This window comes from Eikenella sp. HMSC061C02 (assembly GCF_001809035.1).
In the GTDB taxonomy this organism is placed as follows: Bacteria; Pseudomonadota; Gammaproteobacteria; order Burkholderiales; family Neisseriaceae; genus Eikenella; species Eikenella corrodens.
Map to the genome: position 1 here is coordinate 1 of NZ_KV795556.1, position 55,073 is coordinate 55,073.

The 55,073-nt window shown below is 56.3% G+C and carries 59 protein-coding genes (1 of these 59 running past the window's edge); 19 read left to right on the plus strand and 40 right to left on the minus strand.

The annotated features are described in order from the left end of the window. Positions 1-57: 57 nt before the first annotated feature. Entirely contained in the window at positions 58-759 is a 702-nt protein-coding gene (gene radC / locus HMPREF2541_RS06485) for a RadC family protein (RefSeq protein WP_064086140.1), read from the minus strand. 294 nt (positions 760-1,053) lie between these two features. On the opposite strand from radC, the gene hfq reads away from it, so the two are divergent. The 7 genes from hfq to HMPREF2541_RS06520 all read left to right on the plus strand — a co-directional run bounded on the left by hfq (position 1,054) and on the right by HMPREF2541_RS06520 (position 7,079). Beyond that, positions 1,054-1,314, plus strand: a complete 261-nt coding sequence (gene hfq / locus HMPREF2541_RS06490; RefSeq protein WP_070542443.1) for an RNA chaperone Hfq — start codon at positions 1,054-1,056, stop codon at positions 1,312-1,314. 103 nt (positions 1,315-1,417) lie between these two features. Continuing rightward, entirely contained in the window at positions 1,418-2,119 is a 702-nt protein-coding gene (locus tag HMPREF2541_RS06495) for a 5'-methylthioadenosine/adenosylhomocysteine nucleosidase (protein ID WP_167745311.1), read from the plus strand. Positions 2,120-2,223: 104 nt separating this feature from the next. Continuing rightward, positions 2,224-2,619: a fluoride efflux transporter FluC gene (locus HMPREF2541_RS06500; RefSeq protein WP_049258313.1), complete on the plus strand. Its 396-nt coding sequence runs from the start codon at positions 2,224-2,226 to the stop codon at positions 2,617-2,619. 42 nt (positions 2,620-2,661) lie between these two features. Beyond that, positions 2,662-4,380, plus strand: a complete 1,719-nt coding sequence (gene argS, locus HMPREF2541_RS06505; RefSeq protein WP_070542445.1) for an arginine--tRNA ligase — start codon at positions 2,662-2,664, stop codon at positions 4,378-4,380. 151 nt (positions 4,381-4,531) lie between these two features. Beyond that, positions 4,532-5,941, plus strand: a complete 1,410-nt coding sequence (locus HMPREF2541_RS06510; RefSeq protein ID WP_070542446.1) for a leucyl aminopeptidase — start codon at positions 4,532-4,534, stop codon at positions 5,939-5,941. Positions 5,942-6,036: 95 nt separating this feature from the next. Beyond that, positions 6,037-6,549 carry a hypothetical protein gene (locus HMPREF2541_RS06515; RefSeq protein WP_064086137.1) on the plus strand — a complete coding sequence of 171 codons (513 nt, stop codon included), beginning with the start codon at positions 6,037-6,039 and terminating at the stop codon, positions 6,547-6,549. A gap of 164 nt (positions 6,550-6,713) precedes the next feature. Continuing rightward, on the plus strand, positions 6,714-7,079 hold the full coding sequence (locus HMPREF2541_RS06520) for a hypothetical protein (protein WP_049258309.1): 366 nt from the start codon (positions 6,714-6,716) through the stop codon (positions 7,077-7,079). 171 nt (positions 7,080-7,250) lie between these two features. Here HMPREF2541_RS06520 and HMPREF2541_RS06525 read toward each other — a convergent pair whose 3' ends face one another. The 24 genes from HMPREF2541_RS06525 to ndhC form a co-directional block, all read right to left on the minus strand. Continuing rightward, positions 7,251-7,835 carry a phosphatase PAP2 family protein gene (locus tag HMPREF2541_RS06525; protein ID WP_049258308.1) on the minus strand — a complete coding sequence of 195 codons (585 nt, stop codon included), beginning with the start codon at positions 7,833-7,835 and terminating at the stop codon, positions 7,251-7,253. A gap of 315 nt (positions 7,836-8,150) precedes the next feature. Continuing rightward, on the minus strand, positions 8,151-9,488 hold the full coding sequence (locus tag HMPREF2541_RS06530; RefSeq protein ID WP_064086136.1) for an NCS2 family permease: 1,338 nt from the start codon (positions 9,486-9,488) through the stop codon (positions 8,151-8,153). Between the two features lie 121 nt (positions 9,489-9,609). Next, positions 9,610-10,197, minus strand: a complete 588-nt coding sequence (locus HMPREF2541_RS06535) for a hypothetical protein (protein WP_141744210.1) — start codon at positions 10,195-10,197, stop codon at positions 9,610-9,612. Positions 10,198-10,216: 19 nt separating this feature from the next. After that, a complete protein-coding gene (locus HMPREF2541_RS06540; protein ID WP_070542448.1) occupies positions 10,217-11,707 on the minus strand; it encodes a subtype B tannase in 1,491 nt (496 codons plus the stop codon). A gap of 112 nt (positions 11,708-11,819) precedes the next feature. Beyond that, the gene (locus tag HMPREF2541_RS06545; RefSeq protein WP_070542450.1) at positions 11,820-12,302 is read right to left on the minus strand and encodes a hypothetical protein; all 483 of its coding nucleotides are present in this window, start codon (positions 12,300-12,302) and stop codon (positions 11,820-11,822) included. Positions 12,303-12,340: 38 nt separating this feature from the next. Then, the gene (gene miaB, locus HMPREF2541_RS06550) at positions 12,341-13,666 is read right to left on the minus strand and encodes a tRNA (N6-isopentenyl adenosine(37)-C2)-methylthiotransferase MiaB (RefSeq protein ID WP_070542452.1); all 1,326 of its coding nucleotides are present in this window, start codon (positions 13,664-13,666) and stop codon (positions 12,341-12,343) included. A gap of 192 nt (positions 13,667-13,858) precedes the next feature. Beyond that, positions 13,859-14,158, minus strand: coding sequence for a DUF2818 family protein (locus tag HMPREF2541_RS06555; protein WP_003822929.1), 300 nt, complete (start codon positions 14,156-14,158; stop codon positions 13,859-13,861). Positions 14,159-14,182: 24 nt separating this feature from the next. Next, entirely contained in the window at positions 14,183-15,628 is a 1,446-nt protein-coding gene (nuoN, locus tag HMPREF2541_RS06560) for an NADH-quinone oxidoreductase subunit NuoN (RefSeq protein WP_064084693.1), read from the minus strand. Between the two features lie 9 nt (positions 15,629-15,637). Further along, positions 15,638-17,140: an NADH-quinone oxidoreductase subunit M gene (locus tag HMPREF2541_RS06565; protein WP_070542454.1), complete on the minus strand. Its 1,503-nt coding sequence runs from the start codon at positions 17,138-17,140 to the stop codon at positions 15,638-15,640. Positions 17,141-17,215: 75 nt separating this feature from the next. Then, the gene (locus tag HMPREF2541_RS06570) at positions 17,216-17,536 is read right to left on the minus strand and encodes a cupin domain-containing protein (protein WP_070542456.1); all 321 of its coding nucleotides are present in this window, start codon (positions 17,534-17,536) and stop codon (positions 17,216-17,218) included. Between the two features lie 51 nt (positions 17,537-17,587). Beyond that, positions 17,588-19,597: an NADH-quinone oxidoreductase subunit L gene (gene nuoL, locus HMPREF2541_RS06575; RefSeq protein WP_070542458.1), complete on the minus strand. Its 2,010-nt coding sequence runs from the start codon at positions 19,595-19,597 to the stop codon at positions 17,588-17,590. A gap of 117 nt (positions 19,598-19,714) precedes the next feature. Next, positions 19,715-20,020, minus strand: coding sequence for an NADH-quinone oxidoreductase subunit NuoK (gene nuoK / locus HMPREF2541_RS06580; protein WP_003773732.1), 306 nt, complete (start codon positions 20,018-20,020; stop codon positions 19,715-19,717). Then, positions 20,017-20,694, minus strand: coding sequence for an NADH-quinone oxidoreductase subunit J (locus HMPREF2541_RS06585; RefSeq protein WP_070542459.1), 678 nt, complete (start codon positions 20,692-20,694; stop codon positions 20,017-20,019). The genes nuoK and HMPREF2541_RS06585 overlap by 4 nt, the downstream gene beginning before the upstream one ends. A 90-nt stretch (positions 20,695-20,784) precedes the next feature. Beyond that, positions 20,785-21,366, minus strand: coding sequence for a hypothetical protein (locus HMPREF2541_RS06590; protein WP_070542461.1), 582 nt, complete (start codon positions 21,364-21,366; stop codon positions 20,785-20,787). Between the two features lie 76 nt (positions 21,367-21,442). Next, positions 21,443-21,922, minus strand: a complete 480-nt coding sequence (gene nuoI / locus HMPREF2541_RS06595; RefSeq protein WP_003822940.1) for an NADH-quinone oxidoreductase subunit NuoI — start codon at positions 21,920-21,922, stop codon at positions 21,443-21,445. A gap of 54 nt (positions 21,923-21,976) precedes the next feature. Beyond that, positions 21,977-22,372 (minus strand): GFA family protein, encoded by a 396-nt coding sequence (locus tag HMPREF2541_RS06600; protein ID WP_070542463.1) that lies wholly within the window; start codon positions 22,370-22,372, stop codon positions 21,977-21,979. A 75-nt stretch (positions 22,373-22,447) separates the two neighbouring features. Then, positions 22,448-23,518: an NADH-quinone oxidoreductase subunit NuoH gene (gene nuoH / locus HMPREF2541_RS06605; protein ID WP_070542528.1), complete on the minus strand. Its 1,071-nt coding sequence runs from the start codon at positions 23,516-23,518 to the stop codon at positions 22,448-22,450. A gap of 2 nt (positions 23,519-23,520) precedes the next feature. Continuing rightward, positions 23,521-25,776 carry an NADH-quinone oxidoreductase subunit NuoG gene (gene nuoG, locus HMPREF2541_RS06610; RefSeq protein ID WP_070542465.1) on the minus strand — a complete coding sequence of 752 codons (2,256 nt, stop codon included), beginning with the start codon at positions 25,774-25,776 and terminating at the stop codon, positions 23,521-23,523. A 141-nt stretch (positions 25,777-25,917) separates the two neighbouring features. Next, positions 25,918-27,213 (minus strand): NADH-quinone oxidoreductase subunit NuoF, encoded by a 1,296-nt coding sequence (gene nuoF / locus HMPREF2541_RS06615; protein WP_070542466.1) that lies wholly within the window; start codon positions 27,211-27,213, stop codon positions 25,918-25,920. Between the two features lie 185 nt (positions 27,214-27,398). Next, the gene (gene nuoE, locus HMPREF2541_RS06620) at positions 27,399-27,872 is read right to left on the minus strand and encodes an NADH-quinone oxidoreductase subunit NuoE (RefSeq protein WP_070542468.1); all 474 of its coding nucleotides are present in this window, start codon (positions 27,870-27,872) and stop codon (positions 27,399-27,401) included. Next, positions 27,872-29,128: an NADH dehydrogenase (quinone) subunit D gene (gene nuoD, locus HMPREF2541_RS06625; RefSeq protein WP_070542470.1), complete on the minus strand. Its 1,257-nt coding sequence runs from the start codon at positions 29,126-29,128 to the stop codon at positions 27,872-27,874. The genes nuoE and nuoD overlap by 1 nt, the downstream gene beginning before the upstream one ends. Beyond that, on the minus strand, positions 29,118-29,708 hold the full coding sequence (locus HMPREF2541_RS06630) for an NADH-quinone oxidoreductase subunit C (protein ID WP_070542472.1): 591 nt from the start codon (positions 29,706-29,708) through the stop codon (positions 29,118-29,120). The genes nuoD and HMPREF2541_RS06630 overlap by 11 nt, the downstream gene beginning before the upstream one ends. A 9-nt stretch (positions 29,709-29,717) precedes the next feature. Then, positions 29,718-30,197, minus strand: a complete 480-nt coding sequence (locus HMPREF2541_RS06635; protein WP_003771161.1) for a NuoB/complex I 20 kDa subunit family protein — start codon at positions 30,195-30,197, stop codon at positions 29,718-29,720. Continuing rightward, positions 30,188-30,556, minus strand: coding sequence for an NADH-quinone oxidoreductase subunit A (ndhC, locus tag HMPREF2541_RS06640; RefSeq protein ID WP_003822950.1), 369 nt, complete (start codon positions 30,554-30,556; stop codon positions 30,188-30,190). Before ndhC ends, HMPREF2541_RS06635 begins: the two co-directional genes overlap by 10 nt. Before the next feature lie 435 nt (positions 30,557-30,991). On the opposite strand from ndhC, the gene mgtE reads away from it, so the two are divergent. Beyond that, positions 30,992-32,413, plus strand: coding sequence for a magnesium transporter (gene mgtE, locus HMPREF2541_RS06645; RefSeq protein WP_003822954.1), 1,422 nt, complete (start codon positions 30,992-30,994; stop codon positions 32,411-32,413). A 175-nt stretch (positions 32,414-32,588) separates the two neighbouring features. Here the strand turns inward: mgtE and HMPREF2541_RS06650 are convergent, their stop codons facing one another. The 7 genes from HMPREF2541_RS06650 to HMPREF2541_RS06680 all read right to left on the minus strand — a co-directional run bounded on the left by HMPREF2541_RS06650 (position 32,589) and on the right by HMPREF2541_RS06680 (position 39,422). After that, positions 32,589-33,083: a DUF1841 family protein gene (locus tag HMPREF2541_RS06650; protein WP_070542474.1), complete on the minus strand. Its 495-nt coding sequence runs from the start codon at positions 33,081-33,083 to the stop codon at positions 32,589-32,591. Between the two features lie 20 nt (positions 33,084-33,103). Further along, the gene (locus tag HMPREF2541_RS06655; RefSeq protein ID WP_070542476.1) at positions 33,104-33,676 is read right to left on the minus strand and encodes an RDD family protein; all 573 of its coding nucleotides are present in this window, start codon (positions 33,674-33,676) and stop codon (positions 33,104-33,106) included. A 192-nt stretch (positions 33,677-33,868) separates the two neighbouring features. Further along, entirely contained in the window at positions 33,869-34,390 is a 522-nt protein-coding gene (locus tag HMPREF2541_RS06660) for a DUF3465 domain-containing protein (protein WP_049258292.1), read from the minus strand. Between the two features lie 117 nt (positions 34,391-34,507). Beyond that, positions 34,508-35,725: a uracil-xanthine permease family protein gene (locus HMPREF2541_RS06665; RefSeq protein WP_003822960.1), complete on the minus strand. Its 1,218-nt coding sequence runs from the start codon at positions 35,723-35,725 to the stop codon at positions 34,508-34,510. A 330-nt stretch (positions 35,726-36,055) separates the two neighbouring features. Beyond that, positions 36,056-36,553, minus strand: coding sequence for a YbhB/YbcL family Raf kinase inhibitor-like protein (locus HMPREF2541_RS06670; protein ID WP_003822962.1), 498 nt, complete (start codon positions 36,551-36,553; stop codon positions 36,056-36,058). A 128-nt stretch (positions 36,554-36,681) separates the two neighbouring features. After that, complete coding sequence (locus tag HMPREF2541_RS06675) at positions 36,682-38,280, minus strand: phosphoethanolamine transferase (RefSeq protein ID WP_070542478.1); 1,599 nt, start codon at positions 38,278-38,280, stop codon at positions 36,682-36,684. A 182-nt stretch (positions 38,281-38,462) separates the two neighbouring features. After that, positions 38,463-39,422 (minus strand): beta-ketoacyl-ACP synthase III, encoded by a 960-nt coding sequence (locus HMPREF2541_RS06680; RefSeq protein ID WP_070542480.1) that lies wholly within the window; start codon positions 39,420-39,422, stop codon positions 38,463-38,465. A gap of 215 nt (positions 39,423-39,637) precedes the next feature. Between HMPREF2541_RS06680 and cysK the strand changes: the two genes are divergently transcribed. Further along, the gene (gene cysK, locus HMPREF2541_RS06685; RefSeq protein ID WP_064087875.1) at positions 39,638-40,576 is read left to right on the plus strand and encodes a cysteine synthase A; all 939 of its coding nucleotides are present in this window, start codon (positions 39,638-39,640) and stop codon (positions 40,574-40,576) included. A gap of 160 nt (positions 40,577-40,736) precedes the next feature. After that, on the plus strand, positions 40,737-41,198 hold the full coding sequence (locus tag HMPREF2541_RS06690; protein ID WP_003822968.1) for a hypothetical protein: 462 nt from the start codon (positions 40,737-40,739) through the stop codon (positions 41,196-41,198). Between the two features lie 71 nt (positions 41,199-41,269). Here HMPREF2541_RS06690 and HMPREF2541_RS06695 read toward each other — a convergent pair whose 3' ends face one another. The 3 genes from HMPREF2541_RS06695 to panB form a co-directional block, all read right to left on the minus strand. After that, positions 41,270-41,689, minus strand: coding sequence for a hypothetical protein (locus tag HMPREF2541_RS06695; RefSeq protein WP_081253450.1), 420 nt, complete (start codon positions 41,687-41,689; stop codon positions 41,270-41,272). A 206-nt stretch (positions 41,690-41,895) separates the two neighbouring features. Then, positions 41,896-42,678: a DeoR/GlpR family DNA-binding transcription regulator gene (locus HMPREF2541_RS06700; RefSeq protein ID WP_070542482.1), complete on the minus strand. Its 783-nt coding sequence runs from the start codon at positions 42,676-42,678 to the stop codon at positions 41,896-41,898. A gap of 75 nt (positions 42,679-42,753) precedes the next feature. Continuing rightward, positions 42,754-43,548, minus strand: coding sequence for a 3-methyl-2-oxobutanoate hydroxymethyltransferase (gene panB, locus HMPREF2541_RS06705; RefSeq protein WP_070542484.1), 795 nt, complete (start codon positions 43,546-43,548; stop codon positions 42,754-42,756). A 139-nt stretch (positions 43,549-43,687) separates the two neighbouring features. Between panB and HMPREF2541_RS06710 the strand changes: the two genes are divergently transcribed. After that, positions 43,688-44,371, plus strand: a complete 684-nt coding sequence (locus HMPREF2541_RS06710; RefSeq protein WP_070542486.1) for an SIMPL domain-containing protein — start codon at positions 43,688-43,690, stop codon at positions 44,369-44,371. 102 nt (positions 44,372-44,473) lie between these two features. Here the strand turns inward: HMPREF2541_RS06710 and HMPREF2541_RS06715 are convergent, their stop codons facing one another. After that, positions 44,474-45,853 (minus strand): phosphomannomutase/phosphoglucomutase, encoded by a 1,380-nt coding sequence (locus HMPREF2541_RS06715; protein ID WP_070542488.1) that lies wholly within the window; start codon positions 45,851-45,853, stop codon positions 44,474-44,476. A gap of 153 nt (positions 45,854-46,006) precedes the next feature. Further along, positions 46,007-47,707, minus strand: coding sequence for a vWA domain-containing protein (locus HMPREF2541_RS06720; RefSeq protein ID WP_083296781.1), 1,701 nt, complete (start codon positions 47,705-47,707; stop codon positions 46,007-46,009). 217 nt (positions 47,708-47,924) lie between these two features. Here HMPREF2541_RS06720 and HMPREF2541_RS06725 point away from each other — a divergent pair, with 217 nt between their 5' ends. The 4 genes from HMPREF2541_RS06725 (at position 47,925) to HMPREF2541_RS06740 (ending at position 50,553) form a co-directional block, all read left to right on the plus strand. Further along, on the plus strand, positions 47,925-48,422 hold the full coding sequence (locus HMPREF2541_RS06725; protein ID WP_064104810.1) for a pyridoxamine 5'-phosphate oxidase family protein: 498 nt from the start codon (positions 47,925-47,927) through the stop codon (positions 48,420-48,422). A 12-nt stretch (positions 48,423-48,434) separates the two neighbouring features. Beyond that, positions 48,435-48,875: a TIGR01244 family sulfur transferase gene (locus HMPREF2541_RS06730; protein ID WP_070542491.1), complete on the plus strand. Its 441-nt coding sequence runs from the start codon at positions 48,435-48,437 to the stop codon at positions 48,873-48,875. Positions 48,876-49,171: 296 nt separating this feature from the next. Then, positions 49,172-49,591: an NfeD family protein gene (locus tag HMPREF2541_RS06735; RefSeq protein ID WP_070542493.1), complete on the plus strand. Its 420-nt coding sequence runs from the start codon at positions 49,172-49,174 to the stop codon at positions 49,589-49,591. Then, the gene (locus HMPREF2541_RS06740) at positions 49,591-50,553 is read left to right on the plus strand and encodes an SPFH domain-containing protein (protein WP_003822981.1); all 963 of its coding nucleotides are present in this window, start codon (positions 49,591-49,593) and stop codon (positions 50,551-50,553) included. Before HMPREF2541_RS06735 ends, HMPREF2541_RS06740 begins: the two co-directional genes overlap by 1 nt. Before the next feature lie 67 nt (positions 50,554-50,620). On the opposite strand, the gene HMPREF2541_RS06745 is transcribed toward HMPREF2541_RS06740, so the two are convergent. The 3 genes from HMPREF2541_RS06745 to HMPREF2541_RS06755 form a co-directional block, all read right to left on the minus strand. Next, positions 50,621-51,376, minus strand: a complete 756-nt coding sequence (locus HMPREF2541_RS06745) for an endonuclease/exonuclease/phosphatase family protein (RefSeq protein WP_003822983.1) — start codon at positions 51,374-51,376, stop codon at positions 50,621-50,623. 232 nt (positions 51,377-51,608) lie between these two features. Next, the gene (rpmE, locus tag HMPREF2541_RS06750) at positions 51,609-51,824 is read right to left on the minus strand and encodes a 50S ribosomal protein L31 (RefSeq protein ID WP_003822986.1); all 216 of its coding nucleotides are present in this window, start codon (positions 51,822-51,824) and stop codon (positions 51,609-51,611) included. A 130-nt stretch (positions 51,825-51,954) separates the two neighbouring features. After that, complete coding sequence (locus tag HMPREF2541_RS06755; protein ID WP_246824978.1) at positions 51,955-52,554, minus strand: phosphatase domain-containing putative toxin; 600 nt, start codon at positions 52,552-52,554, stop codon at positions 51,955-51,957. A gap of 209 nt (positions 52,555-52,763) precedes the next feature. Here HMPREF2541_RS06755 and dusB point away from each other — a divergent pair, with 209 nt between their 5' ends. From dusB to HMPREF2541_RS06775, 4 genes are all read left to right on the plus strand, one after another. Beyond that, entirely contained in the window at positions 52,764-53,768 is a 1,005-nt protein-coding gene (dusB, locus tag HMPREF2541_RS06760) for a tRNA dihydrouridine synthase DusB (protein WP_070542494.1), read from the plus strand. Between the two features lie 103 nt (positions 53,769-53,871). Then, positions 53,872-54,111, plus strand: coding sequence for a DNA-binding transcriptional regulator Fis (gene fis, locus HMPREF2541_RS06765; protein ID WP_049258047.1), 240 nt, complete (start codon positions 53,872-53,874; stop codon positions 54,109-54,111). Positions 54,112-54,173: 62 nt separating this feature from the next. Next, positions 54,174-54,662, plus strand: a complete 489-nt coding sequence (gene purE / locus HMPREF2541_RS06770; RefSeq protein ID WP_070542497.1) for a 5-(carboxyamino)imidazole ribonucleotide mutase — start codon at positions 54,174-54,176, stop codon at positions 54,660-54,662. A gap of 256 nt (positions 54,663-54,918) precedes the next feature. Then, positions 54,919-55,073, plus strand: the start of a protein-coding gene (locus HMPREF2541_RS06775; RefSeq protein ID WP_070542500.1) for a ProQ/FINO family protein. Its footprint extends 328 nt past the window's final position; only the first 155 of its 483 coding nucleotides appear in the window; the start codon lies at positions 54,919-54,921; the stop codon falls past the right edge of the window.

The window sequence follows — 55,073 nt, forward strand, 5'->3', positions numbered from 1 at the left end:
AGGGTAACATATCTGCTAATCTAGTACAGCCCCTAGATTAAAAATGAAATGTTTACCTCAATTACCCACATTATCCACCAACTCCGACATCCACCCGTTTGCGGCAAACGACACTGCCCGGTTGCCCGCCACGATAAAGTGGTCCAATAGCCGTACATCCAATAACGCCAATGCCTGTTGCAATCGTCGGGTGAAGGCTAAATCTGCTGCTGAAGGCTCAGTCGAGCCGCCGGGGTGGTTGTGCGCGATAATCAGCGAAGCGGCATGATAGCGCAGAGCCAGCTTTGCCACTTCGCGGATATACACCGTGTTTTCCGCCACCGTGCCGCGCGACAACTCCTGAAATGCAATCAACTTATGACTGCTGCTCAACAACATCGCCACGCTCACTTCTACCGGCTCGTGCGCCAGTTGCAGCACCAGATAATTGGCCACTGCGTCTGGCGAGTTGAAAGCGGGTGTATCGCGCATTTCCTCGGCCAGCAGGCGCCGCCCGATTTCTCGTACCACGGCAAACTGGCAATACGCCGCCTCGCCCATGCCCTTGTGCATCGTCAGTTCGGCGGCAGGTGCGGAAAGCAGTCGGTTGAGTGAGCCAAATTCCTGTAACAGATAACGCGCCAAATCCACCGCACTCATCCCCTGCGTGCCTACCCGCAACAGGATGGCCAACAGTTCCGCATCGCTTAATGCTCCCGCACCGCGATGCAACAGTTTCTCGCGCGGCCGCTCGTTTTCTGGCCAATGTTTAATGCCCATCTTAATTTCCCTTTATACGTATCGTGTTAACTACCCGATTATACAAGAGCAACGAAATTACAACGCTTATAAATAATCCCGCCAAAGCAAGCCAGCCGTACACACGGTTTGACCTGCCTCATAAAAAGAACTTTACTCATCGAGAGCTTGCGTAAAAAAGTTGGAAAAAGCTGCGCCAAACGGCTACAATTCACCATCTTTTTTCAGTTTTCACCCACCCTGTACGGGAAGTATCCCGCCAGGAGAAGGCTACCTGAAAAAGTTTGAACAAAAATAATCGGAGTAAAATAAACTATGGCAACTAAAGGACAAATGTTACAAGATCCTTTTTTAAACGCACTGCGCAAAGAACATGTGCCGGTATCCATTTATTTGGTAAACGGTATCAAACTACAAGGACAGGTAGAGTCGTTTGACCAATATGTGGTGTTGCTGCGCAACACCTCGGTAACACAAATGGTGTACAAACACGCGATTTCCACCATTGTTCCGGCACGCGCCGTGAGCCTGCAGCCGCCCGCCGAGCAGAAACCTGCCACCGACGCCGAGCAATAAGCAGGCATCCCCAGCGCACTGGCTGTTGCTTACAGGCAGTGCGTTTTGCTTATTCATACGCCACCCGCATCCATTGCCTACGCGGGCGGTTTGAAAGAGTCCAATCATGTCCCAAACCATTGCACTCATCGGCGCCATGCCGCCTGAAATCGAGCTGCTCAAAGAAAATCTACAAAATCTGCGCAATGAGCATGTGGCCGATTTCGAAATTTATCGCGGTGAATACGCCGGTAAAAACGTCGTATTGGCCTTAAGCGGCATCGGCAAAGTGAATGCCGCGCTCAGCACCGCCCTGGTGTTACAACGCCACCAACCCGATTTCGTCATCAACACCGGCAGCGCCGGCGGCTTGGGTGGCGAACTAAAAGTGGGCGATGTAGTAATCGGCACGCAAACCGCGCATCACGATGTGGACGTTACCGCCTTCGGCTATGCCATCGGTCATGTACCACGTATGCCTGCACGCTTCGAGTCCGATTCTGCCCTATGCGCCGCTGCCGAAAAAGCTGCCGCCGTATTCGAGCACGCTGCCGTGCACCGTGGTTTAATCGTGAGTGGCGATCAATTCGTGCACAGCAACGAATCCGTGGCTGAAGTGCGCCGTCATTTTATCGATGTGCAGGCAGTGGAAATGGAAGCTGCCGCCATCGCCCAAAGCTGCCACCGCTTCGGCGTGCCGTTTGTGGTGATCCGCGCCATTTCCGACCTCGCCGACGAAGAAGCCGATACCAGCTTTGAAACCTTTTTGAAAACCGCTTCCGTGCATTCAGCCCAAATGGTACTGCAGCTGATTGCCGCTCTTTAAAGGCTGCCTAAAGACAAACAGCCTTACACTGCAATACAATCAAGCCGAACTAACGCACAGCCTGCTATCTGGAGGCTACCTGAAAGCCTAAGGCTACCTGAAAAATGAACCCGTCGCTTTACAGCCAGCCAGCCCTGATTGCTATCGGCGCCACTCTCGGCGCCTTGTTGCGCTGGCAGCTGGGTTTACGTTTCAACCCTCTATTTGCCCAATTTGCTTTCGGCACTTGGCTGGCCAACCTGCTCGGCTGCCTGCTGGCCGGCATAATATTGGGCTTGCTGTTAGTCGGCAAGCCGCTTACCCAGCCGCTGCAAAATGCACTAACTGTGGGTTTTCTTGGCAGTCTCACCACCTTTTCCGCGCTTTCCAGCGAGGTGTCCGACCGCCTGCTGCACAAAGACTGGCTGCATGCCGGCCTGATTCTGTCGCTACACACCATATGCGGCATCACCGCCACCCTGCTGGCTGCTGCTGCCGTGCAGCGCTTAATCCGAAGCTAAATTACAGATTTTTATTGTTTATCTACCGAAACTGAAAACATCATGAACTTATCTCATCTCCTCAACCGCGAAGCCGAACAAGCCTTTGCCGCTGCCGGTATCGAAGGCGCGCCGGTAGTGTTGCAGCCGGCTAAAAACCCCGAATTCGGCGATTTCCAAATTAACGGCGTGATGGGTGCTGCCAAACAGCGCAAACAAAACCCGCGCGAGCTGGCGCAGAAAGTAGCCGAAGCGCTGGCCAACAGCGAGCTGATTGCCTCCGCCGAAGTGGCCGGCCCCGGCTTCATCAATCTGCGCCTGAACCCGCAGTTTTTGGCCAAGCAAGTACACACCGCCCTGCAAAGCGGCCGACTCGGCGTGGTACAGGCTGCTACTCCACAAACCATCATCATCGACTACTCCTCGCCCAATCTGGCTAAAGAAATGCACGTTGGCCACCTGCGCTCCAGTATCATCGGCGACAGCTTAAACCGCGTCCACTCCTTCCTCGGGCACCGTGTCATCGCGCAAAACCACGTGGGCGACTGGGGTACCCAATTCGGCATGTTAGTGGCCTATTTGGTGGAGCAGCAGGCGCAAAACGAACATTTTGAACTGGCAGACTTAGAGCAGTTCTACCGCAACGCCAAAGTGCGTTTCGACGAAGACCCGGCCTTTGCCGACACCGCGCGCGAATACGTGGTGAAACTGCAAAGTGGTGACGAAGCCGTGCTCGCCCTGTGGCGGCAGTTTGTGGCCATGTCGCTCAAACACGCGCAAAACGTATACAACCGGCTCGGCGTGCTGCTCAAACCCGAAGACGTGCGCGGCGAGTCTTCCTACAATGCCGACTTGCAGCCCGTGGTAGACGAACTCTTGGCCAGCGGCTTAGCCGTGGACGACGGCGGCACCAAAGTAGTCTTCCTCGATGAATTCAAAAACAAAGAAGGCGACCCTGCCGCCTTCATCATCCAGAAACAAGGCGGCGGCTTCCTCTACGCCACCACCGATTTGGCCTGCATCCGCTACCGCGTGCGCGAACTCAAAGCCGACCACATCATCTATGTAGTGGACACCCGCCAAAGCCTGCATTTCGCCCAGCTTTTCGCCGCCTCTCGTAAAGCCAGCTGGCTACCTGAAAACGTGAAAGCCGAATTCATCGGCTTCGGCACCATGATGGGCAAAGACGGCAAGCCCTTCAAAACCCGCAGCGGCGACACCGTGAAGCTGGTTGAACTGCTCGATGAAGCCGTAGCGCGCGCCACCGCCCTGGTGAAAGAGAAAAACCCTGAGCTGGACGATGCCACCGCCGCCCAAATCGGCCGCAGCGTGGGCATCGGCGCCGTCAAATACGCCGATTTGAGCAAAAACCGCACCAGCGACTACATCTTCGATTGGGACAACATGCTCTCCTTCGAAGGCAACACCGCCCCCTATTTGCAATACGCCTACACCCGCGTGCAAAGCGTGTTGAAAAAAGCCGGCGAATGGAACCGAACCGAACAGCCCGTATTCACCGAGCCTTTGGAATGCCAGCTCGCCGCCGAACTTTTGAAGTTTGAAGACGTGCTGCAAACCGTGGCCGACAGTTCCTACCCGCACTATCTCGCCGCCTACCTCTACCAAGTAGCCAGCCTGTTCTCCCGCTTCTACGAAGCCTGCCCCATCCTCAAAGCCGAGGGCAGCGTCCGCAACACCCGCCTGCAGCTGGCGGCCCTCACCGGCCAAACCCTGCAAACCGGCCTCAGCCTCTTGGGCATCGACACGCTAGAAGTGATGTAAGCCTTTATCGCTGCATCATAAACAGGCTACCTGAAATTTTTCAGGTAGCCTGCTCTTTTGTTTTGCACCCATTTATTTTCAGGTAGCCTTTCCCCCGCGCCAAGCGATAAAATGCCACCCGTTTTCCACCCTAATCAACCCAAGGACCAACATGCAATTCCATCTCCACTCCGCCACCCTGCCCGCCGACCAAGCTGCCCGCCTGTTTTTGTGCACCGCCGCCCCGGCCGATGAAACCGCCGCCCTGCTCTACGGCACGCTCACCGAAAGCGAACCCTTCGCCGCCGCCCGCACGCCAGCCAACGGCAGCTTTGCCGACACCGCCGTACTCAAACTCGACAACACGGGGCACGATACGCTGGCCAAAGCCTTCCGCCATGCCGCCGGTTGGGCACAGAAACAGCCCGTGCTTGCCATCGACTTAAGCGCCTTCTCCGCTGCCGAATTGGCCGACGCTCTCAATGTACTCACTATCGCGCTGGGCGAAGCCGTATACCGTTTCGACCGCTTCAAAAAAACCGCCAAACCCGCCGCCTTGCAACAAGCCGATTTCTACTCCCCCGCAGCCGACCAATCCGCCCAAGATGCACTCGGCCGCGCCCAAGCCCTGCTGCACGGTATCAATTTATGCAAAGACCTCGGCAATACCGCCGGCAACATCTGCACGCCCGCCTATTTGGCCGACACCGCCCGCGCCGAAGCTCAAGCCGCCGGAGCATCTGCCAAAATCCTCGGTGCCGACTACATCCGCGAGCACATGGGATCATTTTGGTCGGTAGCCAAAGGCAGTGCCCAAGAGCCGCGCCTCATCGAGCTTTCCTATTTCGGCGCGCCCGATAAAAATGCCGCACCCGTCGTGCTGGTGGGCAAAGGTGTAACCTTCGACAGCGGCGGCATCTCCCTCAAGCCCGGTGCCGAAATGGACGAAATGAAATTCGATATGTGCGGCGCTGCCAGCGTAATCGGCACCTTCATTGCCGCCGCCCGCGCCAAACTGCCCATCAACCTCATCGCCGTCGCCCCCGCCTGCGAAAACATGCCCGATGCCGCCGCCAACAAGCCCGGCGATATCGTAACTGCGATGGACGGCACCACTATCGAAGTCCTCAATACCGATGCCGAAGGCCGCCTAATCCTGTGCGACGCCCTCACCTACGCCACCCAATTCAAGCCCGCCGCCCTTATCGACGTGGCCACCCTCACCGGCGCCTGCGTCATCGCGCTGGGCAGCGCTGCCAGCGGCCTGGTGGCCAACAATCAGGAACTGGCCGACAGCCTGCTCGCAGCCGCCCGTCAAAGCGGCGACAAAGCCTGGCAGCTGCCCCTGTTTGAAGAATACAGCGAGCAGCTCAAATCCAACTTTGCCGACCTGCAAAATATCGGCGGCCGCCCCGCCGGCACCCTCACTGCCGCCGCCTTCCTCGCCCACTTCACCAAAGAGCAAACCTGGGCGCACCTCGACATCGCCGGCACCGCCTGGAAATCCGGCAAAGAAAAAGGCGCCACCGGCCGCCCCGTGCCGCTCTTATGGCAATACCTCTGCAACCTAGCCGGCGTGTAAGGCGGCAGCCGTCAGTTTCAGGTAGCCTGCGGCAAGAAGCAGGCTACCTGAAACCTAACTCCCACCAAACCAACCTTATCTGCACCAGAACCATTATGAAAAAACTCACTCCCATCCTTATCCTCACCGCTACCATCAGCGCTGCTAATGCAGCGCCTCTCAACGAAGCCCAACTTGCCGGCCAATGGCGTTGCACCACAGAATACCCCAGCATCTATGCCGCCGTTACCGACAGCCTCACCCTCCGCCCCAACCACTACGCCAACAGTATTGGCGACTATACCTTCCGCCGCCAAGGCCTTAACTTCCGTTTCCAGCAAAGCGCCACTGGCACCTGGCAACTATCCAACGATACCCTGATCCTCGTCTGGAACAGCAACCGTGCCCGCCCGCAGCATGATGCTGCTACCCGCCAAACCATCGGCAACAATCCAGAGCTCCGTAACATAGAGCACCGCATCGCCACCATCCTCGATAGTGATCGCCAGGCCAAAACCATCACCCTGCGCATCGACAGCCTCGATGCCGGCACCATGCGTCAAACCCAAATCGACGACCAAACCGGTCAAGAAATGGCACAAAGCATCTGCCGCCGTTTGCCGAACTGAAGCTTGAGCAAAACCAACCAGCTGGGCAATGGCTCACCACCAATGCTAGCCCCCCCAACCCTTTCATTCACACCTGCCCTGTTTTATTTTCCATTTTTCAGGTAGCATCCCGCCCCCGAAAAGGCTACCTGAAATACAACTTCCATTTCAACTCAAGGATTTTCATGAAAAAACTACTCCCCCTCCTCCTTGCCCTCTCCGCCCTGCCCACCGCGCTCTATGCCGCACCGGCCGACGATGCCGCGCGCATTAGCACGCTGGAGCGGCGCATTGCCGATTTGGAAGCACGCATTGCCGTGTTGGAGCGCAATCAATCTGCGCGCAACGGCAATGTGCGCGAAGTCATCATTGAGCACCGTACAGGTCGCAATCCGGCCTATGTGTGCAGCGTTACCCCGTTCCGCAAAACCTATGAAGCCACCAGCCACAACGAAGGCCTGGCCCGCGCCCAAGTCCGCCGTGCCTGCCAGGCTGAACAAAACGCAATTTTCTGCGAGGATTCCGATATTAAATGCCGCCGTTATGATTGATTCAGACAAGTGTGGCCATCGCTAATCAAATGGCAATCAATACAAGGCGAGCCAACGCTGTCGCAGAAGTTAAATGGATTGGCTATAAGGCCCAATAAAAAGGCTACCTGAAAGCATAGCTCCAATCGAGCTAAACCTTTCAGGTAGCCTATTTCTCTTGGCGCAACGTTTTCAGGTAGCCTTTTTATCTTGGATGGTAAACTTACCATCAGCCGACTCAAGCCAGCGCATCCACAACGGGCGTAAGCCATACTTTACGGTTAAAGCTGCCAGCAAACCCACCAGCAGCGCCCCGGCCATATCCAGCGGCCAATGCACGCCCAGATACACCCGCGACCACGCCACGCTCATTGCCACCATCAAACCGGCCACGCCCACCAGCCGAGTTGGGGCAAACAGGCACATACTCATCAGCGGGGCAGTCAGCGAAGTCATGTGTTTGCTGGGAAAAGACGAGGTTACGCTGTGCGCCAAAAAATTAGTGCCCAGCTGCATATCAAACGGCCGCGGCACATGCCAGCCCTTGCGGATCAGATAAGTTACCGTCATGCCCAACAGCAGGCTACACAGCACATTCAAACAGATAACGCGCCGACACCGATGTTTCCAAACCAAATAAACCGCCACCGCAACCAACGTAATGGCGGTTAAATACTCTGCTATCAGCAAAGCAATCATTATGCCGCTCGGATGGTCATCAGGATCGGCATTAATAAACAAAAACAAGGTTTGGTTGATAGCGTGCAGAAACTCCATGTTCGGCCCTGCCCTCTTAAAATCATTCAGATAAATCGAACTATACTTATCTATAATTAGCAAAGAATTAGGGGATATTTAAGCTTATTTAACCCGACAACCATGTATAACCATATTCCCCCTTTACACTGCCATGGATAGCAGCTGACGCAACAAGCTGCCGCCAAACCATATTCCGCAGAATTTTGCTGCGTTTTTCAAATATCTGGGCCACTCCTAATTGAACCGCACCATATTCTCATTTCTGCCACACATACCAAAAGGCTACCTGAAAACTTTCAGGTAGCCTTTTTCTCTCTGCTATTCAAACGTGCCTTATGCGCCCAAGAACCAGAATTTCAATGCCCACAGCACAGCCACGCCCCACACCATGGGCGGTACATCGCGGGATCGGCCACAACACAGTTTCACCAAGGCATAGCTGATGAAGCCCATGGCGATACCGTCGGCAATCGAATAGGAGAAAGGCATAAACACCATGGTGAGGAAGGCAGGTGCGGCTTCAGTCATGTCGTTCCAGTCGATTTCCGTGGCCGAACGCATCATGTGGATGCCGATATACAGCAGCGCGGGCGCGGTGGCGAAGGCGGGCACGGCTTCGGCCAGCGGTGAAAACCACAGGCAGGCGAGCATCAGTACGCCCACGGTAACGGCAGTGAGCCCGGTGCGGCCGCCCGCAGCCACGCCGGAGGCGCTTTCCACATAAGGCGTGGTGGAGGAAGTGCCCAGCGCCGCCCCAGCCACGATGGCCACGGAATCGGCAAACAGAGCCTTTTTCAAGCGCGGCAGCTTGCCGTTTTCCAACAGGCCGGCACGGTGCGCCACGCCCACCAGTGTGCCGGTGCTATCGAACAAATCTACCAGGAAAAATACGAAAATCACCGCAATCAGGCTACCTGAAAACAGATGGTTGAAATCCATTTGCATAAAGGTGGGCGCCATGCTGGGAATGGCCGATACCACGCGCTCGAAGCGGGTCAGCTCCAGCGGCACCGCCAGCAGGGTAACGCCCAAAATGCCGATGATGATGGCGCCGCGCACGCGGAAATAATCCAGCACCACGATGATGAAAAAGCCCAGCAGCGCCAAGAGCATCGGCCAATTCGGCGTATACACGCCCGGCTGCCCCTCCACCGGCAAGCGGAATTCGCCCATGTGCACCAGCGTGGCCTCATTGCCCACCACCACGCCCGAGCCTTTGAGCGCAATCAGCGCCAAAAACAGGCCGATGCCGGCGGCAATCGCCATTTTCAGGCTCATCGGCAGCGCATTCACCAGCATTTCGCGCACTTTCAAAAAGCTGAACAAAATAAAGATGATGCCAGACACAAACACCGCCGCCAGCGCCACCTGCCACGGCACGCCCATGCCTTTAACCACGCTGAAGGTGAAATAGGCATTCAGCCCCATGCCGGGCGCCAGTGCAATCGGATAATTGGCCAGCGCGCCCATAATCAGGCAGCCGATGGCGGCGGAAATGCAAGTGGCCACAAATACCGCACCAAAATCCATCCCCGCCTGCGACAGGGTGTGCGGATTCACCACGACGATGTAGCACATGGTGAGGAAGGTGGTCAGCCCCGCCATCAGCTCGGTGCGGACGGTGGTTTGGTTTTCGGAAAGTTTGAAATAACGGTCTAGAAAGGATTGCATGATGTTTCAAGTGTGGTTGGGAAAAAGGGTTGAGATAAAGGGTTCTTGCAGGATTAAGCTCCGGTTTTATTTTCAGGTAGCCTCAAGGGTTGCCTGCGGAAGGCTACCTGAAAACTATCTGCTATCGATCTTTGCTGCCGGGAAGCAAGGCTAACCGCGCCATCCATTCGGCAATCTGTTCTGCTTCGGCAGCCTGCCGGGGGTGGCCGGTTATCCAAGATTGTGTTTGCTCGTGTAGCGGCATAATCGGCTGTTTGTCGTTTGACTGCTCCAGCGTTTGTCGCATGAGGATCCGTCCGGCAATATCGCGATAAGCGCATAAATCTGCTTGGTTTTCCGCATAGCATTGCACAATATAGCCAACAAACTGCCGCATTACCCGCCCGCGAATTTCGCTCTCCCAGCGGGTCGCCTGCTGTTTGTCCGCAAGCAGCCGGTCGAACTCTCTCTGCTTCTCCGGCGTCATGGCAAGAACATGATCCACTACCAGGCTGGATGCTTGATCACCCAAATATTGGGTGGCCATCCGTGCCTGCCGGGCAAACACCAACTGATCAAGCCGTTCGGTATCCTTCGCATAAGCCGGCGCAAGCAAGCATAGCAATAATGCCGCCGCCATCATCTGCTTCATCACTTTCAGGTAGCCTCCGTCTCTTTTGCTTTGTGTTTGACGAGTTATAAAGGCTACCTGAAAACGTCTGCCGAACATTTTTCAGATAGCCCAGTAGTTAACCGCGCGGCTGGCGTACGGTTTTATCCATCCAATCAAACAGTTCATCTAAGTCGTAATCGCCGCTGTGCGGTACATCCCACGGCAGGGCGAAATCCACCCGTTTGCCGCTGTTTTGCAGCTTGGCAGTGAGGATGGCGGCTATGGCCAGCGAGGTATCGCTATCGGCCGTGCCAACGCGGATACGCCAATGCTGTGGTGTGGTGTGGCGGCTAATGTAGTGCATCGGGTTCATCAGCTTCACCGTCTGCGGGTCGGCCAAGGTGGCTTGTGCATTGGCACGGTGTTGGTAGGAGAAGGCGGTGAAGTGCTGCTTGTCGGTGGTGGCGGTGCCAAACAGTTGGTTTTCGCCGCTGCTCAAATCCAACGCATCGAAAGCGGGCGGGGTTTTCTGGCGGCCGGCGGCACGGGCATAGGCGGAAAAGTCCACGGCACTCACTTTGCCGTTGCGGATAGTGAGCCAGTTGCGGCTGCTCAAGTCTTTGCCTGCATCCAGCTGGCTTTGGGCCGAGCGGCGCAGGAAGGAGGCAACATAGTTTTTGAAGCTGCCGTTGCCCTGGGCGTCTAACCGCAGTGCCCGGCCTTGCGGATCACGCAGGCGCAGGCTGTTCACATAGGCTGGGAATTGGGCTTTAAGGCTACCTGAAATTTGGATTTGCTCGTTGGTGAGCGTACCGTTTACCAATTTGCGTTCAACATGGTAATCGATCATGGAAATATCCATTTTTTGGTAGTCATTCACGCCGTTAAACTGCCATTCATAGGCAGCATCGGCATGATCTAAAATAGAAATCGGGCAATAGGCGGAAACGGCGAAAATATGGTCTTTAGCCGGAGCGGCACCAAGCTGTTGCAGATAGGGCTCGTAGTCGGCCTGATTACCGCTGGCACCGAGCAACACAGATAGGGCACCGCCCGCGCTGGTGCCGTTAGAGATAATTTTTTCGGCATCACCGGCCATCACCGCATCGTTGAAACGCAGGTAACGCACGGCTGCTTTCAAATCGACAATCGCGGCAGGCGCTTTACCGGTGGCGGCGGTGCGGCCGCGCGTGCCGGGCGAGGCCACCACATAGCCTCTAGCCAAAGCAACCTGCATGGCGTCAACCTGCCCTTCTTTGCTTGGGCCGAAACCACCCTTCCCTGGCACACCAGCTTTGGCCGGCATATAGCCGCCGATTTGGTTGGGCAGGAAGATGGGCGCGGTTTGCGCGGTGTAGCCGTTGATGCTGCCACCGTTGAAATAGGCTTCGGGGATGTAGATATTGATGGTTTGATAAGCACTGTCGACCGGATTAGCCACATACACGATATTTTCATAAGCACGATAGGCCACGGTTTTGCCGTTTACTACGGTGCTTTGGCGGGTGTAGGTTTGAGTGCGGAAATCGAGGCCGTACCCTTGGCTGACTTCGATAGTTTTTGCCGCACCGCTGCCACAAGCCAACACCAAGATACCGGCCAACAGGGCGGGTTTGAATTTCATCATGTCATCCCTTTCTACATGCTCGAAAAGCGTGATTGTACGCCTAAAACGCTAACAGGCTACCTGAAAATATGTACCTCAAATCAGTGGCAAGCAAATACCGAAGCGCACTGATTTACAAACTAGCCTCACGGATTATCGCAGTTATTTCAGCCGCCGCCTGCTCCGACAATCGGGGGTTCTGCCGTATCCAGGCGTGGGTTTGCGCATTGAGCAGCACAACCCTCTGCCGATCGCCAGATTGTTTCATAACAAATTCAACTATCTGATGGAAATACATATCGCGATAGGCACACAATCTAGCCGCATTGCCGGCATAACAGCGATTCATATAGGCAGGCCAGGTTTGCATGAGCTGGCGCCGAGCCCTTTGATTAAACGCATTTTCTGCCTGTTTACTCATATTCAGCCGCCGCTCTTGTTCGGGCGACATCACGGCCAAATTCGCCAGCACGATATTGCTCAGCTCGTTTTCAATATATTCGCTCGTTAGCTGAACCTGCTGATAGATTTCATCCCGGTCGAAACCCTGCTGATTTTCGGCATAGGCAGGGGCAAGCAACAAACCCAATAGCGCGGTTATCGCTATTTTCTTCATGCTTATCCTTCCTGGTAAATTTTCAGGTAGCCTGTTGTTTACTCCACCAGCTCGCCGCGTAACGAGAAGGTAAAAGCTTCGGTGATTTCGATCTCTACCATTTGATTGATGAGCGACACATCGCCGGTAAAGTTCACCACACGGTTGTTGGCGGTGCGGGCTTGGAGCTGGTCGGGGTCTTTTTTGGACACGCCTTCCACCAAACAGCGCTGTACCGTGCCGAGCATGGTTTGGTTGATGCGGGCAGTTTCCGCTTCAATCACTTCGTTCAGGGCTTCTAGGCGGCGCACTTTTTCTTCGTGCGGCGTGTCGTCAGGCAGGTTGGCCGCGGGCGTGCCGGGGCGCGGGCTGTAAATAAAGACGAAGCTCAAATCGAAGGCGATGTCTTTCACCAGCTTCAGTGTTTGCTCGAACTCGCGCTCGGTTTCGCCGGGGAAGCCGACGATGAAGTCGCTGCTCAGGCACAAATCGGGGCGGATGGCGCGCAGTTTGCGAATGATGGATTTATATTCCAAAGCGGTGTAGCCACGCTTCATCGCACTCAATACGCGGTCGGAGCCGCTCTGAATCGGCAAGTGCAGGTGCGACACCAGCTTGGGCAGGTCGCGGTAGCATTCGATGATGGCATCGGAAAATTCGCGCGGGTGGCTGGTGGTGAAGCGCAGGCGTTCGATGCCGGGAATTTCGTGGACGATGCGCAGCAGGGTGGCAAAGTCGCAGATTTCGCCGTTGTCCATTTCGCCGCGATAGGCGTTCACGTTCTGCCCCAACAAATTGATTTCCTTCACGCCTTGCTGCGCCAGGCCGGCGATTTCGGTGAGCACGTCGCCCAGCGGGCGGGAGAATTCTTCGCCGCGCGTATAGGGCACCACGCAGAAGCTGCAATATTTGGAGCAGCCTTCCATGATGGAGATAAACGCGCTGCCACCGTCCACGCGGGCCGGCGGCAAGTGGTCGAATTTTTCGATTTCGGGGAAGGAAATATCCACCTGCGAATGGCCGGTGGTTTCTTTATCCACAATCATTTTGGGCAGGCGGTGTAGGGTTTGCGGACCGAATACCACGTCCACATAAGGCGCGCGCTCGATAATTGCTGCGCCCTCCTGCGAGGCGACGCAGCCTGCCACACCGATGATCACATTGGGATTTTTCTGTTTGATGGGTTTGATGCGGCCCAAGTCGGAAAACACTTTTTCCTGCGCTTTTTCGCGCACGGAGCAGGTGTTGAAGAGGATGATGTCGGCGTTGTCCGGCTCGGCAACCTGCTCGATGCCGCCGTGTTCTTCGGCGAGGACAGCAAGCATTTTGTCGCTGTCGTATTCATTCATTTGGCAGCCGAAGGTGCGGATATAGACTTTTTTCATGGTTTGTTTCTTCTTTCAGGTGTCCCGTAATTGCGGGGCTGATGGTTTGCGGAGGCGGCATTATACGCAGTGTGCCTCAGGATGAAAAGACGGAATTAAAACAAAATGATGTGGCATGATTTAAGGCTACCTGAAACCCTGCCAAAGCGAGGGATTTCTTTCAGGTAGCCTTATTGCATGAAGCCGGCAGCTCTATTCGCGGTTACGGCCGTGCCAAAAATAGCGCAGTACGAAGCCGGGAAAGGCAAACACTAAATAAAGGCACACCACCGCCACATAAAACTGCCAATGCTGGCGGTGCACGCTACCGGCCTGTGCCTCCAGCATATAGGCCAGCAAAGCCACAAAGGCAAAACCGGCCAGCAGCTCCGGCAAATGGTGGATAAAGCGTTTTTCAGGTAACCTTTTAAGGCCAAACCAGCGCTGCGTAACAAACGGCAGGTTGGCGCACACCAAGACCACCAGCAACAGCAGATACATAGCCGCAGTCATCGCTCTGCCCTGTCCAGTGTTGATTTAGAAGGTTTTTCCCAGCGCATATATGCACCAATCCATCAGCAGGCTCGGCATCAGGCCGAACAGGAGCAAAGCCAAGGCGCAGGCAGAAAGCAGCACCCTGCCCCCTACACACATAACCGGGGCTTGTGCCGGCTCTACGGCTTCGTCCATATACATCACTTTCACCACGCGCAGGTAGTAGAACGCGCCAATCAGCGACATCACCACCGCAAACACTGCCGGCCACACAAAACCTTGTCCAACCAATGCTTTCAACACGCTGAATTTGGCATAGAAACCGGCCAGCGGCGGAATGCCGGCCATGCTGAACATCACCAGCAGCATCAGGAAAGCATACCAAGGATGGCGTTGGTTCAAGCCTGCCAAATCAGCGATTTCCTCGCAGTCGCGCCCTTCGCGCGAGAGCAGCATCAGTACGCCGAAGCCGGTGAGCGCCATCAGCGCATAAGTGAGCGCGTAATATAGCGCAGCACTGAAGCCTTCAAGGCCGCCCATAAACGCCAGCAGCACAAAGCCCATATGCGATACCGTGGAATAGGCCAGCATACGTTTGATATTAGTCTGCATCACGGCAGCCAGGTTGCCCACCAAGAGCGAAGCCAGCGCCAACATATTCAGCATCGGTACCCAATCGGTGTGCAGCGCACCCAGGCCGGTAACCAAAATGCGGAAGGCAAATACTGCAGCTGCGATTTTCGGCGCTGTGCCCACCAACGCGGTAACAGCCGTACTGGAGCCGTGATACACATCCGGCACCCACATATGGAACGGCACGGCGCCCAGCTTGAACGCCACCGCCACCACCACAAACACCAAGCCCAGCTTCAGTAACCACGGATTGGCCGACTGCCCCAACCCTGCCATCAGCACTTCCGGCAAGAGCAGCGATCCGGTTGCACCATAAATCATGGAGATGCCATACAGCAGCAGGCCGGAAGCCAACGCACCGAGCACAAAATACTTCAATGCCGCCTCACTGGCGCGGGTATCCTCACGACGCAGCGCAATCAGTGCATACAGCGACAACGATAAGAGTTCCAAACCGATATACAGGGTGAGGAAATGGTTGGCGCTCACCATCACGCACATGCCCAGCAGCGCAAACATAGTGAGCGAATAGAATTCGCCTTTATAAATTTGGCGCGCTTTCAGGTAGCCTCTCGACACCACGAACAACACCAGCACCACGGCATAAACCGCGAGCTTGGCCACATACGACATGCCGTCCAACACAAACATCGCATTGAAGGTTTCCACCGGCTCTCCCGGCCATAAGGCTACCTGAAAAACCGCAGCGGCCAGCACGCCCAATATGGCCAGGCCGGCAGTAATACCGCGCTTTTCGTCCGGCAGCCACAAATCCACCAGCAGCACCGCGCACAATGCCGTGAGCAGCACGATTTCGGGCATGGCGGGGATTAAGTTCAAATCAGTCCAGTTCATTCACACACCTCAAATCTTGCTTTGCGCCACATGCGCGATCAAATCGTTGGCCGCCTGATGCACCACGGCGATAAACGGCTCCGGCCACAGGCCCATGCCCAAAACGGTGGCGGCGAGGATAGCCAGAATGGCGAATTCGCGCCGGTTGATGTCTTTCATTTCGGCCACATGCGGGTTGGTTACCGCGCCGAAAATCACGCGTTTGTACATCCACAACGTGTAGGCTGCGCCCAAAATCAGCGTCAGTGCCGCCAGCGCACCCACAAACAGGTTGTAGTTCACCGCGCCCATAATCACCATAAATTCGCCCACGAAGCCGGAAGTGGCGGGCAGGCCGGCGTTGGCCATGGCAAACAGCATCATGAAGGCGGCAAATTTCGGCATCACGGTAACCACGCCGCCGTAGTCGGCAATGTTGCGGCTGTGCAGGCGGTCGTACATCACGCCGATGCAGAAGAACATGGCGGCGGAAACAAAACCGTGCGAAATCATCTGCATAATCGCGCCTTTCAACGCCCACGGCTGCAACTGCACCTGATTGGTAAACAGGAACATACCCAGGGTAACGAAACCCATGTGGCTGATCGAGGAATAGGCCACCAGTTTTTTCATATCGGTTTGTGCCAAAGCCACCATGCCGATATAGATCACCGCAATCAGGCTGAGCACGATGATGGCGGGGGCGAAATAGCGCGACGCATCAGGCAGGATGGGCAGAATGAAGCGCAAAAAGCCGTATGCGCCGAGTTTCAGCGTAATCGCCGCCAGCACCATCGAACCGCCGGTGGGCGCTTCCACGTGCGCGTCGGGCAACCAAGTGTGCACCGGGAACATCGGCACTTTCACCGCAAACGACAGGAAGAAGGCGGCAAACAGAATCTGTTGGGTAAACAGCGGAATTTGTTTGATGTTTTGGAAATCTTCAATCGCGAAGCTGCCGCCGGTTTGCAGCGACAAATACACCAAGGCCACCAGCATCAGCAGCGAGCCCATCAGCGTGTAGAGGAAGAGTTTTACCGAGGCATACACGCGGCGCGGCCCGCCCCACACGCCGATAATCAGATACAGCGGAATCAGCATGCCTTCAAAGAAGATATAGAACAGCATGGCATCGCGGGCGGCAAACGCGCCGTTGATCAGGCCGGACATAATCAGGAAGGCCGCCATGTATTGCGCCACCTTTTTCTGAATCACTTCCCAGCCCGCAAGCACCACCATCAACGTGATGAAGGCGTTGAGAATGACAAACAGCACGGAAATGCCGTCCACGCCCAATGCGTAGTTGATGTTGAGCGCGGGAATCCACGCATAAAACTCGGCAAACTGGAAGCCGCCGCTCAAGCGGTCGAACTGGGTAAACAGCGGCAACGTAACCAGAAAACCGGCCAGCGCACCGACAAAAGCCAGTATCCGCGCCAAGAGGGCACGGCGGTCGCAGCCGGTAGCCAGCACCAATAATCCGGCGGCTATCGGCAGCCAGATTGCCAAGCTGAGAAGATGGTTAGAAAACATAGTTGTAACCTGTGGTTTGAATAAATAAATCGTCGTTTTTCTGCGTTTGCCGCTTTTCAGACGGCCTCAAACAGCCTAAACGCTGCCCTCTTTCTCAATCACCAAAATCCGCGCTTCGCCGCGCGGGTGGGCGACGTGCTCCGCGCCGATGCCAGCGTAGAAGATGTCGCCGCTTTGCAGCCGTGCTATGCGCTCTTCACCGTTTTCGCGGTAATGCATGTCCACTTCGCCGTCCATCACGGCAAACACTTCCTCGCCGTCGTTCACATGCCATTTGTAGGGCCGGTCCGTCCAATGCAGGCGTACGGTGGTGCCGTTTAGATTGGCGATGCTGCGCGCGCCCCATGCTCTCTCGGCGGTGAACTCGGCGGCGCGGATGATGTCGGTTGCGCTCATTTTTTCCTCTGTATAGTGTTTTCAGACGGCCTTTTAGTTTTCAGGTAGCCTTTATCTGAACCAAAGCTGCCAGAAGAACACCACAATCAGCACCAACACGCCGGAAACCATGGCGGCGGCGTAGGTGTAGATGAAGCCGGTTTGCAGGCGGCGCACCTGCCCTGCCACCGCGCCAACCAGTTTGGCCGCGCCGTTTACCAAGCCGTTGTCGATGATTGCGGTATCGATGGCTTTCCAGAAGAAGGTACCCAATGCACGCGTGCCTTTGGCAAACACGGCAAAGTAGATGTTGTCGAGGTAGTATTTGTTTTCAAACAGCACATACACCGGGCGGAAGGTCTGTGCAATTTTGGCGGGCAACTGTGGCGCTTTCACATACAGGAACCATGCGGCCAGCACGCCGCCGATGGCCAGATACAGCACGGGCGTATGCAGGCTGTGCGACACCATAGCCATTGCGCCGTGGAATTCTTCCTTCATGATGTGCATCACCGGATGCAGCTCGTGATTGACATAAATCACGTCTTTGAAGAAATCGCCGTACAGCATCGGCTCGATGGAGATGTAGCCGATAATCACGGACGGAATCGCCAGCAAAATCAGCGGCAGAGTAACCACCCATGGGCTTTCGTGCGGGTTGTCGGACGGTTTCAGGCCGTGATGGTGGCCGTGGTCGTCGTGATGGTCATGTTTGGCCTCGCGCCAGCGTTCTTTGCCGTGGAAGACGATAAAGTATTGGCGGAAGGCGTAGAACGCGGTAACGAACACGCTGGCCAGCACGGCGAAATAGGCGAAACCGCTGCCGGGCAGGTTGCTGGCGTGAACTGCTTCGATAATCGAATCTTTGGAATAGAAACCGGAGAACAGCGGCGTGCCGATAAGGGCGAGGTTGCCCAGCAGCATGGTGAACCAGGTAATCGGCATGTATTTGCGCAGGCCGCCCATGTTGCGCATGTCTTGGTCGTGGTGCATGCCGATAATCACGCTGCCCGCCGCCAAGAACAGCAGGGCTTTGAAGAAGGCATGGGTCATCACATGGAACATGGCCACGGAATAGGCGGACACGCCCAAGGCCACGGTCATATAACCGAGCTGCGACAAGGTGGAATACGCCACCACGCGTTTGATGTCGTTTTGAATCGTGCCGAGGAAGCCCATAAACAGCGCGGTAATCGCGCCAATCACCATAATCACGCTCAGCGCGGTGGTGGAGAGTTCGTACATCGGCGACATGCGCGACACCATAAACAGGCCGGCGGTTACCATCGTGGCGGCGTGAATCAGCGCGGAAATCGGGGTCGGGCCTTCCATGGAATCGGGCAGCCACACATGCAGCGGGAATTGGGCGGATTTACCCATCGCGCCGACAAACAGTAACAGGCAGGTGATGGTGATCAAATCCCAGCCGAACAAAGTGCTACCGACCACGTTGGGCAGGTAGGCGAACACGTCGGCATAGCGCAGGCTGCCACCGAAATAGGCCAGCACCAAGCCGATGCCGAGTACGAAACCGAAGTCGCCCACGCGGTTGACCAAAAAGGCTTTCAGGTTGGCGAAAATCGCGCTGTCGCGTTTGAAATAGAAGCCGATTAACAGATAGGACACCAAGCCGACCGCTTCCCAGCCGAAGAAGAGCTGGATGAAGTTGTTCGACATAATCAGCATCAACATACTGAAGGTAAACAATGAGATATAGCTGAAGAAACGTTGGTAGCCGACTTCTTCGTCCGCCATATAGCCGATGGTGTAGATGTGCACCATGAGCGACACGGAAGTAACCACCACCATCATCAGCGCGGTAAGGCTGTCCACCAGGAAGCCGACCGAGAAATCCAGCCCGTTCATGGTCAGCCAGGTATAGACGTTTTCATCGAACTTGGCACGGCTGCCGTCGATAAACCCGCACAGCACATAGGCCGACAGCACGGCGGATACGGCCACGCCGAGTATGGTAACCGTGTGCGCGCCCCGGCGACCGATGGTGTTGCCGAACAGCCCGGCCAGCAAACAGCCCGCCAAGGGCGTGAGGGCGATGATGAGGTATAAAGTCATGTCAGTCATGTTGTTGCCATCCTTACGGATAAATCTTTCAATTTTGTGCGGCTCGTTTTCAGGTAGCCTCTCCGGCTTCCTTTTGAGGCTACCTGAAACTTTCAGACGGCCTATTTTCAGGTAGCCCTAGCCTTTGAGGCTGTCCAAATCCGTTACGTTGATCGTGTTGCGGTTGCGGTATACCAAAACCATAATCGCCAGGCCGATGGCGGATTCGGCTGCGGCCACGGTGAGCACGAAGAAGACGAAAATCTGCCCCGCGCTGTCGCCGAGGTAGCGCGAGAAGGCGATAAAGTTAAAGTTTACCGCCAACAGCATCAATTCGATCGACATCAGCAAAATCAGCACGTTTTTGCGGTTCATGAAAATGCCCATCGCGCTGATGCCGAACAACAGGGCGGACAGCACCAGATAATGCGTAATCGTAATCATGCTTTGCCCTCCCCTTCGGCGGCGTCGGATTCGGCGGCTTCGCCGTTGTTTTCTTCGCTTTCAGACAGCCTCTGCACCACGGCTTCCATCTTCACCATGCGCAGGCGGCCTTTATTGGCATCCACTTTAACCTGATCGGCCGGATTGATGTATTTCGGCTTGAAGGTTTTGCGGTGTACCAGCGCGATGGCGGCCACCATACCCAGCACCAGCAGCACGGCCGCCAGCTCGAAAGGCAGCAGGTAGGTGGTGTAAATCTGCGTGCCCAGCTCACGCACGTTACTGTGGTCGGCCGGCACGTCGTTCATTTGGCCAAAGGCGGCCAAATCGGTATCCGGCGCAACCAAAATCATAATCAGCGCCACGGCCATCAACACACCGACCACGGCGGCCACCGGCGCATTGCGCCAGAAGCCTTTGCGCATTTCCTCTACATCGATGTTGAGCATCATCACCACGAACAGGAACAGCACCATCACCGCGCCCACATACACCACCACCAGCGTGATGCCGAGGAATTCGGCCTGCATCAGCATCCACATCATCGCGCTCATACAGAAAGTGAGCACCAGATACAGCGCGGCATGCACCGGGTTTTTCACGGTTACGGTTTTCAGCGCGCCAAACAGGATGATGGCGGCCAACAGGTAAAACAGGATAAGTTGAAAGTTCATATTTTTGCACTTTCCGTTTCGGGATATTTCAATCGGTTTTGCTTTGCGTTCCGGCTTGGCCGGACGCGGTTTATTGCTTGCGCCAATAGTTTAAGCATTCATCTGCCAGGCCTTCGGGGTTGGCGCGTTCCGTCCACGACAAGGGGCATCGTAATACTCCAATTCGTGTACCAGTACGGGAATATTTTTGCCGAACGTTCCGGCGATCACGCCCTCGGCAAACAGGCGTTGCACCACGGCGATTTGGGTTTCGACAAAGGCCTGGTAAAACTCACCCGATTTCTCGTCTGTTCCACTGCTTTCGTCTTCATCGCCACCGTCAAACATGGCTTCGTATTGTTTTTCAGTGTAGGCAAAGGGCGCGTTTGCCAGCCATGCTTGGAGTTCTTGGTTGTTTCTATATGCGTCTACGCCCAACAATTCGGCTTCGTCTTGCAGCCAATAGGCATAATTCCACTTGGCTTCGTCATCCTGATTAAGCGTCTCACCCTTCTTGTCTTCAAACTGCCCGCAAGTGTTGTAACTGACCGAAAGGCCGGGCAGCCACTCATAGCCGCCCCTCACCCAGAACGATAAGGCATATACATCATCCCGAATCTCTTCAGGCAGCCCGGCCAATGCGGCGGCGATTTTCTGAAAAACCATATCGGCAAAGGCTTGTTGCTTATCCATTCTGTATTTCCTTCAATCACGGCAGCCGGAATATTGGGCTTCAGGCTACCTGAAAACTCTGCTGGCGTTCCGTTCTTTAACGGTACGGCGCATCGGCCGCTTTGCGTTTGGCGATTTCGGCTTCGTATTGGTCGCCGATGGCCAAAAGCATCGGTTTGGTAAAGTGCAAATCGCCTTTTTTCTCGCCGTGGTATTCGAAGATGTGGGTTTCCACAATCGCATCGGTCGGGCAGGCTTCTTCGCAGAAGCCGCAGAAGATGCACTTGGTTAAATCGATGTCGTAGCGGGTGGTGCGGCGGGTACCGTCTTCGCGTTCTTCGCTTTCAATATTGATTGCCATGGCGGGGCAGACGGCCTCGCACAGTTTGCAGGCAATACAGCGTTCTTCGCCGTTCGGATAGCGACGTTGGGCATGCAGGCCGCGGAAACGCACGGATTGCGGCGTTTTTTCTTCGGGGAAGTAAATCGTGTCTTTGCGGGCGAAGAAGTTTTTGAGCGTTACGCCCATGCCTTTCACCAATTCGCCCAGCAGGAAGGTTTTTACTAAATTAGCCATTTTCGGATGCTCTTTTCGGATTATTCTGTTTACAGGCCGTCTGAAAGCGGTTTTTTAACCTGCCGCGCCCACCATTTCTAAAAACTCGGCTTCGGTCAGCTTCGGGGTATCGTTGGCCAAGTCGTAATACGGAGCTTTGCAATCGATAAAGATTTGCGAGGTGGTTTCAAAGCCCGCGTTGTCGGCAAACAGCCCGGCGTTGAGGTAGTAATCGTTGCCAACTTTCACAAACAGGTGTGTGCCGCAGTGTTTGCAAAAACAGCGTTGCGCCCATTCGGACGACTGATAATGCGCAATGTGCTCGCTGCCTGTGATTTCTGGCGACCGGGCGGCCAAAGTAAAAGATGCGCCGCCGCCCCATACGCGGCATTTTCCGCAATGGCAGGCGTGGAGTTCGCGGTTTTCGGCGGTTTCCAGTGATACCGCGCCACACAGGCATTGAGCTTTCATCGGTTTCTCTCGGTTTGAAACGGTTAAAAATTTGGGTTACAGGCTATCTGAAAACTTTCAGACGGCCTCCCTGCCCTATTTCCACAAGCTCCACGGCGAAGCCATCCATAAGCCGTAGAAAACGATGGCGACAAAGCCGATGGGAATCAGCACTTTCCAGCCCAAACGCATGATTTGGTCGTAGCGGTAGCGCGGGAAAGTGGCGCGAATCCACAGATAGCCGTAGAGCACGAAGGCCATTTTGGCAAACATCCAAATCGGGCTGGGCGTACCGACGATGCCCCAGCTTTGAGGGAAGGGCGAGAGCCAGCCGCCGAGGAACATGATGGAGGTGAGCGCACCGATTAGGATCATGAAGATGTATTCGGCCAGGAAAAACAGCGCAAAGGCAAAGCCGGAGTATTCAACGTGGAAACCGGCCACGATTTCGGATTCGCCCTCGGCCACGTCGAACGGGGCGCGGTTGGTTTCGGCCACGGCGGAAATCAGGTAGACGAGGAACACGGGGAACAGGGTGAACCAGTTCCACGAGAAAATCGAGCCGCCCGCGATACCGGTGCTTTGCGCGGCCACGATGTCGTTAAAGTTCAGGCTACCTGAAACCATGATCACGCACACCAAAGCCGCGCTCATGGCGATTTCGTAGGAAATGGTTTGCGCGGAGGAGCGCATCGCGCCGAGGAAGGCATATTTGGAGTTGGACGCCCAGCCGGCAATAATCACGCCGTACACGGAAAGCGAGGTAATCATTAAGATATACAGCAGCCCGGCATCGACTTTGGTTAAGAGCCATTGGTCGGAAAACGGCACTACCGCCCACGCGGCAAACGAAGGCGCAAGCGAGAGCATGGGGCCGATGTAGAACAAGGCTTTATTGGACGAGCTGGGGCGGGTAACTTCTTTAAACAGCAGTTTCAACACGTCGGCAAACGGCTGAATCAAGCCCCACGGGCCGGTCACGTTCGGGCCGACGCGCAGCTGCATGAAGCCGATGACCTTACGCTCGAAGTAGGTCAGGTAGGCCACGGTCAGAATCAGCGGCACAAGGATAATCACGATTTTGACGACAATCGACACCAAGATGCCGATATCGTTGCCCGCCACGCCGAACCAGCCGGCAAACAGGGCTTGAAACCATTCCTGCATCATCAGACTCCTTCCAGTTCAATCGCGTTCATCAGCCCGCCCAGCGCGGCGTTGGCCGGATGCTGCGGCAGGTGGACGACATTGGGCGGCAAAGTGTTGTCGGCCATTACGGTTACGCGCACGCGGCTGCCGTTCTGCACGGCTTCGGCAGTTGCGCCGTCAGCCAAACCGAGCGCGGCCAGCGTATCAGGGTGGACGCGGGCAGGCGGCACTTGGGCGTGCGAGGTTTGCTGCAGGGCTTCGGCGCGGCGCACGATGGCGTCGGTGTGGTAGATGCCCACGCCGCCGGTGCGGATCAGGCCTGCGGCGGCGGGTGCGGCTTCGCCCTGCCAGCTGCTGCGGTTGTTCAGTTTTTCAGGTAGCCTTTGGGCATCCAGCGCATCGTGCAGGATTTGCTCGCTGCTGTCGTATTCGAAACCTTCCAGCTCCAGCAAATTGCCCAGCACGCGCAGGATTTTCCACAGCGGGCGGCTTTCGCCCAGGCCTTTTACTACGCCGTGGAAGGATTGCAGACGGCCTTCCATATTGACGAAGCTACCGGAAGTTTCGGTGAACGGGGCAATCGGCAGCAGCACGTCGCACACGTCAAGCAAGGTATCGCTGACGAACGGGGTGAACGCCATCACGCTCTTGGCCTGTTTCAGCGCGGCCACGGCGGCGACTCCGCCAGCCACGTCGGCTTCCGGCTCAACGTTGAGCAACAGCACGGCCTGTTTCGGCGCGGCAATCATTTCGGCAATGCTGCCGCTGTCGGCGTTCAGCAAATCCGCCCCCACGCTGTTGGCAGCCTGCGGCAGGATGCCGAATGACGCGCCGGTTTGTTCGGCCAGCCTTTGGGCGGCGGCGTAAATTGCGGCGTAGTCGGGGTGGTTTTGCGCTTCCGCGCCGAGCAGGACGGCGGCTTTTTCCGCGTCTTTCAAACCGGCGTGAATCGGGTTGGCGGCATCAGCGGCGAGATTTTTCAGGTAGCCTGCCCATTGGTTCGGATGCAGGGTTTCCTGTGCGGCCAAGGGCATATGCAGTTGTTCTTTACGCGCGGCCACCACGCTGATTTTGCTGCCTTGGTTGGCGGCCACGCGCAGGCGGGCGGTCAGCAGCGGCTGCTCTTGGCGCAGGTTCGCACCCACCACCAGTACGGCTTCAGCATCGGAAAGGTCGGCGATATTGCAGCCCAGCCATTGCGCGCCTGCCAACGTACCTTTCAGACGGCCGTCTTGTTCGCGCAGGCGGGTGGCGAAGTGGCGGCTGCCGATGCCATCGGCCAGTTTTTTCGCCAGATAGAGTTCTTCCAGCGTGTTCATGGGGTTGGCCCAAAAGCCGATTTGCTCTTGGTTGCCGTCTTTGGCGATGCACTCGATGCCGTTGCGCACGTATTCGAGCGCGGTTTGCCAGTCCACATCGATCCATTCGCCGCCTTGTTTGATTTTCGGGTTTTTCAGACGGCTTTCGTGGTTCAGGCCTTCGTAGGCGAAGCGGTCGCGGTCGGACAGCCAGCATTCGTTGATGGCTTCGTTTTCCAGCGGCAGCACGCGGCGCACGGTGTGTTCTTTGGTTTGCACGATCAGGTTGCTGCCCAATGCATCGTGGGCGGACACGGATTTGCGGCGGTTCAATTCCCAGGAGCGGGCGTTGAAACGGAAAGGTTTGCTGGTGAGCGCGCCCACGGGGCAGAGGTCAATAACGTTGCCGGAAAGTTCGGTTTCCACGGCGCGGCCGATGAAGGTGAGGATTTCGGAATGTTCGCCGCGGTTGGCGATGCCGATTTCCTGATTACCGGCGATTTCTTCGGTGAAACGCACACAGCGGGAGCAGTGGATGCAGCGGCTCATTTCCCGAGTGGAAATCAGCGGACCCATGTCTTTGGCCACCACGGCGCGTTTGGCTTCGGTGTAGCGGGTGGTGGATTTGCCGTAGCCGACGGCCAAATCTTGCAGCTGGCATTCACCGCCTTTGTCGCACACGGGGCAGTCGAGCGGGTGGTTGATGAGCAGGAATTCCATCACGCCTTCCTGCGCTTGCTTGGCCATTTTGGAATGGGTATGCACCACCATGCCGTCTGTTACCGGCGTGGCGCAGGCAGGCAGCGGCTTGGGCGCTTTTTCCACTTCCACCAGGCACATGCGGCAGCTGGCGGCGATGGAAAGTTTTTTGTGGTAACAGAAGTGGGGGATGTAGGTGCCGAGCTTCTGCGCCGCTTCAATCACGGTCGCGCCCTGCTCTACCGATACTTCCTTACCGTCAATGCTGATTTGTAACATGGTGTATTTCCTACGTTACGGGTATTTAAAATTTTTCGTTGTGAGGCCGTCTGAAAAAAGGCGGCGGCCTGCGGGCTGTTTTTCAGGCAGCCTGTTTTCAGACGGCCTTTTTGCTTTCAGGTAGCCCAATTATTCCGGCAGCTAGCACCACTTGTGCTCTTTCATCGGTTTGCCGTGTTCGATGTAGTGGACGAATTCGTCGCGGTAGTGCTTCATGAAGCCGCGCACGGGGAAGACGGCGGCATCGGCGAGGGCGCAGATGGTGCGGCCGGCCATGTTGTTGCCGATGCTTTCTAAGAGTTCGAGGTCTTCCATGCGGCCTTGGCCGTTTACGATGCGGTGGACGATGCGGTAGAGCCAGCCGGTGCCTTCGCGGCAGGGGGTGCATTGGCCGCAGGATTCTTCGAAGTAGAAGTAGCTCAATCTTTCCAATGCCTTAACCATGCACACGTCTTCATCCATCACGATAACCGCGCCGGAACCGAGCATGGAACCCGCTTTGGAGATGGCATCGTAGTCCATGGTGAGGGTCATCATCATGTCGCCGGGAATAACGGGCGAAGAGGAACCGCCCGGGATAACGGCTTTCAGCTTTTTACCACCGCGTACGCCGCCTGCCATGGCCAAAAGGTCGGCAAAGGGCGTGCCGAGCGGCACTTCGTAGTTACCCGGGCGTTCAACGTGGCCGGACACAGAGAAGAGTTTGGTGCCCCCTGCGCTGGGAATGCCTTTATCGGCAAAGGTTTGACCGCCGTCGCGGATGATAAACGGAACAGAGGCGAAAGTTTCGGTGTTGTTGATGGTGGTGGGTTTGCCGAACAAACCGAACGAAGCCGGGAACGGGGGCTTGAAGCGCGGCTGGCCTTTTTTGCCTTCGAGCGATTCAAGCAGCGCGGTTTCTTCACCGCAGATGTATGCGCCGTACCCGTGGTGGGCGAAGAGTTCGAAATCGAAGCCGCTGCCCAGGATGTTTTTGCCAAGGAAGCCTGCTTCCCGGGCTTCAGCCAGAGCGGCTTCAAAGCGTTGATAGCCTTCAAAGATTTCGCCGTGAATATAGTTGTAACCGGCACACGCGCCCATGGCATAGCCGCCGATAATCATGCCTTCAATTAAAGCATGCGGATTGAAACGGATGATATCGCGGTCTTTAAAGGTGCCGGGTTCGCCTTCGTCGGTGTTGCAGACGATGTATTTTTCACCGGGGAAGGAACGGGGCATGAAGCTCCATTTCAGGCCGGACGGGAAGCCGGCACCGCCGCGCCCGCGCAGGCCGGAAGTTTTGACTTCGGCAATCACGTCGTCTTGCGGCGTTTTTTCGGCCAGAATTTTACGCAGGGCGGTGTAGCCGCCGCGTTTGACGTATTCGTCCAGCGTCCAGCAATCGGGATTGGCGGTATCCACTTGGTCAAAAATCACGCCTGATTGGTAAATAGCCATTTTGGTGTGCCTATGTGTTTCGGTTTCTGCTGCGGCCTTGTCGGTTTCAGACGGCCTGTCAATATTGCGGTGTTTTTCAGGTAGCCTGTTAGGCCGTCTGAAAAGGGTTTTCTGTTTTCTTCCTGTTCGGTTTCGGGGCGGCCTGCGTTGGTTTTTCAGACGGCCTTTACGGTTTCAGGTAGCCTCTAACCCAATTCAGCGAGTTTAGCCTCAATCGCCTCTTCAGTCATGAAGCTGCACATTTTGTGGTTGTTCAGCAGCATCACGGGGGCATCGCCGCATGCACCCATGCACTCGCCTTCAACCAGGGTGAATTTGCCGTCGGGTGTGGTTTCGCCGTAGCCGATGCCGAGTTTTTTCTTTAGATATTCGCCGGCATCCACACCGCCGCGCAGGGCGCAAGGGAGGTTGGTGCAGACAGTGAGTTTGTATTTGCCGACAGGCTTGAGGTCGTACATATTGTAAAAGGTAGCAACTTCATAGGCCTGCACGGGAGGGATACCGATGTAGTCGGCAACAAATTCGATGGTTTCGGGGGCGAGCCAGCCTTTTTCGGTTTGCGCAATACGCAGTGCACCCATGATGGCGGAACGGTGGCGGTCAGCCGGGTATTTGGCCAGTTCGATATCGATTTGTTTCAAGGATTCTGCGGATAACATTAGCGGTCTACCTCTCCGAATACGATGTCTTGCGTGCCGATGATGGCAACGACGTCGGCCAGCATATGGCCTTTGGCCATTTCGTCCATGCCTTGCAGATGGGCGAAGCCGGGGGCGCGGATTTTCAGGCGGTAGGGTTTGTTGGCACCATCTGAAATAATGTAAACGCCGAATTCGCCTTTGGGGTGTTCCACGGCGGTATAGGTTTCGCCTTCGGGCACGTGCATGCCTTCAGTAAACAATTTGAAATGGTGAATCAGGTCTTCCATACCTGTTTTCATTTCGGTGCGTTTGGGCGGTGCGACTTTGTGGTCATCCACGATGACGGGGCCGGGATTAACACGCAGCCAATCAACACACTGCTGGATAATGCGCACGGATTGGCGCATTTCATTGATGCGGCAGAGATAGCGGTCGTAGCAGTCGCCGTTTACGCCAACAGGGATGTCGAAATCCATTTTATCGTAGACTTCGTAGGGTTCTTTTTTGCGCACGTCCCATTCAATGCCCGAACCACGCAGCATCACGCCGGTAAAGCCTTTTTGCAGGGCACGCTCGGGGGAAACCACGCCGATGCCGACAGTACGCTGTTTCCAGATGCGGTTATCAGTCAGCAGGGTTTCGAGGATGTCGATGCGGCCGGGGAATCGTTTACAGAAGGCTTCAATGAAGTCGAGCATGGTGCCTTCGCGGGCTTCGTTGAGCTCTTTCAACACTTTGGCATTGCGGAATTTGCTGGCTTCATATTTGGGCATGAAGTCGGGCAGGTCGCGGTATACGCCGCCGGGGCGGAAGTAGGCAGCGTGCATGCGCGCACCGGAAACGGCCTCATACAAATCCATCAGCTCTTCACGATCGCGGAAGGCATAGAGGATGGCAGTCATCGCACCGATGTCGAGGGCGTGCGAGCCGATGCCCATCAAGTGGTTGAGGATGCGGGTTACTTCCGCAAACATGGTGCGGATGTATTTGGCGCGAATGGGGATGTCGATGCCGAGCAGTTTTTCGATAGCGAGACAGTAGGCCTGTTCGTTTACCATCATGGAGACGTAGTCCAGTCTATCCATATACGGCAGGGCTTGCAGGTAGGTGCGGGTTTCGGCCAGTTTTTCGGTGCCGCGGTGCAGCAAGCCGATGTGCGGGTCGGCGCGGACGATGGTTTCGCCTTCCAGCTCCAAAATCATGCGTAATACGCCGTGGGCGGCAGGGTGCTGCGGGCCGAAGTTGATGGTGTAGTTTCTGAGTTTAGTGGCCACCGTAGTTCTCCTCGCGGACGACGCGCGGGGTAATTTCGCGCGGCTCGATGGTTACAGGCTGATAGATAACGCGTTTTTCGGTTTCGTCGTAACGCATTTCAACATAGCCGAAAATGGGGAAATCTTTGCGGAAGGGGTGGCCGACAAAGCCGTAGTCGGTAAGGATGCGGCGCAGGTCGGGGTGGTTTTCGAAAACGATGCCGTACATATCAAAGGCTTCACGTTCGTACCAGTCAGCACTGTTGTAAATATTGATAACGGATTGAACCAACGGGAAATCGTCGTTTTCCGCCCACACGCGCACGCGGATGCGCTGATTATTCTTCACAGATAACAGCTGACTGACCACAGCAAAGCGTTTACCGGACCAAGGTTCGTTTTTATAAGTACTGTAATCGACACCGCACAAATCCACCAAGAGCTCAAAGTGCATTTCTTCGTGGTCGCGCAGGATTTGCATAATATCGAGATAGTGTTCGGGGCGGCATTCGACAGTTACTTCATCCAAAGCCAACAATACTTTATCCGCCTTGCCATCCAAGATGCGCTGTGCCGCGCTGTATAAATCTTTCGGGTGCATGGTGCGCTCCTAGTTGCGGGCAATGGTGTAAGTGCGCTTAATTTTGCCCTGAAGCTGAATCAGGCCGTAAATCAAGGCTTCGGCAGTCGGCGGGCAGCCGGGCACATACACGTCTACCGGCACCACACGATCGCAACCGCGCACCACAGAATAGGAATAATGATAATAACCGCCGCCGTTGGCGCACGAACCCATCGACAACACCCAACGCGGCTCGGCCATCTGGTCGTACACGCGACGCAGGGCGGGTGCCATTTTATTGGTGAGCGTACCGGCCACAATCATCAAATCGGATTGGCGCGGTGACGGACGAAAAATAATACCGAAGCGGTCGAGGTCGTAACGCGCCATACCGGCATGCATCATCTCTACTGCGCAACAGGCCAAACCGAAAGTTACCGGCCACAGCGAGCCGGTACGCACATAGTTGAGCACGGTATCCGCGCTGGCGGTGATAAACCCCTTGTTCAGAATGCCTTCTACTCCCATTCCAGCGCTCCTTTTTTCCACTCGTATACAAAACCCACACCGAGCACAACGATGAAGACAAACATCGACCAGAAGGCAAACTGTCCCGACTGCGCCAGCAAATCTTTGAACACCACTGCCCACGGAATCATAAATGCCACTTCCAAATCAAACAGGATGAACAAAATCGCCACCAAGTAATAACGCACGTCAAACTTCATGCGCGCGTTTTCAAACGCCTCGAAGCCACACTCGAACGGCTGGTCTTTTTCGGCATAGTGACGTTTGGAGCCCAGCAGCGTGCCGAGCAGGATAAACAGCACACCAGCAATCAGGCCGACCAAAATAAAGACAAAAACGGGAAAATAGTTAGCCAACATGGTTTGCACTCGGAAATAGACATAAAAATGCAGGTAAAACCAACGCGTATTGTAACCAAATTTTTTTCCGTATTCAAAATAAACAGACTAAAAAGCACAATATTATCATTATATTATAATGATAATAATTTTCGATATTAAAATAGTGCTGGTAAGAATCACACCTCTTCACAGAGTTTTGATTTAAATCAATGCCATAAGTTTAGCCGTATAAAATATATGGATATGGAGCATGGTTTCCCAGCCGCAGGCTACCTGAAAGCAGTTTGTCGCCTCAGTGCAAAAGCGTGTAGAATGCGGCGGTTTGCTATTGATGCCAGATTGGGGCTTCAAATTTATGGATCCTTCCGGTTCCCAAAAGATTCTGTTTTACCTTATTTATTCTTCCTGATTTCTCCCGTGCGCCATTACCGTGATGCACGGTAAGGAGTGCGCATGCCTACCCTACTGCCCTCTTCCGAACAACCGCAGATCGACACCGGCCGTATTCACGAATTGGCCGATGCCCTGCTGCCCGTGTCCAACACCATCCGGCCCGACAGCGTGCTGGATAATCCCTATCTCAACAGCTGCCTGGCCGAACTCATCGAAATTCTGCACGAGCTGCATCCGGCCGATATTGCCGCCGTGCTTGAATCGCTGCCGCTGCAGTCGCGCTTATTGGTGTGGAAACTGGTGGAACCGGAGAGCGACGGCACCATTCTGCTTGAAGTATCTGATGCGGTTCGCGAATCTCTGATTGAAAACATGGAGCGGCAGGAAATCCTGGCCGCCGTGGAAGATATGGACGTGGACGACTTAGCCGAGCTGGCCGACGACCTGCCGCGCCAAGTCGTGGCCGAAGCCCTGCAATCATTGGATGAAGACGAACGCGCCAAAGTACAGGCCTCCATGTCGTTTGCCGACGACCAAGTGGGCGCCATCATGGACTTCGAGCTGGTGAGCATCCGTGCCGATGTTACCTGCGAAGTGGTGATGCGCTACCTACGCCGCTTCGAGAGCCTGCCCGACCACACCGACAAAATCTTTGTGGTCGACGAAAACGACGTCTTGCAAGGCGTGTTGCCCATCCGCAAGCTCCTCGTGGCCGACCCCGACGAAATCGTTGAGCACATCATGGCGCGCGACATTGTGCGCTTCCGCCCCGAAGACAACACCGAAGAAGCCGCGCAGGCGTTTGAGCGTTACGACTTGGTAACCGCGCCCGTGACCGATGCCGATGGTAAGCTTATCGGCCGCCTGACCGTGGACGAAATGGTGGACGTGATTCGTGAAGAAACCGAAGCGGATATGTTGAACATGGCCGGTTTGCAGGAAGACGAAGACCTGTTCGCTCCCGTGCTTGACTCCGTGAAAAACCGCTGGATGTGGCTGGCCGTGAACCTCTGCACCGCCTTTCTCGCCAGCCGTGTAATCGGCGCATTCGAAGGCAGCATTGCCCAAATTGTCGCCCTGGCCGCTCTAATGCCGATTGTGGCCGGTATCGGCGGTAACTCCGGCAACCAAACCATCACCATGATTGTGCGCGCTATGGCCATGGGGCAGCTTTCAGGTAGCCAGGCGCTGCACCTGTTGCGCAAAGAAGTGGGGGTGGCGCTGATCAACGGCGTGATTTGGGGCGGCGTGATGGGCGTGGTGGCCTGGCTGCTGTATAAAAACATCGGCATCGGCCTGGTGATGGTAGCCGCCATGACGCTAAACCTGCTGCTCGCCGCCACCGTGGGCGTGCTGATTCCGGTAATCATGGATAAACTCGGCCGCGATCCGGCACTGGGCAGCTCGGTACTGATTACCGCCGTTACCGACTCCGGCGGCTTCCTGATTTTCCTCGGACTGGCTACAATCTTTTTGCTTTAATACCCATCCATTAAAAATTTCAGGTAGCCTCTTGCCGCAACACAGAGGCTACCTGAAAGTTTAACAACAATATCTTAGTCCGCCATGCGGCTATCAAGCGCTTCAATTTTAAAAAGGCTACCTGAAAACCTTTCGGCACTTTCAGGTAGCCTTTCGCTTTACTACTCCAGTTTGACTACTGCCCCGTTTCCATCTTTGCTACTTCGTGCGGATTAAGGCGGGCCTGGTCTTCTTGCCCCAAGCCGACCAGTTGGCGCAGGCGGGTCATGTAGAGGTTTACATCCAGCCCCTGCCCGGTGCGTTGCGCGCTCCAAATGGTTTCGGCCAGCGCGTCCATCATATCGTGTTCGGCACGCACCCAGTCTCCGGCATAGCGGCCTTGCAGCTCGTGGTGGATGGCGCGGATGCCGGGCGGTTGGTCGATATCGCTTTGCTCTTGTATCGAAAGATGCAGCGACAGATGCAGGAAGGGATTGGTTTCGCCCTGCTCCGGCGTCCAGTTGTGGTCGAGATAGCGTTCGATATTGTCGAGATAATGGTGGTATTCGGGGTGGGCTTCGATGATGCGCAGGGCTTTTTGCTGGAGTCTGTCCAGTTGCAGCGGGGCAAGGCGTTGCCGCCATACGTCGGCAAAAAAGCGGCGCACGTCGTGGGTGTTTACGTCATACATTTTCAGGTAGCCTTTGGCACTTAATCGCGGATAACCAAGGTTTTGGCCAGCATATCCTGCCCGGTGCGGCGGTTACCGTCTTCCATAAACATCATCAGGATGCAGGCCGCGGCCACTACCAAGGAGAGCATACCACCGATAAGCGGGAGGAATTTCAGCAAGATAGCCAGCGGCAGCAAGATGGCGGCTTCGCGCAACAGAAGGTATTGCACCAGGCTGGGCTCGCTGCCGTCTTCGCCAATCACTCGGATGCCCATAATGCGTTTGCCCATGCTCTGCCCGCTATTGACCATCAACATGGCCTGCCCGACCACATAGGCAAGCATCGTGCCGTAGCCGATGAGGGCAGGATTGCCGAAATTGCGGTCCAACAGACTGCCGATTAGGCCGACAATGAAGCCGATGCCGACTGTAATCACCAGCATCATCAATAGGTTCAATGCCACAGCCGCTATCCGCCGCCACGGCGCCGCCAGCTCCACATTAATGCCGTCTTCATCAAACACTTCGTCTTCCAACACAGCAGAGCGGAAAACTTGTTTGATCTCTTCACCTATCTGACTATTGAAATTTGGTTTACGAAAATCCCGCATGATTTTTCCTTTCTAATTAGTCTGACGGTTTGCTTATGGGGCTACCTGAAAGCTGCCTCCCGCTGTTTTCAGGTAGCCTATAGCTGAAATACTTCATCTTCCTACTACGTTGGCTCGCCTTGCCGTACTGCTTGTACTGTCTGCGACTTGCCGCTGGTATGAAGAACTCGTTATTTCAACTCTAAAATGCTGCTACTGATAGCGCTGCCCATTATGTTCCAGCCAGCCATCCGCATGGCGGCCGGCCGGGTCGTGGTGCGTCCAGTGGATCACGCCGCCTTGGGCGTTATATTCGTATTCGCCGGAAAAGCCCACCGTGTCGCCGCGCTGCAAACGCGGAATACGCGGCGCGAGGTCGATATTGTGCGCCACCAATACGGTTTGGCCGTTGGAGAGTTTCATGATGAAACGCTGGTGGCGCGAGCCTTGAGTGTCGTCGGGCAGAGTGCGGTGCACTTTGCCGCTGCCGCTCACCTGCACATCGCTGCGCTGCTCGGCAAAGGCTTGGGCAATCAGTTCAGCGCCATCTGCTGCCGTCTTGGCAGAGGGTTGGGTAGCGTTTTGGCGTGGCGTACGCGCCTGCTCGACTACGGCGGTTTGCGGCCGTGCCGCGCCCTGCTCCGGCTTGGATTTTGACTGTTCGGCAAAGTGGAAATAGGCGGCGATGCCGAGCAACACCAAGAGCCACAGCCATTTGTTTTGTTTCTTATTCATTGTTGTTTGAATTAGTTAGCAGGCTACCTGAAAGTTTGAGCTTATGAAAGCTGCGTTTTAGCTTCGCAGAAACTCCGCGCCCTTCGGAAGCTCCGTTTTCAGGTAGCCTCAAACAGATTAATCGTCATGCCGCACATCGGGCAAGAGCAGGCTCAGCAGAATCGCCAGCAGTGCGCATAAGCCCACACCGGCAAAGCTGAAACTGCCCAGCTTCATTTCCATGCCGCCCACGCCCACGGTGAGCACCGAGCTCACAATCACCAGGTTTTTCGGCTGCATCAGGTTTACCTGCGCATCGATCAGCGTTTTCAGCCCCAGCGAAGCAATCGTGCCGAACAGCAGAATCATCACCCCGCCCATCACCGGCAGCGGAATCGAGGCCAGGAAAGCATTGAATTTGCCGAAAAATGCCATGCAGATGGCGAAGATGGCCGCCCAAGTCATGATGGCCGGATTGCTGTTTTTGGTGAGCATCACCGCGCCCGTTACCTCGCCGTAAGTGGTTACCGGCGGGCCGCCGATCAGGCCGGCCACGCACACGCCCAAGCCGTCGCCGGCCAGCGTTCTGTGCAGCCCCGGCTCGGCGGCATAATCCTTGCCGGTTACCTTGCCGATAGCCATGATGCCGCCGATATGCTCAATCGCCGGCGCAATCGCCACCGGCAGCATAAACAGCGCGGCCTGCCAATTCACCTGCGGAGAATGAAAATGCGGCACGGCAAACCACGGCGCGGCCGCAATCGGCGCGGTATCCACCATACCCATGGCTAAGGCCATCAAATAGCCGGCCGCCACCCCGATTAAAATCGGCACCAGCTTCATCATCTTGCTGCCGAACACCGCCACCATCACGGTTACCGCAAAGGTAAAGCCGGAAAGCAACAGCGAATGGGTGTAATCCAGCACCTGATTGCCGCCGGCCTGGCCCATCGCCATGCTGCTGGCCACCACCGCCACCGAAAGCCCGATCACCATAATCACCGGCCCGATCACAACCGGCGGCAGCAATCGGCTAACCATCGGCAGCCCGAAATACTTAATCAGCGCGGCAAACACAAAATACATAAAGCCCGCCGCAAACAACCCGAACATCGTGCCGCCCATGCCCCATTCCTGCATGGCATAGATAATCGGCGCGATAAACGCAAACGACGAACCCAGAAAAATCGGCACCTTGCGGCCGGTCAGCGCCTGAAACAGCAGCGTACCGATGCCCGCGCCCAACAGCGCCATCGCCGGGTTCAACCCTGTGAGCAGCGGCACCAGCACCATTGCGCCGAAGGCCACAAACAAAATCTGCGCCCCCGCCACTGCGGTTTTAAAAGATTGGAACATGTCTCCTCCTCGAAAAATTCAGTCGGCAAAACAGACTGGATTATACCCGAGAGCCTGTGCGTCCGCATCGCTTGGGCTACCTGAAAATATGAAAATCCTGCTGGCTCAAAACCACTCCGGCAAAAGGGAAGGCAAGACAATGCTGCAACCCAAGCCAAGTCAATCCGCCATATAGTTTTCAGGTAGCCTGCCATGCCGTTGGGAGGCTACCTGAAACCGGTAGGAACACACTGTGTCCCCCACACGTAGGCATACAAAAGGCTACCTGAAACTTTTAGCTGCGCAGCAACGGCGTTGCGTTTTCAGGTAGCCTTTGTTCACCGCTTCATTTCACACATCATAAGTGCCCACTGCATAAGCTTCGGCCAAGATATGCCCGCGCATGGCGAAGTGCAGGTCGTTGTAGCGGAAACCTTGCGGCAGGTTAAGCTTGGTGTCGAGCGCATACACAAACAATTCATAACGGTGGCGGCAGTTGGGCGGTGCCATGCCGCCATAAGCGGAGGCTTCTTCCAAATCGAGCTGCCCCAACACGCTGGCCCAGCTGTTAGCGCCCTGCACATAATCTTGTGCCGTTTGGCTGTCGTTTTCCGGCACGGAAGTGCGGGTGAGGTCGGCAATCAGCCAGTGCACCCACACGAAGCCGCTGGCGGTAATGGCATCTTTATCTTCCAACACCACGGCGAAAGATTGGGTTTCGGGCGGGGCATCGCTGATTTCAAACGGGATGGAATAAGTAGGCATGCCATTGGGGCTGAATTGGCTGCCACGTTTGCCGAAGCGGTCGGCGAATGCGCCGTTTTGGATGGCGGAAGTGCTGACTTTCATGGTAATTCCTCCGGTTAGGCTCTGGGATAACCGATTATAGCGAACACATGAATTTCTTCAAAATACATAAAGGCTACCTGAAAATCCGTTTTCAGGTAGCCTTAATCGCTGCGGGCAAAAAGTTGAAATTAGTTGCCGGTATCGGCAGCACAAATATCCAGATGCGGATCGATGCCGCCATCTGGCGAGGTGATGCCGGCGCAACCTAAAACAGTGTGGAAGATATTGTCGTGTGAAACCGCGCGCTCATCCTTAACAGCTTGTGCCACCCGTTCGGCTAGCACTTTGCCCTCGGGGCTTTGCCGATAGCTTTCGGAAAACCACACCACAAAAGGGATGGAGAACTGCTCTTTGGGCGCGATATTCACTGGCTTGCCGTGGAAATAATCGCCGTTTTCGCCCAGCGATTCGCCGTGGTCGGACACGTAAATCAGCAGCGCCCGCTTATCGGACAGCGATTTGATGGTTTCCGCCAGCAGTTCGTCCACACCCAGCACCGTGTTGTCGTAGGCATTGTCTAATTCGGCCTTGCTGCAATGCGATACATCGGGGTTGGTGCAATAGGGAGTGAACACGCGGTGGTGCGGCGGGATGCGGTCAGCATAAGTTTGATGCGAACCCAAAGTGTGCAGCACCAACAGCATTTTGCCGCCGCGATACTGCGCCACCGATTGCCGCATATAAGGCAACAGCGCCGCATCCCAGGCACCGGATTGCTGCTCGGCCACAATTTGGTATTTACTCACCAGCCTGTCGTAGCCCATATAACTGTAGAAACCGGACAGGGTTTGCAGCGAATAGATTTCGCTACGATAGCCCAATGAGCGGAACACCTCGCCAAATGAGGATTGGCGCGGGGTGCGGTCGGGGCTGCTTTTCAACATGGGCGAAGAAAGGCAATTGAGCGAATTTACAGTCAGCGTGTCGCAAGATTGGGCATTTTTGAAGCTGTAAAGATTGGGAATGGCGGCAAGCTGCGGGTTGGTGTTGCGCGAGTAGCCATTGAGCGAAAAACGGTCGCCACGCGTGCTTTCGCCAATCACAAACACTACCAGCAAATCGTCTTTTTGATCGAGATAACGGTATTTCTGCGGCATCCGTTCCACTCCGGCATAATTGCGCTTCATATCCCGAACAGATTTGCGCGCCCTCTGGCCGTTGTAATACACATCCAAAGGAGAAAAGCGCAGCACATCGCCCATAAAGCGGCTGTCGCGGATGCTGCCTTTGCCGCGGAAGTGGTAGCCCTTATATTGAAACAGGCCGAACACCGCCAGCAGTGCCGCCAATGAAGCCAAGCCGCAGCAGGCCAGGTGCCGGCGCCAGCCCACCTGCCGAATGCGCTGCCGCCACAACAGCAGTACCGGCAACAAGCCGAACACCAGCACAAAACACGCCGACTTTACTGAAATCATTTCTGCCGTCAAATCATTTTCACTGATGAGCGCGCTGAGCAAGATATCTTCAGTAATCAAGATGCGGTATTGGCTTTTGGCAAACACCGCCACCGAACCCGCCAGCAGGTTCAGCGTCCAAAATAATTTGAATGGCCATCGGTGCACTAATGCCAGCAGCCAACCCAGCGCCAGCAGCACCAACGCGGGCCACACCGCTGCTTGAATTTCCACCATTCCATGATTGGAAAACAGGTTTAATGCAAACAAATACAGCGTAAGCACAATATTGAGTGCAAACAGGGAAACGGGCGAGCGCATTATCTTCATCATGGTAAAGGCTACCTGAAAACAAAACGGCAGATTTTACTACAAAGCCGCACAGCCTTGTCTGCCGACGCACCTATAGCGTCGCACTTCATACTCAGACAGCCTGTGGAAGCGTTGTTTGGAAACCAAAAGGCTACCTGAAAGTTTCAGGTAGCCTTTCTTAGTGCTAACAGGCAGCTGCAAGCTTAATATTTCACCAGCACCGCACCCCAGGCGAAGCCGCCGCCGATGCCTTCCAAAAGCAGGGTATGGCCGCGCTGGATGCTGCCTTGGCGTACACCCCAGTCGAGGGCGAGGGGGATGGAGGCAGCGGAGGTGTTACCGTGATCCTGCACAGTAAGCACCACTTTGTCCATGCCGAGCTTGAGGTGTTTGGCGGTGCTTTCCAGAATGCGGTAGTTAGCCTGGTGCGGCACCAGCCAATCGATTTGCTCAGGAGTGAGGCCGGCTTCGGCAATCACGTCTTCGGCCACTTTGGCCAGCGCTTTCACGGCGAATTTGAATACGCCGGGGCCGTCCATCTGTAAAAACGGTGTGCCGCAAACAGCACCGTTGGCAATCTGGCCGGGGGTTTGCAGCAGGTAGCCGTAGTTGCCGTCGGCCAAGAGTTTGCTGTGCAGGATGCCTGGCTCGTCGGATGCACCGAGCACCACGGCGCCGGCGCCGTCGCCGAACAGCACGCAGGTGCGGCGGTCGGTCCAGTCCATGATGCGGCTGAACACATCGGCGCCGATGACCAAGGCTTTTTTGGCCATACCGCTTTTAATGTAGGCATTGGCGGTGGTGATGGCATACATAAAGCCGGCACACACGGCCTGCACGTCGAACGCGGGGCAGCCGCTGATACCGAGCTTCTGCTGCACGATGGTGGCAGTGGCGGGGAACTGCATATCGGGCGTGGAAGTGGCCACGACAATCAAATCAATTTCGGCTGCATCCACCCCTGCGGCTTCCAGCGCGTTTTGCGCGGCGGCTACAGCCAAGTCGCTGCATTTTTCGTTGTCGGCGGCGATATGGCGGGTTTTGATGCCAGTACGGGTGGTAATCCACTCGTCTGAAGTGTCTACAATTTTGGCCAGGTCGTGGTTGCTGAGTGTTTTGGCCGGCAGGTAGCTGCCGGTGCCGAGGATTTTGGCGTAGGTCATGAGTGTGTCACTTTAGAGTTAATCTACTGCTGGGAAACGGCGTATTTTAAAGATTTCCGACGGGTTTGTCTCATGATTTATCCAAACTTCATGCGAAATACCGCCATTGCATATGCCTTTTTAATATAAAGATACAAAAACAAATTATTTGTTTGCCTGCGGCTTTGCCATTATCATGCGCACCGTATCCAATTCACACTTCACAGGAGCACCTAATGAGCAATATCGCCAACAACATCGTTGATTTAATCGGCAACACCCCGCTGGTTTACCTCAACCGCCTCACCGAAGGCCTGCCCGGCAAAGTAGCCGCCAAACTGGAATACTTCAACCCCGGCAGCAGCGTGAAAGACCGCATTGCCATCTCCATGATCCGCGCCGCCGAAGCAGCCGGCCAAATCAAACCCGACACCATTATTGTGGAGGCCACCAGCGGCAACACCGGTATCGGCCTGGCTATGGTTTGCGCCGCCTTGGGCTACAAACTGGTCATCACCATGCCGGAAACCATGAGTAAAGAGCGCAAAATGCTGCTGCGCGCCTACGGTGCCGAGCTTATCCTCACCCCCGGCGCAGAAGGCATGCCCGGCGCCATCGCCCGCGCCCAAGCACTGGTAGACGCCAACCCCGGCCAATACTTTATGCCGCGCCAGTTCGACAACCCTGCCAACCCCGAAATCCACCGCCGCACCACCGCCGAAGAAATTTGGCGCGACACCGACGGCCAAGTTGATATTTTCGTTTCTGGCGTGGGCACCGGTGGCACGCTCACCGGCGTGGGCGAAGTGCTGAAAAAACACAAACCCTCACTGCAAGCCTATGCAGTTGAGCCCGCCGCCTCCCCCGTATTGAGCGGCGGCGAAAAAGGCCCGCACCCGATTCAGGGCTTGGGCGCAGGCTTCGTGCCGCAAACCCTGAATACCGAAATCTACGACGGCGTGATTACCGTGGCCAACCAAGCCGCCTTCGATACCGCCCGCGATGCCGCCGCCAAAGAAGGCCTCTTGGTGGGCATCTCTTCCGGCGCCGCCATCTGGGCTGCCTTGGAGCTGGCGAAAAAACCGGAAAACAAAGACAAACTCATCGTAGTGGTGCTGCCTTCCAACGGCGAACGCTATCTTTCCACCCCGCTGTTTGAAGACCTCGCCTCCTAAGGCAATCCAACGCCAAAAGCCGCAGCCATGCGGCTTTTCTTGCATCTCTAATCTGCCAGCGTGTTGTAAATTTGTCGGGAAAGCCGCCAAAAACTTGCCCCGACGCTCGATTTTCCCTATAGTTAACCGCATTAATGGAACTGTTACCTTAAGTCAAAACATGAAAAAATATATCCCCATCCTCCTCGTTGCCGGCCTGCTCGGCGGCTGTAACCTCATTTCTTCCCCCAACAACACACGCCAAAACACACAGGCCTCACCCCGGTACACCCTAGCTGCCAGCCACTGGGGCGATGTGGCTAAAATCCGTAATGAGGCCACCCGTTTGGGCTACGAAGTAAACAAAGGCCGCATGACCAAAACCCAGGCCGCGCAGCAGCTCAACCGCTTCCGCATCAACTTGGTTGGCCGCAACAGCGTGGACGACAGCATGTATGAAGTCTACCTGCGCTCTGCCGTACAAAGCCAACAAGGCCGTATTACGCCCGAACAATCTAAAATCTTCGTGCGCAACGCGCTGCAAGGCTGGCAGCAACGTTGGCCCAATATGCAAAACCGCCCGGCTAACCCCGCGTTCACCAACTTCCTGATGGAAGTGATGAATATGCAGCCGCTGAAATAAGCTTGCCAGCATCAGCAAAGGCTACCTGAAAACTTCAGGTAGCCTTTTTCCTATTCCAATTCCTGCTATGTTTACACCGGTGTTTTCTTCCGATAATAGCGCCGATACACCATCCAGCCATACCCCGCCAGCACCGGCAGCGCGGCGAAGATCAGCTTAAACGTCCAGCCCGCATACCAAGGCAGGGCTGAAACCGCAGCTGCGGCATCCTGCTGCAACAAGCCCACCGGTAGCGATTGTTCGCCGCGGGCATCGAAATACGGCCACCAGCAAGCGGCCAGCAGGCCGAGCAGGCAGGGCCACAGCCAGGCCGCGCGGTTGCGTTGCCACAGCAAAAACGCCGGCAGCAGCACAATCAACGTGAGCGCCGCCACCAGTAGCGCGGTTTGCCCCTGCGCGCCGAAATAGGATGCCGCCGCATAAGTCAGCACCACAAACAGCGCGCCCAGCACCGCCATAATCACTTCTTCCGGCCTTTTCAATATCGACATGGTGTGTTCTCCGTAACAAAATCAATTTAGGCAAAATATACTGCAAAGCTGGTGCAGCCGCCAGTTTCTTGCGGCATAAATACCGTTTTTCCAATCATCAAACGGCATTTTCGCTTTATTGAAACTTGGCTTTCAGGTAGCCGCATCGGCTTAATCAAAGGCTACCTGAAAATTGATGCCGAGCCTCTTTCAGGTAGCCTGCCGCCCTATTCTTCCCCTTCTTTGGCCGCCAGATGCCAGCGCACGCCCGCGTCGTCCAGTTTCTTGCACAGGCCGGCGCTGGGCGGCTCGTCGGTGAACAGGGCGTGAAATTCGGTTACGTCGCCTATGCGCACCAAGGCGTTGCGGCCGAATTTGCTGTGGTCCACGGCCAGGTAGCAGTGGCGGGCGTTGGCCATCATGGCCTGCATCACGCTCACTTCTTTGTAGTCGAAATCGAGCAGCGAGCCGTCGGCTTCGATGCCGGAGGCGCCAAGGATGGCGTAATCCACTTTGAATTGGTTGATGAAATCGATGGTGGCCACGCCGGTGATGCCGCCGTCCACCGGCCGCACCACGCCGGAGGTGATGATGACGGTGTAGTCCGGCCGGCCGGACACGATGGAGGCAACGTGGATATTGTTGGTGATGATGCACAGGTTTTTATGGTTTTTCACCAGCGCGAGCGCCACGGCTTCAATGGTGGTGCCGATGCTCATAAACAGGGAAACATTGTCGGGTATGTGCTCGGCAATCAGGTCGGCAATGTGGGCTTTTTCGCTTTGCAGCTTGTTTTTGCGCGTGTCGTAGTCTTCGTTTTGCACGCTGCTGCCGGGTGCGGCGCCGCCGTGGTAGCGGCGCAGAATATTGTGTTCGCACAAAACGTTGATGTCGCGGCGGATGGTTTGCGGGGTCACGCTTAGGCTGCGCGCCAGCTCTTCCACCGACATAAAGCCGTGGTCGTGCACAAGCCGGGCGATTTTCTGCCGGCGGGGGGTGCGGTGCGGCATGGTTACTCTATCTTCTTTATTGATTGGAAATGGTTTGGCTGAGGCTTTCAGGTAGCCTCACTTGATTAGTCTGCCTCAAGCTGCGAAGGTATGCTCCGGCGCAGGATAGGTTTTCTCCTTCACTTCGCGCACATAAGCCGCCACTGCCGCCTGAATGCTATCTTGCCCCTGCATGAAGTTTTTCACAAACTTCGCCGTTTGGCCGGGGAACACGCCGAGCATATCGTGCATCACCAGCACCTGCCCGTCGCAATCCACACCTGCGCCGATGCCGATGGTGGGGCAGGCCAGCGTTTCGGTAATCTGTTTGCCCAGAGCGGCAGGCACGCATTCCATCAGCACCACTGCCGCGCCGGCTTTTTCGTGCGCCAGCGCATCGTTCAGCAACGCCTGCGCCGCCACATCGCCCTTGCCCTGCACCTTATAGCCGCCAAACACATGCACCGACTGCGGCGTGAGCCCGATGTGCGCGCACACCGGAATGCCGCGCAACTGCAGAAACTCGGTGGTTTCCGCCATCCAGGCGCCGCCTTCCAGCTTCACCATATGCGCCCCTGCCGCCATCAGTTCGGCCGCAGCGGCAAAAGCCTGCTCCTTGCTCTGCTGGTAGGCGCCAAACGGCAAATCGCTCACGATCAGCGCATTGCTGCTGCCGCGCGCCACCGCCGCCGTGTGGTAGCACATATCGGCCAGGCTCACCGGCAGGGTGGATTTCTGCCCCTGCACCGTCATGCCCAGCGAATCGCCCACCAACAGCATATCCACTTCCGCCGCATCCATCAGCGCGGCAAAGCTGGCTTCGTAGCAGGTGAGCATGGCGATTTTCTCGCCCTCGCGCTTCATTTTGCGCAAAGTGTTCACAGTAATCACGGCATTTCCTTATTCACAATCAGATGGCGCGCAAGGCTACCTGAAAACCTGAGCGCAGGCAAACCCGAAGTGTTTTCAGGTAGCCTTCGGCATGGCTGTTCCCTATAATCACCCTGCCCCAATCCACAGGAAAACGCTTATGAAGAAAATCGCCCTCCTCCTGCCCGCCCTGCTGGCCGGCCTCAGCCTTGCCCCTGCACTCGCCGAGCCGCTCAACTACAACCTGCTCAAATTCAGCGAAACCGCCAGCCGCACCGTGCCCAACAATTGGATGACCGTGCACCTGAAAGTTTCCTCCACCCACGCCAATCCCGCCCAGGCTGCCGCCGAAACCACGCGCCGCTTAAACATCCTGCAAAGCCGCGCCCGCCGCCTCTCCGGCGCAGAAGTGGAGCTGGAAAGCCGCCACGCCTACCAAAGTTACCGCAACGGCGCACGCCCTTGGGAAGACATCGCCGTCTTGCGCGTTTCCGGCAGCGATTTCCAAGCCATCGGCAAGCTGATTGCCGAAAGCAGTAACGAAGCCGCCATCAACGACATCGGCTTCTCGCTCAAGCCGGAAAGCCGCCGCCAAATTGAAGAAAGCCTTGCCATCGAAGCCCTGCAGAACTTCCGCAAACGCGCCGACACCCTCAGCCGCAGCATGGGCGGCAGCGGCTACCGCGTGGTGGAAGTATCGTTGCAGCAAAACGAACAAACCCTGGCCGTTCCCGCAATGGCACGCGCCGCCGCCTATGAAAAAGCAGGCAGCCCCGAGCCCGTGTTCGACAGCCCGGGCAGCAGCACCGTGCAGCAAACCGCAAACGGCACAATCCAGTATTGAATACAGAAAACCCTAGCCGGCGTGTGCCTAACACGATCAGGCTACCTGAAAACCAAACCGCACCGTATTGCCACGGTGCGGTTTGCTCTATCCGGCTCGGTTTCACAACGGCCACTGCAAGCCGCCGTGCTGTTCCACCAGGGTTTTGAACTGCGCCTGAATCCGCGCCAGTGCGGCCGGGTTATCGCCCTCGAAGCGCAACACCAGCACCGGCGTGGTATTGGAAGCGCGCAGCAGGCCGAAACCGTCGGCGAATTCGGCGCGCAGGCCGTCGATGGTAATCAGCTCTTGCAGGCCGTCAAACCGGGCGGCCTGAGCCAAATCGGCAATCAGCGCGTGGCCGTCGGCGCCTTCGGGCAGGGCGATATTCAATTCGGGAGTGGACACGCCTTCCGGCAAGGCTTCCAGTACGGCGCTGGGGTTGGGGCTGGCTGAAAGGATTTCCAGCAGGCGCGCGCCGGCATAGAGGCCGTCGTCGAAGCCGAACCAGCGTTCTTTGAAAAACACATGCCCGCTCATTTCGCCCGCCAAAAGCGCGCCGTGCTGCTTGATGGCGGCTTTGATGAAGCTGTGGCCGGTTTTGCTCATCACCGGTTCGCCTCCGTGCTGCTTAATCCACGGCGCCAGCAGGCGGGTGGATTTCACGTCGTAAATCACTTTCGCGCCGGGGTTGCGCCCAAGCACATCTTGCGCAAACAGCATCAGCTGGCGGTCGGGATAGATGATGCTGCCGCTGCGGGTTACCACGCCGAGGCGGTCGCCGTCGCCGTCGAAAGCCAGGCCGACTTCGGCCTCTCCGGCCTGCACGGCACGGATGAGGTCTTGCAGATTGGCGGGCTTGGCGGGGTCGGGATGGTGGTTGGGAAAATGGCCGTCCACTTCGCAAAACAGTTCTTCCACTTCGCAACCCAGCGCATGATACAGCCGCCCGGCAAACGCCCCGGCCACGCCGTTGCCGGCATCGACGGCGATTTTCAACGGCCGCTTCAGACGGATATGGCCGGCAATGTGTTGAATATACTCTTCTGCCACATCCAAACTGCGCACGCCGCCTTGCGGGCTACCTGAAACAAAATCCTGCGCTTCGATGATACCGCGCAACTCTTGAATGCTGTCCCCGGCCAGGGTATTGCCGCTGAGCATCATTTTGAAGCCGTTGTAATCGGGCGGGTTGTGACTGCCGGTAATCATCACACCGCTGCCGGAACAATGCCGCACGGCGGCGAAATACAGCATGGGCGTGGCCACCATGCCCACATCGGCCACCTCCAGCCCGCCTGCGGTGAGCCCGCGCATCAGCGCCGCTTGCAATGCCGGGCCGCTGAGCCGGCCGTCGCGCCCCACGGCAATCTGCCGCAGGCCTTGCCGGGCGGCACGCGTAGCGATGGCGCGGCCGATTTGCTCGGCAGCCTCTTCGGTGAGGGTTTGGCCGACGATACCTCGGATATCGTAGGCTTTGAAAATGCTGGGGGAAATGGGCATGGGAGTTCCTTTGTTTGTTCGGGATAGGGGCTACCTGAAAATATAGGGGCAAACAGAAAACCGCCCCACAACATGCTTGCAGGGCATGAGTATTCAACCTACCAGTTTTAATTTTCAGGTAGCCTTTAAGGGAGATAAAGGCTACCTGCAACCTTATTGCGGTTTGCTGCTGAGCTGTTGCGCTTTCTCAATCAGCTGCACAAACTGGCGGCGCAGGCCGTGGCGGTCGGGGAATTGGGCGTTGCGGGCCAGCTCGAGGGTTTGCGGCCAGCCGAAGTTGCCGCTGTATTTGCCGCCGCGCAAGAGTTCGCCGAAGGCGGCTGCGGCCACGGCCTGGCGGGTGGCGTTGCTGCCTTGGGCGAGCGGTTTGCTGCCCACGGCCACCGGGCGGTTGATGAGGATGCTGTTGCTTTGGCCGGGCAGTTTGTAGCGCAGGTTGATGAAGGCGTATTCGCTGGCGGCTTTATCGTTGGCGGCAGGCGCGGCCTGGTAGCGGCTTTCCGGCAGCCAGCCGGTTTGCCCGGCGGGGATGATTTCATACAGGGCGGTAACGTTGTGGCCGGCGCCGATGTCACCTGCGTCCACTTGGTCGTTGTTGAAGTCTTCGCGGGCGAGCATGCGGTTTTCATAGCCGATCAGGCGGTATTCCTTCACGGTGGCGGGGTTGAATTCCACTTGGATTTTCACGTCTTGCGCCACGGTGGCGAGCGTGGAGGAGAGCTGGCGGTGCAGCACTTTCTGCGCTTCTTCGGGGCTGTCGATGTAGCTGTAGTTGCCGTCGCCGGCATCGGCCAGCTGCTCCATCAGCCGTTCGTTGTAGTTGCCGCTGCCGAAGCCGAGCGTGGTGAGCGAAATGCCGCTTTTGCGTTTTTCGGCCACCATGCTGCGCAGGGTGTTGAAATCGGTGATGCCCACGTTGAAATCGCCGTCGGTGGCGAGCAGGATACGGTTGATGCCGTTGCGGATATAGGCGCGTTGGGCGGCTTGATAGGCCTGTTGGATGGCATTTTCACCGGCGGTAGATCCGCCTGCCTTCAGGCTGTCGAGCGCGGCGAGGATTTTCTGCCGCTGGTTGCCGGGGGTGGGCGGCAGCACGACTTTGTTGCCGTCGGCATAGGTAACGAGGGTGATGCGGTCTTGGGCGCGGGTTTGGTGCGCGAGGGTGCAGAGGGTGTATTTCACCATCGGCAGTTTGTCGCGGCTATACATGGAGCCGGACACGTCCACCAGGAACACGAGGTTGGCCGGCGGCAGCGCGGCCTGGCTCACTTCTTTGGCCTGAATGCCGATGCGGATCAGCTTGGCGCCGCTGCGGAAGGGGGAATCCACGGTTTCGGTGTGCACGGCGAAGGGTTTGCCGTCGGTAGGCTTGGCGTAGCCGTAGTCGAAATAGTTGATGATTTCTTCAATGCGCACGGCATCGGCGGGCGGCAGGCGGCCGGTTTGGGTGAGGAAGCGGCGGATGTTGGCGTAGCTGCCGGTGTCCACATCAATGCTGAAGGTGGAAACGGGCTGCTCAGCCACGGCATGCACAGGGTTGGGCTCATAATGGCCGTAGCGCTCGGTGTTTTGGCGCGGTGGAGCCATTTGGCGAGTGGCCACGGAGCCAACAGCAGCCTCAGCCATTGGTGCGGCATTGGCCGACAAATCTGCGGGGGCAGCACTCTTCACCGCTGCCTGCGGCATGGCGCGTAAGCTGAAGCGGGCACTTCGGGATTCATAATAATCTGGCTGTTCGTCCAAATAACGCGAACAGGTCTGATGAACGCGCTGAGCATTGTCTGCCAACGCAGGCAGGGCAGATACAGACAATAAGGCCAGCAAAATGGTGCGGGCAAACGGCGGTTTGTGCATAGCAACCTCCTTAAGTAAGCAGACAGGGGAAACAGCTGCCATTATATAACCGCCCACGCCGCCTGCAAACCAAACGCCATGCCCTGCCGCCGCTCTATTTTCAGGTAACCTCCATGCCGTTTGAGCCCAGCATTTGGGCGTGGAATTTGGTATCATTCCCCTGCGGGCAAAAGGCTACCTGAAACCGGCCTGCCTAAGCTGAACGGAGGAGAAAATCATGTCTTTCAGAGAAATGAAGCACGCAAACCAGCAGCTATCCAACGAAGAAGCCATCGCCATTTTGCAGCGCGGCAAATCCGGCGTACTCGCGCTACACGGCGACAACGGCTATCCCTACGCCGTGCCGATCAGCTATGTTTACCACGAAGGCAAAATTATCCTGCACGGCGCGCCCGCAGGCCACAAACACGAGCTGCTCGCGCGCGACAGCCACGTTTCCTTCTGCGTGGTGGATCTCAACGACATCGTGCCGCAGGAATTCACCACTTATTTCCGCAGCGCCATCGTGTTCGGCACGGTACGTACCGTTACCGACCCCGCCGAAAAACAGGCTGCGCTCGAAGCCGTGGGGCACAAATACTCTCCTAGCCAAAACGGCCTCCTGCCCTATATCGGCAAACATTTTGATTACGTGAAAGTGATGGTTTTAGAAATCGACCACCTCACTGCCAAAGAATCCATCGAGCTCGTCCGAGCCAAACCAAACCATTCATAACCAAGGAAAATCATGTCAAACCAAGCCCCCTTCCCCACCCTTGCCCCCGGCCTGTTTGTTTCTCCGCAAATCAGCCGCCAAGACATCCTTGCCGCCGCTGCCGCCGGCGTGCAAACCATCATCTGCAACCGCCCCGACGGCGAAGAGCCCGGTCAGCCCAGCTTCGAGCAAATCCTCCACTGGGCGGCCGAAGCCGGTATCCGGCACGTTATTCACCAGCCCATGCTGATGCCGCAAATCGATGCCGCCGCAGCCGCACAATTTGCCCAACACCTGGCCGACCACCCCGCGCCTGCCCTCGCCTACTGCCGCAGCGGCACCCGCAGCAGCTTCTTGTGGGCCATGGGGCAGGCCGCCCAAGGCGCAGACCCGCGCCAACTGCTGCAAACCGCCGCCGCTGCCGGCATCGACCTTACTGCCGCCCTGCCCCGTTTGCAGGAAGCGCAAGCATAGGCTGAGCTGGCCTGCACAATATTAACTTCGATGCAGCTGAGCTTTTCAGGTAGCCTTACCAACCATCCAAAGGCTACCTGAAACGAGTGAAACAGCGTTTCTACAAAGCCAACGCCTCTGCTTCAACAAAGTTAAAACCCGGCCAAAAGTAATAAAAACTTTGAGCAGGCCGTTTTCAGGTAGCCTCATCCGGCAGGCTAAAGGCTACCTGAAACTACCTTAAACAATGTCTTGGTATAGCCCAAGCAGAGTTTCAGCAAAGCTCAAGCCCCGCCCACACAAGAAAGGAGCCGCCCATGCACTATTGGTATTGGTTTATCGCCGCAGCCGCCCTGTTCGTTCTCGAAATGTTCAGCGGCACGTTCTACCTGCTGGTGGCCAGCATCGCCCTGCTCGGTGCAGGCGTGGCCGCCTGGCTCGGTGCGGGCAGCGGCGTATCGCTGCTGGTGTCCGTGCTGCTTTCCGCAGCCGGCATCGCCGCCGTGTACCGCATCCGGCGCAACCGCCGCACCCACGCCGCCGATGCCGAAGGCGATTTGGACATCGGCAACACCGTGCTGCTGCACCAACCCCAATCCGGCAGCCTGTGGCTCGTGCAATATCGCGGCACCTATTGGCAGGCCGAAGCTCCCTTCCCCGCGCAGGCCGGTCAAGCCGCCCGCATCGCCGGGAAATCCGGCAACATCCTGATTTTGCAACCTCTGGAGGAAAACTGATGGATATCGTTACCCTGGCAATCCTATTTGCCGTTATCGTTGTATTCGGCTTTAAAGCCTTCACCGTCGTGCCGCAGCAGGAAGCCTATGTGGTGGAGCGGCTCGGCCGCTTCCACGCCGTGCTCAACCCCGGCCTCAACTTCCTCATCCCCTTCCTCGACCGCGTGGCCTACAAGCACCTGCTCAAAGAAATCCCGCTCGATGTGCCCAGCCAGGTGTGTATCACCCGCGACAACACCCAGCTCACCGTAGACGGCATCATCTACTTCCAAGTAACCGACGCCAAACTCGCCTCCTACGGCTCCAGCAACTACATCACCGCCATCACCCAGCTCGCGCAAACCACCCTGCGTTCCGTCATCGGCCGCATGGAACTGGACAAAACCTTTGAAGAGCGCGACGACATCAACCGCACCGTGGTCGCCTCGCTCGACGAAGCCGCCGTATCTTGGGGCGTGAAAGTATTGCGCTACGAAATCAAAGATCTCGTGCCGCCGCAGGAAATCCTGCGTGCCATGCAGGCGCAAATCACCGCCGAACGCGAAAAACGCGCCCGCATCGCCCAATCCGAAGGCCTAAAAATCGAGCAAATCAACCTTGCTTCGGGCGAGCGTGAAGCCGAAATCAAAAAATCCGAAGGTGAAGCCCAAGCCGCCGTCAACGCCTCGCAAGGCGAAAAAGTGGCCCGCATCAACCGCGCCCAAGGCGAAGCCGAAGCCCTGAAACTGGTGGCGCAAGCCAGCGCCGACGCCATCCGCCTGGTGGCCGACGCCATCAACCAGCCCGGTGGCAACGAAGCCGTTAATCTGAAAGTGGCCGAACAATACGTAGACGCCTTCGCCAAACTGGCCAAAGAAGGCAACACCCTGATTATGCCCGCCAACGTGGCCGACATCGGCGGTCTCGTCTCCGCCGGTATGAGCATCATCAAAGGCCAGCAAGACAAAACGCCTGCGGCTTGATTGCGATTGCTAGGGAATGTGCAAAGGCTACCTGAAACCATTTCAGGTAGCCTTTTGTTATTAATCCCTACCACTTCGGCTCAACCACAGCTGAGAGCGGTAGATGGTCGGAGAGTTGTTGCCATGGTAAACCTTGATGGCTTACCGCGTTTAATACGGTGAGATGGCGGGTGTAGATGCGGTCTAGGCTGAGTATCGGCATTCTTGCAGGGAAGGTTTTCGGCCGTCCGGCAGAAAGATGGGCGAAAGCTTCGTCTAAACCAAGCAGTTGACCGAAGCGGCTGCATGAGCGTTGCCGCCAGTCGTTGAAGTCGCCAGCGAGAATCAGCGGGGCATCGGATGGAATCTGGTGTTCGATATAGTCAGCAATGGTGCGGTATTGCCGTTTGCGGTCAGCCTCACGCAGATTGAGGTGTACGCAGAGGCAGATAAGCGGCCTATCCCAGCCGGGTGGTTGAATTTCGCAATGCAGTACGCCGCGTTGTTCGAGCCGGTTTACCGATACGTTTAGATTAGTGCGCATCTGCAGCGGCAGGCGGCTGAGGATGGCGTTGCCGTGGTGGCGGCCGGCATAGGTGGCGTTTTGGCCGTAGCTGCAGGCAAAAGCGAGCTGCCGGCCAATCACTTCGCCATGTGGCTCGGCAGGAAATTCGGGCACGTTCTGCTGCCGTTTGTGGTGCACGCCCTGCACTTCCTGCAAAAACAGGATGTCGGTATCGAGATGTTGCAGGGCATCGACCATTTGCGGCAGTTGTAGCCGCCGATTTAACGGCGACATGCCTTTGTGGATATTGTAGGTGGTGATGGAAACGGCGCGGCTCATGGTGTGGCGTGGCAAAAAAATTTAATGCTGTTTTTCAGGTAGCATCTTATGTGCCAACCTGCAATACTCTGCTAAATATGGCCTGTCTATGCCATTTTCCAACTGCTTCAGTCAAAACTTTTCATTTCTGCCATATTCAGCCTGTTGGGCATCTATTTCCTGCCAGTTCAAGCTATTTTCAGTCAAAACAAAAGGCTGCCTTTCGGCAGCCTCGGGGAAACACGGCAGCAAATTAACGTTGGAACATATTGCCGTATTTCTGATTGAATTTGTCCACACGACCGGCGCTATCCACGATCTTCTGTTTACCAGTGTAGAACGGGTGGCACTCGGAGCAAACTTCAATGTTGAATTCGGTTTTGCTCATGGCAGATTTAGTGATAAATTTGTTGCCGCAAGAGCAGGTAACATTGACTTCGTGGTAGTCGGGATGAATCTCAGGTTTCATGATTTTTCCTTTAAAAAGCGGGTATAGGGAATTTGCCTATACTACAGACAAGCGGCGAATTGTACTTAAAAACGTCCATTAAGGCAATAGGCTGCGCGCATATTAGGCTACCTGAAAACTTATTTTTCGGCTATTTAGGCTGCGAACGCAACTGCTGCAAATGCGTCCGCACTTGGCGCACGTTCTCTTCGGTAAACAAATCCTCGATATTGCGCCAGATGCTGTGGAAGCCGTAGGGGCCGTGGCGCATTTCGTTTTTGGCTTGCTCCACCGTCCAGCCCTGGTAGATGATGCGGTACATGCCGGCAATCAGGCCGGTGCGGTCGGCGCCGTGGTAGCAATGGATCAACACCGTCCCTTCAGCCTGCTGCTGTTCAATCAAATATAGCGTTTCGGCCACCTGTTTCGGCGTAATCCGCCAAGTGAGCAACGGGCGGTTGAACAGCGCGATACCCCGGTCGGCCAATACTTTGCGGTCGCCGCTACGATTGAAGTAGCGCAGATTCACGACGCTTTTCACATTCAAAGATTGCAACAGCGCCACATCTTCTGCCACCGGCTGCTCGCTGCGGTAGAGTTTGTCATCCACCCGATACAGATTAGCCGCCTTGCTCACCTGCTCCGCCCAAGCCGGCTGCCCGGCCGGCGGCGTTTGCACCTGTGCCTGCGGCTGCGCACAAGCACTCAGCATAAGTGCCAGCAACAGTCCGCCCAAACAGGTTTTATTCATTTTTGTTCCCATTGCGTAATCTCTTTATTTAATTCTGTAACACGCTATTCAAATGAAACTTTCAGGTAGCCTTCTTCGCAATCGCAGGCTACCTGAAAAACAATAACGGCACGCATTGTAAATAAGCATGCCCGTTCCGACAACCGCCGCCGCACTTGGAGGCTTTGTCTAAAAAATGTACAATTCCCAATTTACAGCAGTTCAGCTTTATGCAAATCGGCCCCTACACTGTTTCCCCCACCGTGGCGCTCGCGCCGATGGCCGGCATCACCGATAAACCGTTCCGTATGCTGGCACGGCAATTCGGCGCCGGCTGGACAGTGGGCGAAATGATCAGCAGCAACCCCGATCTGCAAAACACGCGCAAAACCCTCAACCGCATCGACCGCAGCGGCGAAAGCGGGGTGATTGCCGTGCAGATTGCCGGCAGCAACCCGGCTCAAATGGCCGAAGCTGCCCGCTACAACGTGGCACAGGGCGCGCAGCTCATCGACATCAATATGGGCTGTCCGGCCAAGAAAGTATGCCAGGTGCAGGCTGGCAGTGCCCTGCTGCAAAACGAGCCCTTGGTGGCCGAAATTTTACATGCCGTGGTGCGCGCGGTGGACGTGCCGGTTACGCTCAAAACACGGCTGGGCTGGCACGACGAACACAAAAACATCCTCACCATTGCCCGCATGGCAGAAGACGCCGGTATTGCCGCCATCGCCATCCACGGCCGCACCCGCACCCAAATGTATCGCGGCCAGGCCGAATACGGCCTGATTGCTGAAGCCAAACGCCGCCTGAGCATTCCCGTGTGGGTAAACGGCGATATCGACAGCCCGCAGAAAGCCGCGCGCGTATTGGCCGAAACCGGTGCCGACGGCGTGATGATCGGCCGCGCCGCCCAAGGCCGGCCTTGGCTGTTTCGCGATGTGGCGCACTACCTCGCGCACGGCAGCCTGCCGCCGCCGCTGCCTTTTCAGGTAGCCTCCGAAGCCCTGCTCGGCCATATCCGTGCCATGTACAGTTTCTACGGCGAAGTAGCCGGCATGCGCATTGCCCGCAAACACATCGGCTGGTATCTGGCCGACCTGCCGGAAGGCGAGGCCGAACGCCGTCGCCTCAACGCGCTGGAGAGTGCCGAAGCGCAATACAACGGGCTGGCCGCCTTTTTGGCCGCACAGTCCGAACAACACGAATACTGGCCCTGCCCCTGGCGGCAGGCCTGAAACATCGCAAACCGCACGAAGGGAAGCTGGCAATACCCGCTGCCGCACCATGTGCCGGTTTGCCACCCTCATTTTTACACCACAATAATAAAAGGAGAGCAAAATGCTCCGTCAGAACAGCCATATCACTACTTGCATCGAAAACAGCCTGCAGCAATACTTTACCGATCTCGACGGCCAACCGGCACACGACGTGTATCAAATGGTGTTGCAGCAAGTAGAACTGCCACTTTTGCGCTGCGTGATGGCGCATTGCGAAGGCAACCAATCCAAAGCCGCCCAAGTGCTCGGCCTAAACCGCAATACCCTGCGCAAAAAGCTCAGCGCCTACGGCTTGATTTAGCCGCCGCGCCATGACCAATATTTTTCAGGTAGCCTCTTACTCCAAACCACAAGGAACACTAAATGACTCAAATCGGCATCATCATGGGCAGCAACAGCGATTGGGCCGTGATGCAGCACGCCGCCGTCGTGCTCAAACAATTCGGCATCGCCTACGAAACCCGCGTGGTTTCCGCCCACCGCACGCCCGACTTGATGTTTGAATACGCCGAAACCGCCCGCGAGCGCGGCCTGCAGGCCATTATTGCCGGCGCCGGCGGTGCCGCCCACCTGCCCGGCATGGTGGCCGCCAAAACCACCCTGCCCGTGCTCGGCGTGCCCGTGCCCAGCAAATATTTGCGCGGCGAAGACTCCCTGCTCTCTATCGTGCAGATGCCCAAAGGTATTCCCGTGGCTACCTTCGCCATCGGCGAAGCCGGTGCTGCCAATGCCGCCCTCTTTGCCGCCGCCCTGCTTGCCAACCACGACCCCGCACTGGCGGCCAAACTCGCCGATTTCCGCGAAACCCAGCGCCAAACCGTGCTGGCAATGGAACTGCCTGAAGCCGAATAACTAAAACCTTGCTTGCCTAGCCCGTTTGGCCGTGTACTGACTGTGCTTATACAACTCGCTGCCTAGTATGAAAGAAAAAGCTTTAGCAGCAAAATCTACTCTATTCAGGCTACCTGAAAGCAACACCCGCCGTCCGGCAAAATAGCAATTATTGCCAGACAAAGCCGCACAAACCGGCAAAAACGCAAGGATTGTTCGCCAAAACTGCCAAGCTGTGCCACAATCCACCCACTACCCATCTAACCGAGAACCCGCCATGACACAAGAAACCGCCTTGGGAGCCGCCCTTAAATCTGCCGTGCAGACCATGAGCAAGAAAAAGCAAACCGATCTGATTGCCGACCACATCTACGGCAAATACGACGTGTTCAAACGCTTCAAACCCCTGGCCTTAGGCATCGACAAAGACCT

Bases quoted from the DNA above. Each gene is read 5' to 3' on its own strand.
- HMPREF2541_RS06695 (WP_081253450.1), bottom strand. From the start codon at position 41,689: ATGTCGATATTGAAAAGGCCGGAAGAAGTGATTATGGCGGTGCTGGGC.
- HMPREF2541_RS06510 (WP_070542446.1), top strand. From the start codon at position 4,532: ATGCAATTCCATCTCCACTCCGCCACCCTGCCCGCCGACCAAGCTGCC.
- HMPREF2541_RS06600 (WP_070542463.1), bottom strand. From the start codon at position 22,372: ATGAAAGCTCAATGCCTGTGTGGCGCGGTATCACTGGAAACCGCCGAA.
- cysK (WP_064087875.1), top strand. From the start codon at position 39,638: ATGAGCAATATCGCCAACAACATCGTTGATTTAATCGGCAACACCCCG.
- HMPREF2541_RS06525 (WP_049258308.1), bottom strand. From the start codon at position 7,835: ATGGAGTTTCTGCACGCTATCAACCAAACCTTGTTTTTGTTTATTAAT.
- HMPREF2541_RS06680 (WP_070542480.1), bottom strand. From the start codon at position 39,422: ATGACCTACGCCAAAATCCTCGGCACCGGCAGCTACCTGCCGGCCAAA.
- HMPREF2541_RS06635 (WP_003771161.1), bottom strand. From the start codon at position 30,197: ATGGGAGTAGAAGGCATTCTGAACAAGGGGTTTATCACCGCCAGCGCG.
- HMPREF2541_RS06555 (WP_003822929.1), bottom strand. From the start codon at position 14,158: ATGACTGCGGCTATGTATCTGCTGTTGCTGGTGGTCTTGGTGTGCGCC.
- HMPREF2541_RS06535 (WP_141744210.1), bottom strand. From the start codon at position 10,197: ATGTTCGGCAGACGTTTTCAGGTAGCCTTTATAACTCGTCAAACACAA.
- HMPREF2541_RS06530 (WP_064086136.1), bottom strand. From the start codon at position 9,488: ATGCAATCCTTTCTAGACCGTTATTTCAAACTTTCCGAAAACCAAACC.
- HMPREF2541_RS06515 (WP_064086137.1), top strand. From the start codon at position 6,037: ATGAAAAAACTCACTCCCATCCTTATCCTCACCGCTACCATCAGCGCT.
- HMPREF2541_RS06565 (WP_070542454.1), bottom strand. From the start codon at position 17,140: ATGTTTTCTAACCATCTTCTCAGCTTGGCAATCTGGCTGCCGATAGCC.
- HMPREF2541_RS06675 (WP_070542478.1), bottom strand. From the start codon at position 38,280: ATGATGAAGATAATGCGCTCGCCCGTTTCCCTGTTTGCACTCAATATT.
- HMPREF2541_RS06660 (WP_049258292.1), bottom strand. From the start codon at position 34,390: ATGAATAAGAAACAAAACAAATGGCTGTGGCTCTTGGTGTTGCTCGGC.
- HMPREF2541_RS06715 (WP_070542488.1), bottom strand. From the start codon at position 45,853: ATGCCCATTTCCCCCAGCATTTTCAAAGCCTACGATATCCGAGGTATC.
- HMPREF2541_RS06670 (WP_003822962.1), bottom strand. From the start codon at position 36,553: ATGAAAGTCAGCACTTCCGCCATCCAAAACGGCGCATTCGCCGACCGC.
- nuoE (WP_070542468.1), bottom strand. From the start codon at position 27,872: ATGTTATCCGCAGAATCCTTGAAACAAATCGATATCGAACTGGCCAAA.
- HMPREF2541_RS06730 (WP_070542491.1), top strand. From the start codon at position 48,435: ATGTCAAACCAAGCCCCCTTCCCCACCCTTGCCCCCGGCCTGTTTGTT.
- HMPREF2541_RS06665 (WP_003822960.1), bottom strand. From the start codon at position 35,725: ATGTTCCAATCTTTTAAAACCGCAGTGGCGGGGGCGCAGATTTTGTTT.
- nuoL (WP_070542458.1), bottom strand. From the start codon at position 19,597: ATGACTGACATGACTTTATACCTCATCATCGCCCTCACGCCCTTGGCG.
- miaB (WP_070542452.1), bottom strand. From the start codon at position 13,666: ATGAAAAAAGTCTATATCCGCACCTTCGGCTGCCAAATGAATGAATAC.
- HMPREF2541_RS06630 (WP_070542472.1), bottom strand. From the start codon at position 29,708: ATGCACCCGAAAGATTTATACAGCGCGGCACAGCGCATCTTGGATGGC.
- HMPREF2541_RS06655 (WP_070542476.1), bottom strand. From the start codon at position 33,676: ATGCGGGATTTTCGTAAACCAAATTTCAATAGTCAGATAGGTGAAGAG.
- hfq (WP_070542443.1), top strand. From the start codon at position 1,054: ATGGCAACTAAAGGACAAATGTTACAAGATCCTTTTTTAAACGCACTG.
- radC (WP_064086140.1), bottom strand. From the start codon at position 759: ATGGGCATTAAACATTGGCCAGAAAACGAGCGGCCGCGCGAGAAACTG.
- nuoF (WP_070542466.1), bottom strand. From the start codon at position 27,213: ATGGCTATTTACCAATCAGGCGTGATTTTTGACCAAGTGGATACCGCC.
- HMPREF2541_RS06585 (WP_070542459.1), bottom strand. From the start codon at position 20,694: ATGAACTTTCAACTTATCCTGTTTTACCTGTTGGCCGCCATCATCCTG.
- nuoH (WP_070542528.1), bottom strand. From the start codon at position 23,518: ATGCAGGAATGGTTTCAAGCCCTGTTTGCCGGCTGGTTCGGCGTGGCG.
- dusB (WP_070542494.1), top strand. From the start codon at position 52,764: ATGCAAATCGGCCCCTACACTGTTTCCCCCACCGTGGCGCTCGCGCCG.
- purE (WP_070542497.1), top strand. From the start codon at position 54,174: ATGACTCAAATCGGCATCATCATGGGCAGCAACAGCGATTGGGCCGTG.
- nuoK (WP_003773732.1), bottom strand. From the start codon at position 20,020: ATGATTACGATTACGCATTATCTGGTGCTGTCCGCCCTGTTGTTCGGC.
- HMPREF2541_RS06540 (WP_070542448.1), bottom strand. From the start codon at position 11,707: ATGATGAAATTCAAACCCGCCCTGTTGGCCGGTATCTTGGTGTTGGCT.
- HMPREF2541_RS06700 (WP_070542482.1), bottom strand. From the start codon at position 42,678: ATGCCGCACCGCACCCCCCGCCGGCAGAAAATCGCCCGGCTTGTGCAC.
- HMPREF2541_RS06725 (WP_064104810.1), top strand. From the start codon at position 47,925: ATGTCTTTCAGAGAAATGAAGCACGCAAACCAGCAGCTATCCAACGAA.
- HMPREF2541_RS06590 (WP_070542461.1), bottom strand. From the start codon at position 21,366: ATGGATAAGCAACAAGCCTTTGCCGATATGGTTTTTCAGAAAATCGCC.
- HMPREF2541_RS06720 (WP_083296781.1), bottom strand. From the start codon at position 47,707: ATGCACAAACCGCCGTTTGCCCGCACCATTTTGCTGGCCTTATTGTCT.
- HMPREF2541_RS06650 (WP_070542474.1), bottom strand. From the start codon at position 33,083: ATGTATGACGTAAACACCCACGACGTGCGCCGCTTTTTTGCCGACGTA.
- nuoG (WP_070542465.1), bottom strand. From the start codon at position 25,776: ATGTTACAAATCAGCATTGACGGTAAGGAAGTATCGGTAGAGCAGGGC.
- fis (WP_049258047.1), top strand. From the start codon at position 53,872: ATGCTCCGTCAGAACAGCCATATCACTACTTGCATCGAAAACAGCCTG.
- mgtE (WP_003822954.1), top strand. From the start codon at position 30,992: ATGCCTACCCTACTGCCCTCTTCCGAACAACCGCAGATCGACACCGGC.
- HMPREF2541_RS06740 (WP_003822981.1), top strand. From the start codon at position 49,591: ATGGATATCGTTACCCTGGCAATCCTATTTGCCGTTATCGTTGTATTC.
- HMPREF2541_RS06735 (WP_070542493.1), top strand. From the start codon at position 49,172: ATGCACTATTGGTATTGGTTTATCGCCGCAGCCGCCCTGTTCGTTCTC.
- rpmE (WP_003822986.1), bottom strand. From the start codon at position 51,824: ATGAAACCTGAGATTCATCCCGACTACCACGAAGTCAATGTTACCTGC.
- HMPREF2541_RS06745 (WP_003822983.1), bottom strand. From the start codon at position 51,376: ATGAGCCGCGCCGTTTCCATCACCACCTACAATATCCACAAAGGCATG.
- HMPREF2541_RS06545 (WP_070542450.1), bottom strand. From the start codon at position 12,302: ATGAAGAAAATAGCGATAACCGCGCTATTGGGTTTGTTGCTTGCCCCT.
- nuoI (WP_003822940.1), bottom strand. From the start codon at position 21,922: ATGGCTAATTTAGTAAAAACCTTCCTGCTGGGCGAATTGGTGAAAGGC.
- HMPREF2541_RS06520 (WP_049258309.1), top strand. From the start codon at position 6,714: ATGAAAAAACTACTCCCCCTCCTCCTTGCCCTCTCCGCCCTGCCCACC.
- ndhC (WP_003822950.1), bottom strand. From the start codon at position 30,556: ATGTTGGCTAACTATTTTCCCGTTTTTGTCTTTATTTTGGTCGGCCTG.
- nuoN (WP_064084693.1), bottom strand. From the start codon at position 15,628: ATGAACTGGACTGATTTGAACTTAATCCCCGCCATGCCCGAAATCGTG.
- HMPREF2541_RS06500 (WP_049258313.1), top strand. From the start codon at position 2,224: ATGAACCCGTCGCTTTACAGCCAGCCAGCCCTGATTGCTATCGGCGCC.
- HMPREF2541_RS06690 (WP_003822968.1), top strand. From the start codon at position 40,737: ATGAAAAAATATATCCCCATCCTCCTCGTTGCCGGCCTGCTCGGCGGC.
- HMPREF2541_RS06570 (WP_070542456.1), bottom strand. From the start codon at position 17,536: ATGAGCGCAACCGACATCATCCGCGCCGCCGAGTTCACCGCCGAGAGA.
- HMPREF2541_RS06755 (WP_246824978.1), bottom strand. From the start codon at position 52,554: ATGAATAAAACCTGTTTGGGCGGACTGTTGCTGGCACTTATGCTGAGT.
- HMPREF2541_RS06710 (WP_070542486.1), top strand. From the start codon at position 43,688: ATGAAGAAAATCGCCCTCCTCCTGCCCGCCCTGCTGGCCGGCCTCAGC.
- argS (WP_070542445.1), top strand. From the start codon at position 2,662: ATGAACTTATCTCATCTCCTCAACCGCGAAGCCGAACAAGCCTTTGCC.